Origin of the sequence: Prosthecobacter sp. (assembly GCF_029946185.1) — a bacterium.
GTDB lineage: Bacteria > Verrucomicrobiota > Verrucomicrobiia > Verrucomicrobiales > Verrucomicrobiaceae > Prosthecobacter.
The window spans coordinates 24038-68417 of record NZ_JAQSEA010000052.1; the positions used below are offsets into that span (position 1 = coordinate 24038).

Below are 44380 nucleotides of genomic sequence, written 5' to 3' on the forward strand. Positions count from 1 at the left end.
GCGTGGCGCAAGCACGCTGCGTGGCAAGCAGCGATCGGTTCGCCTCGATCACATCCAGATAGGGGCTCGTGCCCGCTTCGTAGCGTGCATGCGCGATTTCGGCTGCCTTTTGGGCGCTGTCACGTGCGCGATGCTGCGCCTCCGTCTGTGTGGCAAGATTGCGCAGAGCGGCGAGGGCATTTTCGACATCGCTAAAAGCGACAAGCACGGACTGCCGGTAATTGGCGAGCGCCTCATCATGCGCGGCACGGCTGCGTTCGGATGCCGCCCGGGTCTTCCCACCGGCCAGCAATGGCACGCTGATGCTGGGCCCGACGTTCCAGTTGAGGCTGCTGACCTCAAAGAGAGTGGCCGTATCTCCGCTGAGATAGCCGCCGTTCCCGATCAATTTGATGCTGGGAAAGAAATTCCCTTTCACGACACCTATCTGCGCGGTGGCGGAGGCCAGTGTGCGCTCGGCAGCAGCCACATCGGGGCGGCGTTCCAGCAGATCGGTGGGCACTCCGGCGGGAATGCCGGGAGGTGTGGGCAGCAGGCTGGAATTACCCCCTAGCCTGAAGGCGCTGGGATTCGTGCCGGTCAGCAGGGCGATGCCGTTTTCAAGCTGGTCGCGCTGACTCTGCAGCGCGCTCACTTCCGCCTCGGCGGTGGCCACTTCGGTTTCGGCCTGCGCCTGTTCCAATTCGCTGCCTGCGCCGGCCTTGACCCGTGCACGCGCAATGTTCAGCGCCTGCCCACGCAAGCCGACGGCGTCACGCACAGTTTTGAGTTCGCCATCGAGAGCGCGGATGCGGAAGTAATTCGTGGCCACATCGGCATGCATGCCGAGCAGCACATTTTGCATCAGGCTCGCGGAGGCGGAGGCATCCGCACGCGCGCTTTCCACTTGGCGGCGGATCTTGCCCCACAGATCCAGCTCCCAGGTGAAATCAACCGGTACAGAGTAACTCGGCCCCATATAATGCAGGCCGCCCAGAGGAAAGGGGCTCGGCATGTTGGATGAGGTCCGCTGCGAAGTGAAAGCCGAATTGATGTCCGCACTGGGAAAGAAAGCGGCGCGGGCGATGCCTGTGCCGGCACGCGCTTGGTCGAAGCGTGCGACCGCAGCCTTCAGCGTTTGATTGTGCGCCGTGGCGCGCTCCATGAGAACGTTCAGCTTCGCATCACCAAACACGCGCCACCAGTCGCCTTTGGGCAGGGAGTCGAGCGGCCGCGTTTCACGCCACTTGATGGCGGATTTGTAGTTCGGTGGTGCCACCGTGTCAGGACGTTCGTAATTCGGCCCGACCTGAGCAAAAGCACTGGTCGTAAGAAGAAGTGAAAAGAGAAGACGCATAACAGGATCAATGAGGGGCTGGAAGAGCGGCGGCGGGAACGGTGGTCTTTTTCTTGTGGCCGAGCATTGCCAGCACATAGAACACGGGGGTGAAGAACAGACCGAGGAAGGTCACCCCGATCATGCCGGCAAACACGGCGGTGCCCATGGCGCGGCGCATTTCAGCACCCGCACCGGTGGAGACAACGAGCGGATACACACCGGCGATGAAGGCGATGGAAGTCATCAAAATCGGGCGCAGACGCAGGCGGCAGGCTTCGATGGCCGCATCAAAAGCACTCAGCCCGTGGTCGAATCTCTCCTTGGCAAACTCCACGATGAGGATGGCATTTTTACAGGCCAGGCCAATCAGCACGATGAAGCCGATCTGCGTGAAGATGTTGTTGTCACCTCCCGTGATCATCACACCGGCCAGGGCAAACAGCAGGCACAGCGGCACGATCAAAATGATCGCCAGCGGCAGGCGCAAACTTTCGTACTGCGCAGCCAGCACCATGAAGACGAGCAGGATGCAGAGCGGATAGACAAACATCGCTGTGTTGCCCGCAATGATCTTCTGATACACCAGTTCGGTCCATTGGAATTCAAACCCTGGTGGCAACGATTTTGCGAGTTCGGCGATCACCGCCTCTCCCTGCCCCGAGCTGAGCGGCGGTGCGGCGGCACCATTCAAATCTGCCGAGAGGTAGCCGTTGTAATGCGTGACGCGGTCGGGCCCAAAGCTTTCGCTCACCTTGATCAGCGATCCGACGGGCACCATCTCACCGGCCAAATTGCGTGTTTTCAGACGGGTGATGTCTTTGACGTCATCGCGGAATTGCGGCTCCGCCTGCGCCACCACCTGGTAAGTGCGGCCAAAGCGGTTGAAGTCGTTCACGTAAAGACTGCCGAGATTGATCTGCAGCGTCTCGAAGAGATTCGCCAGCGGCACGCCCTGCATCTTGGCTTTTTCACGATCCACGTCAGCTTCCAGCTGTGGCACGTTCACCGTGTAGCCGGAATAAACCTGCATGAGCTTCCCGCTGCCATACGCCGCACCAATGAGCCCCTGCGTGGCCTGATACAAAGCCGCATAACCTTGGTCACTGCGGTCCTGGATCATCATCTTGAACCCACCCGTGGTGCCGATGCCATTGACCGGCGGCGGTGATAGCACCAGCACCATTGCATCCTGAATGGCCATAAACTTGCCATTCAGCGCACCTGCGATGGCATCGCCCGAAAGCTCAGGCGTCGTGCGATCCTCGAAGTCATCAAGACCCACAAACACGATGCCGCTGTTAGGACTGATGCTGAAGCCATGGATCGACAAACCGGGGAAGGCAATCGCGTCCTTCACGCCGGGATGACTCAAAGCAATTTCCGACATTTTGCGCATCACTTCTTCGGTACGATCCAGCGAGGCACCGTCCGGTAACTGCGCAAAGCCGACGAGGTACTGCTTGTCCTGTGCCGGGACGAAACCCGTTGGCACCATCTCGAAGCCTTTCCACGTCGCCCACACGAGTCCGCAGTAGATGACGACCGCGACGAAGCTGAAGCGGATGATGCGCTTAACCATGCCCACATAAGCGTTTGACGACCACTCAAAGAAGCGGTTAAACGGGCGGAAGAACCAACCCAGCATCGCATCAATGATGCGTGACAGAATATCCTTCTTCGCATGATGATCCTTCAGCAGCAGCGCGGAAAGAGCGGGGCTGAGCGTGAGCGAATTGATGGCCGAGATGACCGTCGAGATGGCGATGGTGACGGCGAACTGTTTATAAAACTGACCGCTGAGTCCGCTGATGAACGCAGTCGGAATAAACACCGCGCAAAGCACCAGTGCTGTGGCGACAATCGGACCTGTCACCTCCGTCATCGCCTGCTTGGTGGCTTCAACTGGGTTCAGACCGTTGCGGATGTTACGCTCGACGTTTTCCACCACCACGATGGCGTCATCAACGACGATGCCGATGGCTAGAACAAGACCGAAGAGCGAGAGATTGTTGATCGAGAAGCCCAGCAGATGCATCACGGCAAAGGTGCCGACCAGTGACACCGGCACAGCGGCGAGCGGAATAATCGAAGCACGCCAGGTTTGCAGGAAAATGACCACCACGAGGACGACCAGCAGCAACGCCTCGATGAGCGTGTGAATGACGGCGTCAATGGACTTGTCCACGAACACAGTCGGATCGTAGGCGATAGCGTAGTCCATGCCTTCGGGAAACTTACCCTTCAGTTCCTCCATCTTCGCACGCACGGATTTTGACAGCTCCAGGGCATTGGCACCTGGAAGCTGAAACACTGGAATACCGACGGCGCGTTTGTTGTTTAGCAGGCTGCGTAGCGCATACTCGCTTGACCCCATTTCAAGCCGTGCAACGTCCTTGAGGCGCAGTTTTTCGCCATGCTCGCCGATCTTGACGATGATGTTCTCAAACTCCTGCTCGCTCACCAGACGGCCCTTAGCATTCACGGTCAGCTCAAAGGCGATGTCATTTTTCACCGGCTGCTGGCCGATGGCTCCGGCCGCGACCTGCACATTTTGCTCACGGATGGCATTGACGATATCCGAGGAGGTCAGCCCGCGTGCTGCGGCCTTGTCGGGATCGATCCACACGCGCATCGCATATTCGCCACCGCCAAAGAGCTGCACCTGGCCAACGCCGGGCAGGCGGGCGATTTCGTCCTTCACGTTGAGCGTGGCGTAGTTGCGCAGGTACAACTGATCGTAACGATCATTCGGCGAGAGCAGATGCACCACCATCGTCAGGTTCGGCGAGGACTTCACCGTGGTGACCCCAAAGCGTCGCACTTCCTCCGGCAGCTTCGGCAGCACCTGAGCCACACGGTTCTGCACCTGCACCTGCGCGAGGTCGATGTCCGTGCCCAACTTGAACGTGACGGTGAGCGTCATCACACCATTGGCGGTGCTCTGCGACGACATGTAGAGCATGTTTTCAATGCCGTTGATCGTCTGCTCCAATGGCGACGCCACGGTTTCAGCGATTGTCTTGGGATTCGCACCGGGGTAGGTCGCCGTCACGATGACGGTCGGCGGCGCGACTTCCGGGTATTCGGAGATCGGTAGTTGGAACAGCGAGATCGTACCGAGGATGAAGATCAGCAGCGACAGCACGCCCGCGAAAATGGGGCGCGTGATGAAGAAACGGGAAAAGTTCATGGCAGCGTGTGAGGGGTTGTGCGCGATGCCATTACTTGGCCGCCGTTTCCTTCGCCGGAGCAGCAGGAGCCGAAGGCGCGACCGGCATGCCTGGCTGCGGCAGTCTCGCCATGCCGTTCACGATGATCTTGTCGCCAAACACGAGGCCGCTGCGGATGATGCGCTTGCCGTCGATGGTCGGGCCAATCACCACCGGTTTGTAAACCGAGATCGGGGGTGTCTTCGTTTCATCAATGCCGAGCACATACTTGTTCGCCTGATCGGTAAGGATGCTTTTTTCATCAACCAGCAGCGCCTTGTACTTGCCGGTCATGGGGATGCGGATGCGCGCAAAGAGACCTGGCGTGAGCATGCCGTCGGCGTTCGAAAATTCGGCCCGAAGCACCATGCTGCCTGTGCTGGCATCGAGGCGGTTGTCGAAGGATTCCACATGGCCCTTGTGGGCAAAATCCGTTTCGTTCGAAAGCTGGAGCTCCACGGGCATGCGACCGTCGCCATCCATGAGGATCTTCTTGTCGCGCTGCATTGCCTGGATCTTGAGCAGGCTGTTTTCGTCAATGTCCGAGTACACATACACGGGGTCCACCGTCACGATGGTCGTGAGCAGCGTCGTTCCTGCAGTGACGAAGTTGCCAGTGGTGGTGATCGCACGGCTGATGCGCCCGCTGATAGGTGCCTTGACTGAGCTGTGTTCGAACTCAATCTCAGCACTGTGCTGCGCAGCCCTTGCGGCTTCCAGACCGGCCAGCGCCTGCAGGTTCATCGACTCACGCATTTCCGCCTGCTCCGGGGCGATGGCCTTAGCCGCGAGCAAGGTCTTCACCCGGTCAAACTCGCGCTTCATCGCCTGCGCATTGGCCTCGGCACGCGCCACTTCGGCACCCGTCGCACGCAGTTTAGTCTCAAACGGGCGCTGGTCGATGGTAAAAAGAACATCCCCTTTGTTGACCAAGGCCCCGGACTGGAAATGGACTTCGGTGATGTAGCCGGAAACGCGTGGCTTCAAATCCACCGTCTCCATCGGCTCGACGCGCCCCGTGAACTCCTCCCACTCGACGAGTTCTTTCTGCTCGACCGGTGCGAGTGTCACCGGGGCCGGAGGCATCTGACCGCCGTGGCCGCCCTCAGGCGGTTTGCCACAGGCAGCGAGGAGCAGGACGAAGGGGAGGAGGGTTTTAAGTTTCACGAGGCGCGTTGGTTTTGGGGTATGAAGTTGACCAGTCGGTTAATTTGAAAGCAAAAGAATAAGCAGCATCAGCCCTTGACGCCGAGGATGATCTTGGCTCCGGATTCGAATTCATCCAGGCGACCAAGGTCATTCCACATGCGGGCGTGGAGCAGCAGCCCCTCGCTGTAAGCAAACACGATCCGTGCCAAAGCCATCGCATCATGCGTGACGATGCTGCCCTGCGCCTGCGCATCGCGAATGGCGCTCTCATAGTAGCGGATGAACTGGCTCAGGATTTCCTGCAGCGTGTCGCGCAGGCGCTCGTCCACCGTGCTGACCTCAGCCCCGAGTGAATGGATGGGACAGCCCAGCACCCGCCCGTGCTTTTGAAACAACTCCTCCTGCTCCTGGCGGAAATTGCGGAAGCAGTTCAAGATGCGCTCCACCGGCGGCACCACGGGCGAAAAGATCTGGTCCAACTCCTTGCGGTGCTCAGTCCAGCCGTGCTCGATCGCAGCGACGGCCAGTTCAGTTTTAGACTCAAAGAAGTGGTAGAAACTCCCCTTCTTCACCCCGGCCTTGTCGCAGATATGATCCACCGAGGTGCTTCCGTAGCTGCCCGCCCAGATCAGTTCGATCATGGCGTCAATTAAGCGGTCTTTAGCAGTAGAAGTGCGGCCCATGGGGGTTTCGGTAAAAGTAGCGGAGCCTTAAATTAGACTAGACGGTCAGTCAACAATAATTCCACCTCCTTGATTGCCGCCGTCGCCTTCCCTTCCATAGTGTGACATTCCTTCACACATGACCGACCAAGCCACAGTCCTGATCGTCGATGACGAAAAGCATACCCGCGATGGCCTGCGCCTCTCGCTGGAGGATGACTTCGACTGCTACGTGGCCTCAAACGCCGCCGAAGCGATGGAATATCTCAATCATGACCGCATCGACGTCATGCTCACCGACCTCCGCCTCGGCGAGGACGATGGCATGAAACTGCTTGAAGCTGCCCTGGCGCTGACCAAGCCGCCCGTCTGCATCATGATGACCGCCTATGGCAGCGTCGATACCGCCGTGGAGGCCATGCGCCGAGGTGCCTACCATTTTGTCACCAAGCCGCTGAACCTCGACGAGGTGGAGATCCTCATCAAGCGCGCCCTCCGCAGCCGCTCGCTGGAACACGAAAACGTCGCCCTGAAACAGCAGGTCGAGCGCAAATTCTCCATCGAAGGCATCCTCGGCCAGGCGGAGGTGATGAAGCCCATCATCGACACCATCCAGCAGGTGGCCCCTTCCCGCGCCACCGTGCTCATCGAAGGCGAGAGCGGCACCGGCAAGGAGCTCGTGGCCCGCGCCATTCACAATCTCAGTGGCCGGCCCAAGGCGAATATCGTCTCCGTGCACTGCGCGGCGCTCTCCCCGCAGATCCTCGAAAGCGAGCTCTTCGGCCATGAGAAGGGTGCCTTCACCGGTGCCCAGGAGCGCCGCATCGGCCGCTTTGAGCAGGCCAATGGCGGCACGCTCTTCCTGGATGAAATCGGCGAGATCGACGCCAGCACCCAGGTGAAGCTGCTGCGCGCCCTCGGAGAGCAGACCATTGAACGCGTCGGCAGCAGCAAGCCCATTTCAATCGACGTCCGCGTCATCGCCGCCACGAATCGCGACCTCGCCAAGATGGTCGAGGCAGGCACCTTCCGTGAGGATCTTTACTGGCGCTTGCGCGTCGTCACCATCCAGCTCCCCCCGCTGCGCGCCCGCAAGAGCGACATCTCCGTGCTGGCGGATCACTTCCTCAAGGAACTCGCCAAAGCCAATGGCAAAGCCTACAAGCCGCTCGGCGAAGACGCCCTGCCCGCGATGATGAATTACGACTGGCCCGGCAACATCCGCGAACTGCGCTCCGCCATCGAGCACGGCGTGGTCATGAGCAACAGCAACCGCGTCATGCTCAAGCATCTGCCGTCCTACCTGCTCAATCCCAACGGCCTCGGCATCGGTTTGCGCGCCCCGTCATTGATCGCCGCCAAGGATGCAGCCAATGCACCCGCAGGAGAAAGCACCGATCCTGCGATCAAGCCAAAGAGCGATCTCGACATCACGGAGGCCGAGCATCAGCTAATCCTCACCGCACTGCAACGCAGCGGCAACAACCGCACCGTGGCCGCCGAGATGCTCGGCATGAGCCGCCGCACCCTGCAGCGCAAGCTCAAGGACCTCAACATGGTCCGCACGCACCGTCGCCGCGTCACAACGCCTTAGCTGGTTGAAAACTCATCACGGCACATCCGCCCGAAGGAGCAGCAACGATCTAGTCATTGATCACAGATTCGAAGCTCGACCTTCGGGAACGGCACACATGAAGTGATCGTCAGGCGCGCGGGCCGTCATCGGCCCCACGCCTCTTTTTTTGCCTCCCGCTCAGATTTCGGTATCGTAAACCGTCGGGTCGTGAAGACCGGCGAGCACAAACGCCTCGATGCGTTCGACACAGGTGCCGCACTTTCCGCAGTGGAAGTCTCCGCCCTTGTAGCACGACCACGTCTTGCCGTAATCCACCCCCAGGGTGTCCCCGAGTTTGGCGATGCCCGCTTTGTCGCGATGGATAAAAGGTCGCAGCAGTTCGATGCGTGCATACGTGCCCTCGCGCATCGCCTCTGCCATGCCCTGCATGAAGGGCTCACGGCAGTCAGGATAGATCGTATGATCCCCCGCATGCGCCGCGATGACGAGCGCCTGAGCCTCACGGCTTTCCGCCAGACCGCAGGCGATGGAAAGCATGATGCCATTGCGAAACGGCACGACCGTCTTCTTCATGTTTTCGTCCGCGTAATGTCCCTCGGGGATCGTCCCGCCTGATTTGAGCAGATCGGAGGCGAAGTGCTGGTTCATGAAGCCGAGGTCGATGATGTCATGCGGCAACCCCGCCTGGGCGCAATGCCATGCAGCCAGCGGGATCTCGCGGTGGTTGTGCTTCGCACCGTAGTCAAAACTCACGGCTCCGACGACCTCGCACTCCTTGCGCGCCCAGTAGAGCGCCGTCACCGAGTCCATCCCACCGGAGAGCAGCACGATCGTTTTCATTCGGGCAGGCGCAGGGTTTCTTCGATATCTGGAAAGCGCGCCTCGCAGGTAAGCTGAATGCCACCCCGAGCGCCAAACTTCCCACGCACCACCACCTGCTTCGGCGCACACGCTTTCACGATGTCATCCAGCACGCGGTTCACAATCGCCTCATTGAAGGAGGCGTGATTGCGATACGAGGCCAGATAGAACTTCAGCGACTTCGTTTCCACGCAGGTCTCATCCGGAATGTAGTAAATCTCAAGATGCGCCGAATCCGGCTGCCCGGTCACCGGGCAGATCGAGCTGAATTCCGGCGCGCTGAGATGAATGCGATAGTTCCGCCCTGGCGTACGATTTGGGAACGTCTCCAGCACCGCCACATCCGGCGAGGTGGGGAGACGATTTTCGGAACGTCCTAGCAATGTGAGGTCTTTTTCCTGGCTCATGTCCATGCAGAATGCCCGCCCTAGCTTGGAATGCAACGATCTGCATCAATTCAAACATGCAGATTCTTTTTTCATCTTTTTTAACTTGTTTTATCCTCATATATACTCTTCATTCAATCCCATGAGAATCACAGTCGATATTGAAGATGAAATCATCACCGACGCCATGGAGTTAACCGGGGAGAAAAACAAGAGTCCCGCCATCGCCAAAGCCGTGGAGCAGTATGTGAAGCGGATGCGGGCGAAAGAGTTCGGCAAGCGTCTGCGCGAAGGGTTCTATGACTACCCTTCCACCAATTCTGAAATCGAAGCGCTCGAAATCATTTAACCCATGGTCCTTGTCGATTCCTCCATTTGGATCGAGGCCTCCAGGCGCACGGGCAGTCTGGAGGTCAAGGTCGGCATCGAAGGCCTGCTCGATGCCTATGAGGCCACATTGTGTTCACCCGTGATACTTGAAGTCCTAGGCGGCGCACGCAAAGAGGAACGCAAACAACTCAACGCCGATTTCTCCTGCCTTCCCTACATCCGCGTCACGGAAGCAGACTACATAGAGGCAGTGCGCCAGAACTGGAAACTGCATGACGCTGGCATCACCGCACCGGCCAATGACGTCCTCATCGCCACCATCGCGGTGAGGCTCATCTGCCGCGTGTATGCGCAGGACAAGCACTTTGAGGCCATGGCTCCTGTGCTCGGCTTCGCACTGTATGAGCCGGGATACGGCGGCTCATTTCGGCCGGATGGTGGCTGAGTGATAGTTTTCCACCTGCGGGAGCGTTTCTAAATGCAGAATGCTCAAAGAAGCCGCCATCCCACTCACTGACGACTCGCTCGCGCCTGGCACGGAACGCACGCTCGCCATCCTCGAACTTCTCGGCCGCCACCGCGCCGGACTCAGCCTCACCGAGATCGCCCGCGAGCTCGATCTACCGGTCAATTCCGTCTTCCGCATCACCGGCACGCTGCACAGCCGGGGCTACCTCCAGCGCCGCGAGGACGACAAGCGCTTCGTGCTCACCAACAAGCTCTTCGACCTTTCACGCCCACAGGTGCGCGAGAAAAGCCTCGTCGTCTGCGCCTTGGAGTCCATCAAATGGCTGCGCGATGAAACCGGCGAGACCACGCAGGTACTCGCCAGCGTGAATCACAAGATGACCGTGCTGGAGCAGTGCATCTCCTCGCAGCCGATCAAGGTCAGCAGCACCGTCGGGCTGCAGGTGCCCATGTATTCCTGTGCCCCTGGCAAGGCCGTGCTGGCGCATCTTCCACCAGCGGAGTTAGAAAAATTCTTCGCCGCCGTGCAGCTCAAACAGTACACGCCAAACACGCTTGCCACGCCCGAGTCGCTCGAAACCGATCTCTTCAAAACTCGCAAGCGAGGCTTTGCCACGGACATCGCTGAAGGGCTCGAAGGCATCCATTGCGTCGCCGCAGCCATCCTCGACGAATACCATTACCCGGTGGCGGCTATCACCGTCATGTCCCCTTCTTATCGCCTGAAACGTGACCAGTTCGAAAAGGCCGGTAAGCTCTGCCTCGAAGCCGCTGCAGCCATCACCCGGAGGCTCCTGGCATGAACAAGTTCTCCTTAATCGCTTCTTCATTGTTTCTCAGCGGCAAGCTTCTCGCTGCTCCCACACCCACTCAAATCGAATTCTTCGAAGCCAAGATCCGCCCCATTCTCGCGCAGGAGTGCTATGAGTGCCACAGCACCGGTACCAAGAAAAAAGGCGATCTCGTTCTCGACTCCCGCCCCGGCTGGCAGGCCGGTGGCGAATCCGGCGATGTCATCAAGCCCGGCGATCCGGGCGCGTCGCTCCTCGTTCAGTCCATCAAGCACGAGCACGAGGACCTCAAGATGCCCAAAGCCGGAGCCAAGCTCGACGACAAAGTCATCGCCGACTTTGAGCAATGGATTCGCGAGGGTGCCGCCGATCCCCGCGACACGCCGCCCTCCAAAGCGGAGATCGCCAAAGAGACCGAATGGAAGAGCGTTCTCGAACGCCGCAAGCAGTGGTGGGCCTTTCAACCCGTCTCAAAGCAACCCGCGAACAAAACCATCGATGACTACATCGACGCGGAACTCGACAAGCAAGGCATCCCCGCCGCTCCTCCCGCTGATGCGCAGACGCTGCGCCGCCGCATGAGCTACATCCTGACCGGACTTCCACCTTCAGGCAATCAGAGCATCGATGACCTGCTCGCCTCCCCACACTTCGGCGAGAAATGGGCGCGCCATTTCATGGACTGGGTGCGCTACGCCGAGACCTACGGCTCCGAAGGCGATCCCGCCATTCCCTACGCCTACCAGTACCGCGACTACCTCATCCGCGCCTTTAATGATGACGTGCCGTATCCGCAACTCGTGAAGGAAGCCATCGCCGGAGACCTGCTGCCCAAGCCACGCATCAAGAACGGCATCAATGAAAGCGCCATCGGCATCGCGCAGTTGCGCATGGTGCTGCACGGCTTCTCTCCTGTCGATTCCCTCGATGAAATGGTCACCTTCACAGACAACCAGATCGACACGATCACCAAGGCCTTCCAGTCCCTCACCGTGAGTTGCGCCCGCTGCCACAACCACAAATTCGACGCTATCTCCCAGGCCGACTTCTACGCCCTCTACGGCATCTTCACCAGCACCCACCCTGCCGTCATTGATGTGAACGCACCCGGCACTGGCAAAGCGGAACGTGAAGAACTCGCCAAGCTCAAGGAGCAGATCAAAGACGAAGTGGCTGCGCACTGGCTGAAGGTGGCACCGAAGACGGTGTCCTACGACAACTCCGGCACCGCGCATCCAGGCCTCGACAAGTATCAGTGGTTCACCCATGGCGTCAGCCTCACCCAAGCAGGCGAATTCTCCCTCGCTCTTGAAGGCGATGGCATTGTCTCGCAAATCTATCCCGGAGGTTATTTTAGCAATCTGCTCACCACCAAGGAACGCGCCGTCGTGTTCTCCAAACGCTTCAAATGCGAAGGCGGCACCCTCTGGTTTCGCGTCGCTGGCAATGGCGGAGTGAAGGCCAAGTACGTGGTGGAAAACTATCCCCGCACAGGCACGATCCATAAAGCGGTCCTGCTGAGTGAGTCCAAGGACGAGAAGCTTGGCTGGCGCTCGCTCGACCTCGATTTTTGGAAGGGCGACGAGATCTTCCTTCAGATCACCACTTCCGCCGACATGCCGGCCGAGTACAGCAAGGATGCACGCTCTTGGTTTGGCCTCACGGATGTCTTCATCACGAAGGATAAAACACCGCCCTCGGCCGAAGTGCGCACGCAGTTCTCCGCCAGTGAAGTCATCCAGGCATGGCAGCAGGGCACACTGAGCAACAGCCAGGCCGAAGCGCTCAACCGCCTCTTGCATTCGGGCCTGCTGCCGAACCACCTGAAAGACATTCCAGAAGCGGCCACGCTGGTGACGCGCTACCGCGAAGTCGAAGCCCGTCTGCCCATGCCCACCCGCGTGCCCGGCGTCATCGAAGCCGATGCCAAAGATGCTCCGCTGTTTGTCCGGGGCGACCACAAACAACCTACAGAGATCGTCCCGCGCCGCTTCCTTGATGCGCTCGATCCCACACCCTTCAATACCAAAGGCAGCGGTCGTTTGCAGCTAGCCGAGCACATGGCGGACATGAAGAACAACCCGCTCACCGCACGCGTCATTGTCAATCGCCTCTGGCATCATGTCTTTGGTCGTGGTATCGTCGCCAGCGTCGATAATTTTGGCAAGCTCGGCGAACTGCCCACGCATCCCGAGTTGCTCGACTTCCTCGCCCAGCGCTTCATCGACAGCGGCGGCTCCATCAAAACCATGCTGAAGCTCATCGTGAGTTCCAAGGCCTTCCAACGCAGCGCCCATGCCGCCGAGATTGCCTTGCAGAATGACCCCGAAAACAAGCTGCTGAGTCATTGGAGTCTTCATCGCCTCGAAGCCGAATCCATTCGCGATTCCATCCTCACCCTGACCGGCAGGCTCGAACCCGTACTCTACGGTGATTCAGTTGGCAGCGGCATACCTCGCCGCAGCATCTACGTCAAAGTCATCCGCAACGCGCTTGATCCTTTCCTCACCACCTTCGACATGCCCGTGCCATTCATCACCCGTGGCAAGCGCGACACCACCAACGTCCCCGCGCAATCCCTCACCCTGCTCAATGACAACAACGTCATACGCTGGTCTCGCGAATGGGCGCTGCGCTCCACCAAGGTCGCAGACGAACAGCGCGTGAAAGAGATGTTCCAGGAAGCCTTCGCCCGTGAAGCCACGCCGGATGAAGTGCAGCAAAGCCTCGCCTACCTCGCGTCCTCGCAGCAGGAAAACAACGAGCGTGCCAAAGAACTCGCCTTTCAAGAGCAGCAAGTAGCGGATCTGAACCGCCAGATCACCGCCATCCTCGATCCCTCACGCCTCAAGCTGCAGTCCGAGCTCAAACTTCCCGCCATACCTTTGAACACTCCGGAACCGCTGGCCGAGTGGACCTTTGACAAGGATGCCAAAGACACCAAAGGCCGCATGAATCTCGAACTCGTCGGCAATGCCCGCATTGAAAAAGGCGCGCTCATTCTCGATGGCAAGTCGATGGCGAAATCCGGCTCGCTGCCGAAGAAAGTTAAAACCAAAACCCTCGAAGCTTGGGTCATGCTGGATAACCTCGCCCAGCGCGGCGGCGGCGTGCTCACCGTTCAGGGCAAGGACGGCGTGCTGTTTGACTCCATCGTTTTTGCGGAGAAAACGCCGCAGCACTGGGTGGCTGGCAGCAACTTCTTTGACCGCAGCGAACTCTTCGAAGGCAGCGCCGAAACCGAAGCCACCACGCGCCCCGTGCACATCGCCGTCGTGTATCAGCCCGATGGCACCATCAGCGGTTACCGCGATGGCAAGCCCTACGGCCGCACCTACCGCAAAGCACCCGCTGCGATCTTTGAAGCCGACACCTCCGAAGTTCTCCTCGGCTGCCGCCACGGCTCCCCCGCAGGCAACAAAGGTCTGACCGGCCGCATCTTCCGCGCCCGCATTTATGATCGCGCACTGACGCCGGAAGAGATCTCCCAAACCGCCCGCATCGAATCCAGCTCCATCACCGAGGCCGACATCGTTGCCACTCTCACAGCGGAGCAGCGCAATCAACTCGTCAAACTCAACACCCGGCGCAAGCAGCAGTCCGCCCAGCTCGAATCTTTGCGCACCACCGCCAGCGACGATCCCGCCCTCCAAGCCTGGACCAGCCTCGCGCAGTCGCTCATCAACCTGAAGGAGTTCATTTACCTGCAATGAATACGATCAATCGTCGCCAGTTCCTCTCTCGCTCTTCCACCGGCTTTGGCATGGTCGCGCTTGCAGGCCTCATGCAAGAGCAGGCGCTTGCGGATACACCGCTCATTCATCGTGCTCAGAAATTCGCACCGAAGGCACGTAGTGTGATCTTTCTCTACATGAGCGGCGGTGTGTCGCATGTCGATTCGTTCGATCACAAGCCAATGCTGGCGAAATTTGCAGGCAAGCCGATGCCCGGCGAGGTGAAGAAAACGCAGTTCAACAACAACGGCACGGTGCAGCCCTCGGCTTGGGACTTTAAACGTTACGGGCGCTCCGGGCTCGAAGTGAGCGATCTGTTTCCGCAGGTCGGAGGTGTGGCGGATGAGCTGTGCATGATCCGTGGCATGACCTCCAAATTCAGTGAGCACGCGCAGGGTAATTTCTTCATGCACACCGGCTTTCCATTCCTCGGCTATCCCAGCGCCGGTGCGTGGACGAGCTACGGCCTCGGCACCGAATCACGCGATCTGCCGGGCTACATCGTGCTGCAAAGCGGTGGTGCCTCCACTCCGCATGGCGGCGTGGGATTGTTCAGCAACGGCTTCCTGCCCGCGCAGCATCAGGCAAGCATCGTGAAGGCGGATGAAACCGAAGCCGTGGCCAACATCCGCCCACGCCAGCCCCAGGACATGCAGCGTAAACAGCTCGATTTCATTGGCGCGATGGACCGCCGCTTCATCAGCACCACGCAGCATGACATGCACGTCGAGGCCGCCATTTCAAACTACGAGATGGCCTGGCGCATGCAGTCCGCCGTGCCGGATCTCTGCGACATCTCCGGTGAGACCGAAGCGACCAAGAAACTCTACGGCCTCGACGATCCCGAGCCGAAAAAAGCCGCCTATGCCCGTCAGTGTTTGCTCGCGCGGCGTCTCGTCGAACGCGGGGTGAGCTTCATCGAGCTCAGCACGCTCGCTTACAACATCGGTGGCGGCAACGGCTCCAATCCATGGGACCACCACAGCGCACTTCAAGAAGGCCACGGCAAGATGGCGAATCAAATCGACCAGCCTATTGCTGCGCTCATCAAGGATCTCAAATCACGCGGCCTGCTCGATAGCACCCTCGTCGTCTGGGCTGGCGAATTCGGCCGCACACCCTTTGCTCAGGGCTCAAACGGGCGAGACCACAACCCCTACGGCTTCACCGTTTGGATGGCCGGCGGCGGCGTCAAAGGCGGTCACGTCCATGGTGCCACCGACGACTTCGGCTACAACGCCGTCGAGAACATCTCCAGCGTCTATGACATGTGGGCGACCGTACTTCATCTGATGGGCATCGACCACGAACAGCTCACCTATCGCTTCAGCGGGCGAGACCTTCGCCTGACTGACGTACATGGAAACGTACTCAAAGACATCATCGCTTGATGAATACTCACCTTTCACGCCGCCAGCTTCTCGCCAATGCCTCCAGCGGCTTTGGCATGGCTGCATTGGCCGGCCTGATGCAGGCGGAGTCGCCGGTGAATCGTGCGAAGCGTTTTGCGCCCAAAGCACGCAGCGTGATCTTCTGTTACATGAGCGGCGGGGTCTCGCACCTGGATTCGTTTGATCCGAAGCCGCTGCTGGAAAAGTACGCGGGCCAGCCCATGCCGGTCGAGGTGCAGAAAACGCAGTTCAACAACAACGGCACCGTGCAGCCCGCCCACTGGGAGTTCCGCCAGCGTGGGCAGAGTGGCACGCCGGTGAGCGAGCTCTTTCCGCACATGGCCACGGTCGCAGATGAGCTCTGCGTCATCCGCAGCATGACGGCGAAGTTCAGCGAGCATGCGCAGGGAAATTTCTTCATGCACAGCGGCTTCCCCTTCCTCGGTTATCCGAGCGCAGGCGCATGGGCCAGCTACGGTCTCGGCACGGAATCGCGTGATCTTCCCGGCTACATCGTCCTGCAAAGCGGTGGCGCCACTGTGCCGCATGGCGGCGTGGGTGTGTTCAGCAATGGCTTCCTGCCCGCGCAGCATCAGGCCAGCATCGTACAGGCAGACGTGGACGAAGCAGTGCGAAACATCCGCGCCCACCAACCGCGCGACATACAACGCAAGCAACTCGACTTCATCGGCGCGATGGATCGCCGCTTTGTCAGCACCACGCAGCATGACATGCACGTGGAGGCCGCCATTTCAAACTACGAGATGGCCTGGCGCATGCAGTCCGCCGTGCCGGAACTGTGCGACATCTCCGGCGAGACCGCAGCAACGAAGCAACTCTACGGCATGGATGGGCCCGACTCCCCACGCACCGCCTATGCGCATCAGTGCCTGCTGGCACGGCGTCTGGTGGAGCGCGGCGTACGCTTTGTGGAGCTGAGCTGCCTTCCGCAAACACTCGGTGGTGGTCAGGCGGCGAATCCATGGGATCAGCATGGCGAGATCAAAAAGGGCCACGGCAACATGGCGCATCAGGTGGACCAGCCCATTGCCGCGCTCGTCAAGGACCTCAAATCACGCGGCTTGCTCGACAGCACCCTCGTCATCTGGGCCGGAGAATTTGGCCGCACGCCCTTCGCGCAAGGCACCGATGGCCGCGATCACAATCCCTATGGCTTCACCATCTGGATGGCCGGGGGCGGCGTCAAGCCCGGCCACATCTACGGCGGCACAGACGACCTCGGCTACCACGCCATAGAAAATCCCTGCTCCGTCCATGACATGTGGGCCACCGTGCTTCACCTCATGGGCATTGATCACGAGCAGCTCACCTACCGCTTCAGTGGTCGCGATTTGCGGCTCACGGATGTACATGGGAACGTGCTGCGCGATGTGATCGCGTAGCTGGAGTAAGATGGGTGTGGCGAAAGCCCGCCCGTCTGCGAGCATGTGGCAAACACACCGGCATAAGAGCGTCCTCGAAGTCGGGCGGTTTGGCGAAGTGAACTGAGGTCGATAATTACCGCAGCGCGCCAAACACACCCAACCTACAAAAAGACTCGGCTACACCTCCAGCTTCCACGGCCCACGATACTCGCGCGTGAGCAGCTTGGAAGCATCCGCATCGCCGATGATCTCTTCCTTCACGGGATCCCATTTGATGGCACGGTTGGTGAGGAATGAAATCAGCGCGAGGTGGCCCGGCGTGGCGCTGCGGTGCGCTGTTTCCACCGGGGTGACGGTGGGCTGGCGGCTCTTCACGCAGTCGAGGAAGTTGCGATGGTGCCCCTTCGTTTCGTAGAGTCGTGTCTTGATGATGTCGTCTCCCAGCTTCGGCGCTTTGGCGACTTCGATGATCTCGCTCTTCGGATCCTTCTCGTCCTTCCGCTTTTTGACCAGCTGTTTGAAGGCTGGATTCGAGCAGTCGAAAGCGCCGCTACGATTCACATAGACCCAGCCGTCGGTGCCGATCCACTTGGTGCCCATCTTAATGTCGTCGTGGCCGCCTGCGATGGTCATGGTGATGTCTCCCGCATACTTCGCTTCGGCACGATACTTCGTGGCGGTGTTCCAGATGTCAGTGCGCGGTGGCATGTCCACCTGGATGGGGCTGACCTCAATCGGACCGCTGCTGTCCATGTCCATGCCCCAGTGGGCGATGTCGCAATGGTGGCCGACCCAGTCGAGCAACTGGCCGCCGCCGATGTTGTAATCCCAGCGCCAGTTCTTGTGCACGCGGCACTCGATGTAGTCCTGCATCGTCGCCGGGCCGATCCACATTTCGTAATCAAGTTCAGCAGGCGGTGGTGTAACGCTACGCTTGTCGCCGGTTTTGGCGAAATCGTTGTGTCCGCTTGGCAGGCCCACATGCACTTCCTTCAACTTTCCAATCAGACCGTTACGCACGATTTCAGCACCGATGCGAAAATTGTCCTCGCTGCGCTGCCAAGAGCCGGTCTGCCAGACACGCCCGTGCTTCTGCACCGCTTTCACAATGGCCTGCTGCTCCGCGATGGTGCGCGCCAGCGGCTTCTCGCCATAGATGTCCTTGCCGTTCTTCGCGGCTTCAATGGCGGTAAGCGCATGCCAGTTGTCCGGCAGCGCCAGCATGACGGTATCGATGTCCTTGCGCGCCATGACTTCGCGGTAGTCGTGGTAAGGTTTGCAATCCTGGTTCTTGTAAGCGCCATTGATCGTATCCAACGCCTTCCGCAGGTTGCCTTTGTCGATGTCACAAGCGGCGACAATCTGGCAGTCCTGCTCCTGCAGGAATTTGCCGGTATTGCTCGGCCCCATCATACCCCAGCCGAAGACGGCCATGGTGATCTTGCTGGAGGGTGCATTCTGCCCAATCACGCTGGCCGGAATGATGGTAGGAAAGCCGATGGCGACGGCAGACTTCGTGAGGAACTGACGGCGGGAGGAAACAGGAATGCGTTTCATGGGAATTATTTGGCTGACACCGCAGTTGTAATCGCGACCCCAATGGCAAGTCCAGCCGCAAATGAGCTGCTTTTACACCTGCTTCGCTCCACCGTTCTAGACAGAGGAAGGGATGAGATAGGGTTCCCAATCCGGAATCCTGTGAATCCTGTGAATCCTGTGAATCCTGTGAATCCTGTCCCAATCGGCTTCCTGCTGCCCAGCGCCCCCCTTGGCCTGAAAGCCTTGGAGGAACTGCGAGCTCAAATTCAACACGGCGTTACCAAGACAGGATTAACAAGATGACAAGATTATGCAGGATTTCCGAATCTGGAATCCTGTGAATCCTGTCCCAATCGGCTGTATGCGGCCCCGCGGAAATCTTAGAGGAGCATGCGAACTGTTACCTTAGCAACTCGTGGGCACGCGCTGGGCAAGCTTCACAGTGTGCGGAATGGCACCCAGCACAAAACCAAGGCACTCGACGGCACCCTGCGGTTTTCCGGGCAGGGCGATGACGAGGCTGCGGCCAACCACCGCCGCCAAACTGCGGGAGAGAATAGCGTTTGGAGTCACTTCGAGCGACTTCATGCGCATCAGTTCGCCAAAGCCGGGAATCTCCACGCGCATGATGCCGCGAATGGCCTCGGGAGTGACATCACGCTCGGCGATGCCCGTTCCGCCCGTGGTGAGGATGAGAGCACAGCCTTGAGCCGAGAAGGAACGGATCGCCTCCTGAATGAGCGGAAGGTCATCTGGGATGATCGCCTCAGCAGCGACCCCCCAGCCGTAACCTTCCGCCGCCTGTTTCAACGCCGGGCCGCCAAGATCCTCATAGACGCCCTGGCTGGCACGGTCAGAAACAGTGATGATGCCGACCTGCATTCGCTGTGTGCTGGCAGTTGGATGTGCGGGAAGGCCAGATGACTGGAGGGTCATTACTGTGCCTGTTGCTTGGCACCGACCGGCGTTTTATCCTCGGTTTTGGCCGCAGTGGTGGGCTTATGATCAAGCTCAAGAAGATCACGGAGGACATGGATGGTCTCAAGTTTCACGGGCTCGATGCCGTAGGAAAACTTGGAACCGTCATTGCCGCTGTCGTCTTCATTGGTGGCGGTGCGCATGCCGGAATTCATTTCCTTGCTGAAAGCAGACTCGGGCACCAGGTCAGGCTTGTCCACATTGTCGAGCGTGAGGTGGTAGGATTTGAATCCGTTGTCTTTGATGCGCTCAGCGACTTCCTTGGCGCGCTTGGCACGCTCCTCGATCTGCTTGTCGCGGCGAGCTTCGGTGTCGAGGCGTTCCTTCTCACGATCCTGCAGATTCAAAGAGATGGTGTTGCGGTCGATTTTTTCCTTCAGGCGATTGGACTCCTCAACCACGTTTTGGAACTCCGGATTGGCGGCGACGCGGCTCTTCACACGGGCGTTGATCTCGTCAATTGGAAACGGGTCTTTGCGGAAGAGGGGGTACTTCCTCGGCGGGATGGTGTCGTAGGGCAGTGGGTTTTCAGCGGAGGATTCGCCGATGTCGAGTACATCACGGATCGAAGGCAGCGGGATGTCGGATTCGACACCTTTGAGCTGGGTGGAACCACCGGCGATGCGGTAGAACTTCTGGATCGTCACCTTGAGGTCGCCAGCGCCTTTTTTGTCGCTGAAGAAGGGCATGTAACGTTCGACCGGGAGGATGGTCTGCACAGTGCCTTTGCCGAATGAGGACTTGTCACCCACGATGAGCGCGCGGCGGTAGTCCTGCAGTGCTGCCGCCAAAATCTCGGAGGCGGAGGCACTGGCCTTGTTGATGAGAACGATCATGGGGCCGTCATACACGGGCTTCTCGTTTTCGCAGTCGCGCCAGGTGATGCTGCCGCGCCAGTCCTTGGCCTGAACCACGGGGCCGGCAGGAATGAAGAGGCCGGTGAGCTTGATGGCTTCATCCAAGGAGCCACCACCATTGTCGCGCAGGTCAAGCACGAGGCCGTCGATCTTTTCCTTCATCAGGCGGCGCAGCAGGCGCTCCACGTCCACACTCGTGCTGACCGTGCCGTTTTCCATGTCGGCGTAGAAATTGGAGAGGTTGATCCAGCCGACCTTGAGCGCCTTGCCGAGATCCGGAGGAGTGACGAGGAGTTCGGCGTTGGCGAGCTTCTCCTTGAGCGGAACTTTGTCACGCACGATGGCGATGATGCGATTGCCGGAAGGATCGTCAGCGGGGACGATCTTGATGCGGACGGTGGTGTTCAGCTCACCACGGATCATATCGACGATCTTCTGCAGCTTGAGATACTTCACATCCACAAATTCTTCATCGCCCTGGGCGACGGCGATGATGCGGTCATTGAGCTTGAGCTCACCCTGCTTGTCCGCTGGACCACCGACGACGATGCCCTGGATTTCAGCGCCGTCATCCTTCTGGCCGAGGAGTGCACCAATGCCGACGAGCTGGTGCTGCATGTGGATTTTGAAGTTGTCGCTCTCATCCGTGCTCATGTACTCGGTGTGCGGGTCATAGGCGGTGGCGAGGCTGGAGAGGAAGAAATTCACCACATCCTTGGTGTCGTTCTCGTCGATGCTCTCAAGCAGGCGCTGGTAGTCTTTGAGAATGCGCTCTTTCGGACTCAGGTCCTTGTCTTTGTCTTTTTCCTTCTTGGTTTCAATTTTGGGTTCAATTTTGGCGGCGATTTTAGGAGCGTCGGGGTCGGGGGGCTCCACCTTTTGGGTGTCCGGCGTTATCGCCGCCTTGACCTCTGCGGCGTTGGTTTTCTTGGCGGCAGCCTTTTCCGCCTTCTTCTTTTCATCACGCTCACGCGTTTCATCTGCGATGCGTTCAGCGAGCAGATTGTCTTCGATGATTTCGATCCAGAGCTTGTCTTGGGCGGCTTTGTCCTTCGGCCATGGCGCTTTGTCGCGCTTGATCTCAATCGTGTCCTTCGAATCAAAGGAGAATTGGTTGGAGTCCAGCGCCTTCTTGAGGAAGTCCACGCGCTCTTTCACGCGCGCCTTGTAGATGTCATAGATCTCGATGGCGGGGCTGATGTTCCGCATCAGCACATGGTCGTCGAGCGTGGTCTCATACTTATCCTTGAAACCCGCGACATCCTGCTCGGTGAAGAAGATGTGCTTGAAGTCGAGCATGTTCAGGTAGTTGTGCAGCATCTCGCCGGACACCTTGTCGTCAAAGTCCTGCTTCGAGTAGTGGTGGTTTTGCAGCATGTAGGCCACATGCATGGCCACCTGGCCAAAATTGGTCTCCGCTTGCGCCGAGGGAATGAGGAGCGCGAGGGCAGTAGCCGCAGCCGCGACAGGGGTGAGTAGATAGCGAGTCATTGTGGGGGTCGTCCAAATCTATAACGAACCTCGCGGCGCGTTTTGCTTGTAGATTTTGCCTTTTCTGGGTTGAAATGTCCACCTCTTTCCCGTCTTTCGCCATCTCCATGTCTGAAATCTCCACCTACACCGGCGGTATCGCCGCCACGAACGGTTACCTGCTCACTCTGCCTGGCGGCACCCTCTTGGTGGATGCGCCGGATGGCATCGCCGCCTGGCTCAAACAGCAAAACGTGAAGGTGGACGTCCTCTTCCTCACCCACCAGCACTTCGACCACGTCCTGGATGCCGCTGCTGTCAAAGCCGAGCATGGCTGCCGCGTTTACTCCTTTGCTCCCTACTCCAAGGAGCTGACGCTGGAGATCCTCTACGGTGCCGTGACGGGCAGCCCCTTCTCCGTACCGCCCTTCGTAGCTGATGAAATCCTCGAAGGACAAACCCAGATCGAAGCCCTCGGCGAGACGTGGCGGCTCTACCATGTGCCCGGCCATTCGCCAGACAGCCTCTGCTTCCACCTCCCCAGCCAAAATCTGCTTTTCGGCGGCGACGTGCTGTTCTTAGACAGCGTTGGCCGCACCGATTTCCCAGACGGCTCCCCCGAGCTCCTGCTCAAGGGCATTATCAAAAAGCTCTTCGTTCTGCCTGATGCCACCCAAGTCTTCCCCGGCCACGGCGACGACACCACGATTGGCCGCGAGAAGCGCGAGAACCCCTACCTCACCTGATGCCAAGATCATTTCATGACCTGACCTTTGATCAGATGCGCGAGGTCATCGTGGCAGCAGGTCTGCGCCCCGCGCATGCGGGCACGCTCTGGAACACCCTGCACTTCAAGGCGATGGCCGATCCCCTCGCCCGCGAGGACCTCGTGCCACCTCTGCGCAAATGGCTCACGCAGGTGCTTAGCGACGGCTCATGGATGCTCGACGTGCCACCCGTCTCTCTGGACACCGCGAGCAGTGATGGCCTGACGCACAAGTTCCTCCTTCGCATGGCCGATGCGCAGGAGATTGAGACCGTCGTCATGGGCTACCCCGGCCGCCACACCGCCTGCGTCAGCACGCAGGCAGGCTGCGCCATGGGCTGCGTCTTCTGCGCCACCGGGCAGATGGGTTTTGTACGGCACCTGCGCCCCGGCGAAATCGTGGCCCAGGTGCTGCACGGGCAGCGCAGCGTGCGCGCCAAAGGCGAGAAAAAAGGCCTGCGCAATCTCGTCTTCATGGGCATGGGCGAGCCCCTGCACAACTACGACGCCGTGATGACAGCCCTCGACATCATCTGCGACACGCGCGGCCTGAACATCGGCCCCAGCAAGATCAGCGTCTCCACCGTTGGCGTCGTGCCCGGCATCCTGCGCATGGCAGCGGAAAAGCGCCCCTACAATCTGGCCGTCAGCCTGCACGCCGCCACGGAGGAGGAGCGGGCGAAATTGATCCCCGCCAACCAGCGCTGGCCACTGGCAGATCTCATCGCCGCCTGCCGCAGCTACAATGCACAGACCGGCCGCCGCATCTTCTTCGCCTGGACCTTGATCGAAGGCGTCAATGACACCCCTGGGCACGCACGGCTCATCGCCGAATTGCTCCACGGACTGGATGCCCACATCAATCTCATCCCGCTCAACCACACCGACGGCTACGCCGGAGAAGAAAGCAGCGACTCTGCCGCCGACGCCTTCCACCGCATCCTCCAGGACGCAGGCTTTCCCTGCACCATCCGCCAGCGGCGTGGCATCGATGTGGCTGCTGGGTGCGGACAGCTCAAAGCCGCAAAGAACAGGCGCAAGGTGGTGGCGTGATCACGGGGCCAAGGAGCGGCACTTGCCAAGTGCCGGTTTCGGAAGACGGCACTTGGCAAGCGCCGCTCCATGATGCCCCTTTTTGAACTCCCGGTGAACGCCGCGTGAATTCATCTTCATAAATCGACGACCGCTTGCTGTGCCTGCGGAAGGAGGCGTAACATGGCCTCCGTCATGTCCAAGCGCACACTTCTCCTTAATCTCCTTGCCTGCCTCTGGTGCTGCATCGTGCTCAATTGGCGCTTTCAGCTCGCGGGAAATCAATACTACGCCTTCATGCTGTGGAATCTCTTCCTGGCCGGCATCCCGCTCGGCCTCAGCCTGGGCCTGCGCTGGATTGAGCGCCCCATCCTCGCGCTGCCAGTGCTGGCCGTCTGGCTGCTGTTCTTTCCCAATGCACCCTATGTGCTGACCGATCTGATGCACCTCAACGAGCACAATCGCAATGTCCCCAAGTGGGTGGATCTCCTCATGCTGCTCTCCTTTGCCTTCGTCTCGCTCTGGCTTGGCTTTCAATCCCTCCACATCGTGCAGCATTGGTTTGCCCGGAAGTTTTCCCACGCCACGGCATGGTGTGTCACACTTGGCTCGCTCGGCCTGAGCGGCTTCGGTATTTATCTCGGCCGCTTTGACCGCTGGAACAGCTGGGACCTCCTGCACCGGCCCGTCTCTCTGCTCAGCCGCATCGCCTCCTACGTTCTCCATCCCATGGCCTACACCCACATCTGGGGGTTCACCCTGGGCTTTGGCACCCTGCTCATCTTTGCCTACCTCTTTTGGTTTTCGTCCGTGCCAACAACAGCGGACACTCGTAAGCTTGACTAGCCGTGCCCCACTACGATCCCATCTGCAACCACCTCCTGCTCTTTGATGGCGTCTGCCATCTCTGCAATGGCAGCGTGCAGTTCATCTTAAAGCGCGATCCCCAGGGAAAAATCAAGTTTGCCCCCATCCAAAGCCCTCTCGGCAGCCAACTCTACACGCAGCACGGCCTCGATCCCGCAGCACCGAATGCGATGCTCTTCCTCACCCCGCGCGGCGCATTCCAGGCCAGCGATGCCGCTCTCGAAATCGCCCGCACCCTCGGCGGCGTATGGAAGCTCGCCCTCATTTTCAAACCTCTGCCGCGTGTACTGCGCGATGCCGCTTATTACTTCATCGCCCGCAACCGCTACCGCTGGTTCGGCAAAGACGAGTCCTGCATGATGCCCACGCCTGAGTTGAAGGCACGCATGCTGGAGTAGTACGATGGGCACTCTTGCCCGTCGATCAGCGCTCCCGCAAATTCCCACCAGTCTCCGTGAGCCGCCGAGTGATGACGGCTCATATCCCGCCCATGGGACGTTCTCCAGTCAGGTGTGCTCATCGTACTTCCTCCTCGCACACCCCATATCCTGCGTGCTAGGATTGCCCATGCCGCAAGCATCCCCTACCCCGACCGCCACCCGTGAACGACTTGGTTTTGTGCGTGTCGCTGCCGTGTCCCCGGAACTGGTGCTTGGTGACGTGGCGAAGAATGTCGCCATCATCGCCCGTGAGGCGCGCACGCTGGCGCAGCGCGGCTGTCGGCTCGCGGTGTTTCCAGAGCTGAGCCTCACCGGCTACTCCTGCGCGGATCTGTTTCATACCACGCCACTGCTGGAGGCGGCAGTGAAAGGTTTGGCTGACGTGGTTGTCGCCACGCAGGACCTGCCCTGCGTGCTGGTCGTGGGACTGCCACTGCGGGTGCAGGACCGGCTCTACAACATGGCCGCCATCATGGCCAAGGGCCGCCTGCTCGGACTCGTGCCGAAGACCTTCCTGCCAAACTCCTCGGAGTTCTACGAGCGCCGCTGGTTCTCGCCCGCGCACACGCTGAATCTCTCAACCCTGCGCCTGAACGATCAGGAGGTCGCCATTGGGACGAAGCTCGTGTTTGAAGCATTGGACGTACCGGGCTTTGTGCTCGGCGTCGAGATCTGCGAGGACTTGTGGTCAGTCGTTCCGCCCTCGTGCCATCTCGCTCTCGCAGGGGCGGTGCTGCTGGCCAATCCATCCGCCAGCACGGAAGTTCTCGGCAAGGCCCCCTACCGCCGCCACCTCGTGGCGCAGCAGGCGGCACGCTGCCTGTCCGCGTATGTGTATGCCGGGGCTGGAGCCGGTGAATCGACCACGGACGTGGTCTATTCGGGCCACGGCCTCGTGGCGGAAAACGGCGTGCTCCTCGGTGAAACCGAACGCTTCTCGTTCGAGACACGCGCCATCATGACGGATGTGGATGTGCAGTCTCTGGCGCATGATCGGCTGAAGAGTTCCGCCTTTCGCGATGAAGCAGGCGGCATCGGCTTCCGCCGCGTCACATTCAGCCTCGGTGCTGCCCTCGGCGGTGCTGACACCCTGCTGCGATCCATCTCCGCTCACCCCTTCGTGCCTTCGGCCAAGGTGGATCGTGCAGCGGTGTGCGAGGAAATTTTCGCCATTCAGGCCACCGGCCTCGCCCGCCGGTTGAAGCAAGCACGCGCGAAAACGGCGGTGCTCGGTCTCTCCGGCGGCCTCGATTCAACCCTCGCGCTGCTGGTGCTGCTGGAAGCATTGAAGCGCGCGGGCATGCCGATGACCGCCGCACTGACGGTCACGATGCCCGGCTTCGGCACCACCACACGCACCAAGGGCAATGCCGAAAAACTTGCCGAGGCGCTCAACATCGAACTGCGCACCATTTCCATCAATGACGCCGTGCATCAGCACTTTGCCGACATTGGCCATTCAGAAACTCAGCACGATGCGACCTACGAAAACTCGCAGGCACGCGAGCGCACGCAGATCCTCATGGATCTCGCCAACAAGACCGGCGGCCTTGTCGTTGGCACGGGCGATCTCTCCGAAGCCGCGCTGGGCTGGTGCACGTTCAATGGCGACCACATGTCCATGTATCACGTGAACTCCGGCGTGCCGAAGACGTTGGTGCGCTACCTCATCGAGTGGTGCGCCGCCGCCGGTCCCTTTGCTGAGAAAGCGGGTGCCACCCTGCTGGACATCGCGGACACGCCGATCTCCCCCGAACTCCTGCCGCTCGCGGCGGATGAATCGCTGCAGCAGAAGACCGAGGACACCGTGGGCCCGTACGAACTGCACGACTTCTTCCTGTTTCACTTCGTGCGGCATGGCAGTAAGGCCGAGAAAATCCGCTGGCTGGCCGCGCAGGCTTTCGCGGGCAAGTACGATGACGAAACCATCGCCCGGTGGCTCGCCCTCTTCTTCAAACGCTTTGCCCAAAACCAGTTCAAGCGCTCCAGCGTACCCGATGGCCCCAAGGTCGGCTCCGTAGCCCTTTCTCCGCGTGGCGACTGGCGCATGCCGAGTGACTATGCCGGTGAATTAAACTCCTGATACAATCCCATGCTCCGCTCATTCGCCCTCACCCTGCTTCTCACGCTCTGCGCCTGCACACGCAGCAACAAGCTCATCATCGGCACCGATGCAACGTACCCACCCTTTGAGTTTGTCGATGCAAAAGGTCAGATCAGCGGCGTGGACATCGAGGTGGGACGCGAGATCGGCAAGGCGCTGGGACGCGAGGTGGAGTTCCGCAACATCAACTTCGACGGTCTGGTCACCGCTCTGCGCACCGGCTCCGTTGACCTCGTCATTTCGTCCATGACCGCCACGCCTGAGCGGCGCCAGTCCATCGATTTCTCCGAGCCGTATGTGAAGACAGGCCTCGCGGTTCTGGTCGCAAATAATTCCACCGTTCAAAGCGCCGCCGATTTAAAAGCACCGGGCCGCAAGGTCGTCGTCCGCCTCGGCACCACCGGCGAAAGCTGGGCTCGTGAGAATCTCAAGGACGCCAAAATCATCGCCCTAGATGCGGATGTGTCCTGCGTCATGGAAGTGGTGAACGCGAGCGTCGATGCCTGGATCTACGATCAGCTCTCAATCATGAACTATCAGTCCAAGTACGCCGGCAAGACGCGCGCTCTGCTCGCTCCGCTGCGTGAGGAAGTCTGGGCCATCGGCCTGAAGCAGGGCAATGATGAGCTGAAAACCAAGGTCAACGAAGTCCTCACCCGCATGCACAGCGACGGCAGTTTCACCCGACTCGCCGAACGCTTCATGGCCAAGGAAAAAGCCATGATGACCGCGCAGGGCCTGCCGTTTGTGTTTGAGCTGAAGTAGTCAGGAGCTTCAGCTCGTTCTGGAAATTTTGTGAGGTTCCCAGAGCGAGCTAAAGCTCTCAATCACCTGCGCCGCAAGCGCTCTGCATAGACAGCCGATTTGGACAGGATTCACAGGATCACAAATTCACAGAATTTCCGGATCTGAAATCCTGCATAATCTTGCCCTCTTGTTAATCCTGTCTTCTCAACGCCGCGCTGAATTTGAGCCCGCAGTTCCTCCAAGGCTTTCGGTCCAATGGACTCTCTGGGCGGCAGACAGCCGATTTGGACAGGATTAACAGGATCACAAAATTCACAGAATTTCCGGATCTGGAATCCTGCATAATCTTGCCTTCCTGTTAATCCTGTCTTCTCAACGCCGCGCTGAGCTGAAGTGATTGCGCGGAATTAGCGATCTTCGGCTTTCATGGGATGGCTACTTAGCCAGCTCAAAACTCTCCGGCTTCACGCCCACCTTGTTGCCTTTGAAGCCGTACATCGTCGGCTTATATTCACCCACGATGTTCACATCCGCCTTCTTCGGCACTTCGAGGCCGAGGCCCCAGAAGACACCGTTCACGACCATGCGGCGCAGGCCTTCGTTGGTGAGGTCGGTGGCGGCTCCCATGGTGGTGGCGAGGATCTTGTTTTCGGTGCCTGCATCGTTCTTCACCGTGCGCAGCCAAGCGATGGGCATCATCGGCGTATTCACCTCCTGCTCCACTTTGGCGGCGGTGGCTTTCTTGTAGCTGGCGGGTGCAGAGTCGGCAGTCATGCCTTGCAAAATCTGACCACGCACCAGAATGACGGCATCGGCAGACGGAGCGGCTTCATAGACGTCGGTGGTGCCAAAGAGATCGCTCACGCCACGCAGCACCGGGTTGCTGGCATTCGCAGCTTCGATAATGCCCTTGGTGGCCTCATGCTTGTGACTGCCCCAGTGGCTGACCCAGGTCTCACCGAGAAATTTGCGACCCCAGCCGCCGTTTGGGTTATTCCAGTTCCACGCGGCAAAGGGGCTGTCCTTGGCGTAGCCGTTGAACGCATGCGTGCTGGTGCGCAGCGCAATGATCGGCACGCCGCGATTCACGGCAGCTTCGAATTTCTTGGTGGTGGCGTCATCCCAATGGCGGAAGCGCAGCAGCATGACGATGGCATCGGCGGAGTCCAGCGCCTCAGGATGGCTCAGGCTGGTGGCCGCCGTGGGCTCGATGGTGCCATCCGCACCGAGGCTGAAGAGCACCGTGCATTTGAAGCCGTGGCGCTGGCTGAGGATCTTGCCGAGCATGGGCATGGATTCCTCGCTGCGATATTCCTCGTCGCCGGAAAGGAGCACGATGTGCTTCCCTTTCGCCGCACCGGCGGGTTCATAGACGACGTGGTCGGCGGCCAGCAGGCTGGACGCAGCAAACAAAGAAAGGATAAACTGTTTCATGTGGGTTGGGTGGAATGGGCCGAGGATGAGACATACGCAAAATAACGCCAGCCATTTCCTTTGCCGTGTAAGAGACGTAGAATGACGCACATCCCGCCCTCATGATTCCCAAATTCCCTCTTTTCCTCACCCTGCTGGTTGGCGGAGTGTTCGCCTGGCTTTGGTCCACCGACCACACGTTTCGCGCCGCCAGCGTGATGCTGCTCATCCCGCTGTGGCTGCTCCTCCTCGGTCTCTGGTGGGCGCTGCACCTTCGCGGCGTGCGGCTGAAGCGCCTGGGATTGTTCATCGTGGGCGTCATCGCCGTGGTGGCCGCCTTTCGCTTTTTCGTGCGCTATGAAGGCTCCGCTGACGGCTCCGCCATGCCGAGTCTGGCCTTGCGCTGGCAGACGCAGGAGTCACGGCCCGCTCCCTTCATCCCTTCCGGTGCCGCTGCCGCCACCCCTTCCCCGACTCCACCGGGTGTAGCAAACATGCCGCGCTTTCTCGGCGCTAAAGGCGATGGCGTCTTGCCGGAACCTGACTGGCAGACTGACTGGAAAGCCCATCCACCCCGTGAAGTCTGGCGCATCCAGGTAGGAGACGGCTGGTCAGGCTTTGCCGTGGCGGGCGGGCGGGCCATCACGCAAGAGCAGCGGGATGCCCAAGAATTCGTGAGCTGCTATGATCTCGCCACGGGCAAACTGCTGTGGGCGCATGCCGACACGGCGCGCTTTGATGAAGCGATGGGCGGCATCGGCCCGCGCGCCACCCCGACGGTGGATCTGGCGCAGAACGTGGTTTTCACGCTGGGTGCCAAAGGCTTGCTCAACTGCCTGGACCTGACCTCGGGGAAAGTCCGCTGGAGCAAGGAAGTGCTCAAAGACAGTGGCACGACCAAGTCCCCACAATGGGGCAAGAGCTCGGCCCCTTTGATCGTGGCAGACAACGTCGTGTGCAGCGGTGGTGATGACGGAGCCTCCCTCATCGCCTACCGGAGCAGTGACGGGCAGATCGCTTGGAAGGCGGGAGAGGACGGGGGCAGCTACAGCTCTCCCGTGCTCATGACGCTGGCCGGACGCGAGCAGATCGTGACCCTGAACACCAACTCCGTGACCGGGCATGATCCCGCCAGCGGTGCGGTGCTGTGGCGGTTTGACTGGCAGGGTGCGTTTCCCAAAGTGGGGCAACCGGTGCAGGTGACGCCAGAGCGTATCTTCATCACCAGCAGTTACGGTTTGAAGAGCCACCTGCTGGAGATCAAGGCGGACGCAGGCGGCAAGATGACCGTTGCCTCCATCGTGAGCGGCAGTGCTCCGCGCACGAAGTTCAGCAGCGCGAGTGTCTTTGGCACCCACGCCTACGCCGTGGATGAGGGCACCTTTTGCTGCGTGGATCTGACAACCGGTGAGCGCGTCTGGCGCGAAGGGCGGTACGGCTTCGGCCAGCAAATCCGCGTGGGAGACCAGTGGATGATCGTGCAGGCGGAGAAGGGCTTCGTCGCCCTGGTTAAAGCCAATCCTGAACGGCTGGAGGAAGTATCGCGGCTTGAGGCATTGAACACCAAGACGTGGAATCCACCCACACTCGCCGGGCGCTGGCTCCTGCTGCGCAATGACCGTGAAGCGGTCTGTTTTGAACTGCCGGCAAAGTAGCGCGCGAAGCCGGTGGCGACGCGCCTGAATCTAGGATGGGCGTGGCGACAGCCCGCCCGTCTGTGACCGTGTGATGACACCGTATTACTCGGTGCCTTCCCCAAAGGTCGGGCGGTTTGGCGAACCTGTGTGCGGGAAGCTGGCCAAGTCATGGATGCCAAACACACCCAATCTACGCCTCCCCCCAATCCGCCATCAAACTTCGGATACGGCATGCAACGGTTAACGCAAGAGCGTCCGCCCGCTTGCCTCTACCAAATGTGATGGAAGAACCGGCCCACCATGCCGCGCGCCGCATCTGGTTTGATGTAGCGCCGGCCTTCGCCTGCAGAGATAGCAGGCAGTTGCATAGGCCCCTTCTGAGTGATGACTTTGACGGACTTGATCTCGATCCGGGCCACAGGACAGTCGTTGGCATCCACCGGCATGAGGGAGATGCGCTTGAAAGTTTCTAGGCCGGACACCACCTGACCAAAGGCAGTGTACTTTCCTTCCAGCGCGCCGTAATTGCCCAGCGTTACGAAAAACTGCGAGCCGTTCGAGCGGCGTTCAGGATTGACCTTGTCTGATCGGCGGGCCATGGCCACGGTTCCGACACGGAGCGGCAGTTTGATCTCAGCAGGGATCGTTTTGTCCTCGCCACCCGTGCCCCATTTGAGACGTGCAGACTCATCCGAAGTCAGCGGATCACCCGTCTGCACCAGAAAGCCCTCAATGGCACGGTGGAAGGCCAGACCGTTGTAAAAGCCGCTGTCACAGAGGTCCATAAAATTATTCACCGTCTGCGGTGCCGAGTTCGGAAACAACTCGATCATGACCGTCTCACGTGCGCCACCGAAAGCGACCTCCATCACCGCAAGTTTGTGCACTGAATCTTTCGCCCATAGACCGGGATCTTCAGCCCGCTGCACCGGCATGCGCATCGGAGTGGAAGAGGCGTAGGGGGCATAGGTGCGGTTCGTTGCGCCGCTAGTCGTCGTGGCAGCACCGCCACCCGACTTATCCACGGACTGGAACAGCGCTTTCTGCGCTTCCTCAGCCAGTTTGTCCACCGCCTCGGTGGATTGAGTCTGGGCTGGTGCTGGCAGCACCGGGGTGGTGCTAGGCCTGAGGGATTCAGGGGCCTTTAACTGCTGGGCGGTCAATGCAGCTTGGCAGCCAAAGGCCAGCAGGCAGGTCAGAAGCGGGGTCTTCACGTGTCGTACGGTATTAAAAACGGGGAAAGCAGAATCCATGCCGCACTAGCGCAGATTGGATGGGATCGTAGGGCTGCTCGGGGCCGCACTGCTTGGCGCAGGTGCGGGTGCCAGAGACGGGACGGCAGGTGCTGCCGGTTCGAGGCTCATGGGCGCTGCGGCCTGCTCTGCCCTGGAATTGTACTGATAGCGCATCTTCGGGTTACCACGTGCTTTGCGTGGCGGCAGCCCCCAGCTCACATCGGCAGCATCCTGCTGGGCCACTGTGGGTTGGCGGGAATCCACATGCTCAAAGGACCCGCAGGAGATGAGCAGGGTCGAGGCAAGCAGAGCGGCAAAGATGAAGCGCAGAGATGTCATTGTTTGGCAGAATTGAATTCTTAAAGGGCCACGATACTAGGCGGGCTGGCTCTAGCTGGCAAGATCGAAGTCTTGGACGCTGCGACCAGCCTTTTCGTTCACTCTCCACGCCCCAGAGGCAGCGCCGCAGTTTCGGCACCGGGCAGAATGTGTCGGCGCAGGCCTAAGCCAGCCCGAATGCCTTCAAATTAAACGCATAGACCCTGCTGCGGTCAGCCCAGCGCGCCGGCATCATGGACTCGGGGCCTGCTCAGTTCTGGAATTGTATTGATAGCGCATCTTCGGGTTCCCACGCGCTTTGCGGGGAGCAAGGCCCCAGCTTACATCATTGGCATCCTGCTGGGATACCGTGGGTTGGCGGGAATCCACATGCTCAAAGGAACCGCAAGAGAGGAGCAGGGTCGAAGCAAGCAGAGCGACAACAAGAAAGCGCAGAGTGGTCATGGTAAGGCAAGATTCAATTCTTAGCAGGTCACGATAGATCGAGATTCTTCGACCCTGCTCCAGCCATTCCGTTCACTCTCCCCGCACCAATCGGACAGCCACATGATCGGTGTCCGGCAGGATGCGCTTACGCAATTCAAGGATCACACCAATGGCTTGAAATTCCTCCAGCACGCACGCCGCCATCTCGGCCGCGAGGGTTTCGATCAACCGGCGCGGCCGCTCTGCCGCGATCTGCTGCAGCCGGGCCGCGACAGCGGCGTAGTCGATCGTGGCCGCAATGTCATCGTTCATCGCCTCAAACCGCCTGCGGATGCGCAGGGTCACGTCAGCCTCCAGCACCTGGCTCCCGGCACGTTCCTCTTCAGGCACGCCGATGTGGGTGGTCAGGCGCAGTGCCGAGATGCGAATTTCGTCAGGGGGAAGCATGAGGACGGGAGCTTTTAGCCGGAGTTTGGGATCTGACAATGCCGAAGTCGCAGCAAGCTTTTGCGGCATGGGAACTTCATTCGTCACTCCGCCCAGCAGCCCCCGCCGCACGCATTCGTCCAGCAGGATTCGGGTGGGAATGTTCAGGTCCATGCGCAGGGCCTCGGCCAGCGGCAGCCATTGAAACTCCTGCGCCTCCTCATTCAGCACCACCTGCGGATCCGCGTCCGCACAGCGCGCGATGTAGTTCAGCAGCAGAAAGTGCGCGGAACGCAGGAACTCGGGCGGCTCCACGCAGTCCTGCACCATGACGAATTCGATACCTTGTAAGGTTAGCGCCGTTTCTTCGATGATCTCGCGAATGAGCGCCGCCTCGCAGTTCTCCCCGCGTTTGATCTTACCGCCGGGGATGCCCCAGCGGTGGCTCCACTTGTGCGTGCGGATGAGGAGCATCTCGCCTTTCGCATTCAAAATGAGCGCGCCCACGGTGGACACCGGGTATGCCCCGTCTCCCCCGGTCAGCGGTCCCAGTAAGACGGGCAGACGCGAGAGATCCGGCACCAGCATGTCCGGCGCGGCGGTCATGAGCATCTCGGCGCTCTCGTAACCCGTGCAGGTGGCGATGGTCACCACTCCGGCAGCATGGCCCGCGTCAATGTCATGCCGCATGTCGCCGATGAAAGCGGTTTCTGCGGCAGCCATGTCCAGCTCCGCCAGCAGCCCATGAATTTCCGTGCGTTTGTCCACGACCCCGCAGCGCATGATTTCAAATGCATCCCGCACCCCCAGCGCCTCCGCCTGGGCCATCACATGCGGCAGCGGCGCACTGCTCAGCACCACCAGCCGGCGGCCCGTGGCAGCGGCGAATTGAATCAACTCCCGCGCGTGCGGCAGCAGCGCGATGTCTGCGTGATCATGGGTAAAATGCTCCAGGTAGAGCTCCTGCAGGCGCTCCACCGGCAGGCCGGGCAACACCTCCGCGAAAAACTCCGTGTACGGCAGGCGAAAGCGCGCCTTAAACTCTTCCCGCGTCATTTCTGCGGCACCTGCGCTGCGCAGCATGCCATTCACGGCACACAGCACCCCCGGCAGGTCATCTACCAACGTGCCGGACCAGTCGAACAGGAGATTCCGAATCATGTGCGGCCCGCCTTAGCCCCACCCCCAGCTCTTTGCAAACCCTCTCCCAGCGTCCCTCACTTCTTCATGCTTCCCCGCCCCCACCCAGCGCCTCGGACAGGAGTGGGACCATCCTGGTCCCACCACGCTCCGCATTCACCCAGCGCTCTTCCCAAACAGGGACCATCCTGGTCCCTCTCCTTCCAAACGACCCTGCGACTCCCACAGGAGTGGAACCATCCTGGTCCCACAACGCTCCGCGTTCACCCATCACTCTTCCCAAACAGGGACCATCCTGGTCCCGCCACGCCCCGCGCCCCCCCCTTCCCCAAAGGGACCAGGATGGTCCCTCTCCTTCCGAACCGCCCAGCACCTCACCGCCTCCGCCGCAGCCACCACAGCCCAGCCACTCCCAGCAGCAGCAGGCTGCCGGGCTCAGGCACCGGCGTGAGTGACGTCACAAAATCGATGCTGTAATTAATCTGATCCCCCCCCTCCTGAATCCAGAAAGTGTAGTTCCCCTCAGGCAGCGGACCATCAAAACCGGTGCCGCCAAAGAAGGGTCCGTCAATCATCAGCGCCAGCAGGTCGGTGTGGGTATTGCCAAAGCCATCCACCTGATTGCTAAAAAGATTGTTGCTCAGGTGCAGGGAGGCATCGCCCATGTTGATGCTGCCCCCATCGTCGATGGCCATGAAGGAATTGCTGTTGTTGCCACTGGCGGAGGAGAAACTCGTCAGATTGATGCCCGTCAGGTAGTAGCCGGCGGCGATGGTAAAATTCCAGACGTCGGCGTCCACCGGCCCCACGCCCCCCACAGCCCCCATCGTGCCCGAAATCAAATTGCTCCCCAAAGACAAGTCACCGAGCAGCGTCGGCACCCCGCCATCGCCAGACAGGTCGCCATTAGCCGTCTCAACCCAGGTCAGCGCCTGCGCCGTGCCAAAAGGCAGGGCGAGAGCGGCGCACAAAAGGAGAAGTCGATAAACTGGCATGTTATTGTAATTATATTCAATATATATATTATTGTCAATAAAGGTAATTGGTTTCACAAACCGAAATGACCGTCCTGCCTTTTTCAGGCTCGCATCTCACCTCCCAGCCCTGCATTTTGCCCCTCATGCGTCCCCTGCTCTCCTTGCTAGCCCTCGTCTGGCTGCCCTCCTGCGTTCATGTCTTCACCACGCATTACGACTACCAAGCCACCGCACCAGCCCCCACGGCGGCAGGCAGCGCCTTCAGGGTGGAGTTCATCCCCAAGGCCACGGAATCCGGTATCGCCGTCAGCGCCATGGTCGTCGGCGGAGCCATGGTCTCCGAAGTCGGCCCCTACCAGATGCGCCTGCACGCCTTTGGCCAGCCGGGCGACCAGCAGTGGTTTGAAATCAAGAGCCTGCGCCTCAGCGGTGCCGACCATTTCGAGGCCCCCATGCAAGCCCGTGGCTTTCAGGGCCGCGCCGAATTCACCCCCACTCAAACTCCCGGCACCACCCGCGCCAGCCTGCTCCTAGGGCCCTACATCAGCCTCGATGCCAAAAAGCAGCACGACATCGTCCTAGACGCCGAGGTCGTGGTGAAGCGCCGCAGCGGCCCCACCCGCAGCACCCTCCACATCCCGCTGGCTTTGACCAAAACCAAACGCCGCGAAAGCACCAACGTCATTGCCGAGATCGCCCACGACATCCGCGACCGCGACAAGCCCATGATCCCTGACGCCCTGCCACCCCCGCCCGAGAAGCCATAGCCCGCATCAGCAGCCCGTGCCATGCTGTTCCTAAGCAAGCGGTCGGATCGACAAAGGAATGGAGGGCAAAAGAATGACTGATTTTTTCAATCAGCATTCAAAAGTCTTGGGTTCAGAAGATCGGCATTCCTTTGCCAACTCATTCCTTTGTCTAATGGAAGCCTGCCGATGTTCTGGCAACCACCGCCGCACTTTGGCGCTGGACAGCCCGCACACGTTCGTCTCCAATGCCGCTCCACCGGCCACACAGGCCGCCGTGATTTCCGTCAACGCAAACCCACCACCACACTCACACCATGGGCAAAATCCAATTCGGTTCTCAAGTCTATACCTGGTTCATGCAGGGCACCGGCAAAGGCTACGACAACAAGCTCGACCACATGATCAAGGTCGCCTCAGAAGCAGGCTTCACCGGCATCGAACCCATGGTGCTGGAAATCTCCGAGAGCGCCCTCGGATGCGGCAAGTACTGGCTCGGCGACTTCTGCGATCCCCTTAAGCTCAAGGACGTCCTGCAGCAGCACAACATGCAGCTCGCCGGACTCGCCCTCGTCTGCGCCTGGGATGGCGAAACCGAAGCGCCCAATGAAAAGGCAGCCGCTGATTTCACCCTCGATTTCCTCAAGCACTTCCCCGGCTCCATGCTCGGCACGGTGACCCTGCCAAGCGGTCGCAAAGACAACCTGCAGAGCCGCCGACTCAACATCGCCAAGAATGTCAACGCCGTCTCCAAGCGCGCCGCCGATCTCGGCCTCAAGTGCTCCTACCATCCGAACTCCCCGCCCGCATCCCTCGTCCGCACGCAGGAAGATTACGACGTCGTCCTCAGCAGCCTCGACCCCAAAGTCACCGGCTGGACCCCAGACGTAGGCCACATCATTCGCGGCGGCATGGACGTCATCGCCACCCTCAACAAGTGGCAGCACCTGGTGAACCACATCCATTACAAGGACTTCTCCGGCAACGGCGCTGAGCCATGGGCCCAAATGGGCACAGGCAAGCTCGACTTCCACAAGATCACCGAATGGCTCGTCGCCCGCGACTACTCCGGCTGGATCATCTGCGAAGACGAAGCCCACTGCGCCGTCGAAGACCCCGATGGCGTCACCATGCAGAACGGCGAATGGTGCAAGACCAACTTGCATCCGATCGTGGCGTAAGGGCTGCGGAAAGCTGATTTAGAAGACGCCATCTTCCGTGAGGGAGGTGGCGTTTTTGTTTCTCGCCGCATGCCCATGGATGATGGATAAATGCGCTCGGCTGGACAGCGTTGAACGCTGTTGAGTTACTGTTTTCCGACCAAGTCCATGGCGTGAAATAGCTCATAACTGGCAAGCAAGCGTGATGAAAACCCGTGTTGAAGCCTTCAGCAATATGCCGGAAGCTTTTGGCACCAAAGCAAATTCGATATGGTAATGCCAGCGGACGAATCCTATCAAAAAACGAAGCGCCTGAAGCAGGAAGGCACGCCATTGCTGCGGCCATTCCATGAAATGGCCGAGTGGATCACCGAAGAGCACAAGGTACCCGTGTTGAATGTCATTTATAAATTTGATGCTCTGATTCGTCGTCCACGAATTGAGGTTATCGTGGAGACTGAAGCTCAATTGAGCAAGCTGCGCACCGGCAGATTCAGTTTTTCCACCTCGATCAACGAACGCCGTGCGAGTGAGCAGTTCACTCTTCTTCTGACGGAATGCGGCCTGCCAAATTTCCGCACAAAGGATCTGTTTGTGATCTTTTCTGCATTCGAACCTATTGCGCGGATAGATGTGTTGTACCAACTTTCAGAGGAAATGCTCGATCAGTTCAGGCAACAGCTTAAGCACGAAGCGCTCTGGAAGATCGTTGTCGGGATTGGCCAGGTGATATTCTTTTTCTACACGGCAAAGCAGATGTCTGAGTGGGAACATTCGTGCCTGCGCGATGAGTGGACCAGGCAGATAAACTCACTCATTCAACCATTCGATGAGTTTGGCTACTTCGGACTGCGTCCGCTCAACTTGATTCTCGATTCCAAGGAGAACCTCGACCAAACCTACGGCGGGAGTTTGTTTTACTACTTCAGGTGAGCTCGAATGATGTAAAAGATGCCGGGCATGAATGGCACTCGGTTAAGGGCATCCATCGTGGATCTTGGAAGTCTGCGGACGCTGGGTGGCGGAGGAGGAGGAGCGTCGAGGGCGCTGCTGGCGGACGCGGTTTGTGTAGAAGGCGCTGGGTTTGCTGCCCGGAGGGCTGTGCGGTAACCCAGGGCTTGCTCGTTCCTCGCCGCGCCCTGGGCTGAGTCCGCCGCACCTTTGGTGCTGAGAGCCTGGCGGCAATGCGGACGAAACATGCCCTTAACCGAGTGCCATTCATGCCGGGCATTTTGCCAGGATTGGCACCTGGCGCAATTACCTATCGACGCCCGTTGAGGAGTCACACATGGATCCCCTTGTAGCGCTCAATGAAGGCTGACGGCGTGATCGGCTGCGGTTTGTATCCGGCGTTGGCCAGCGGGGTGAAATGATGGTCCTCGGTAATCACGTAATCGGCCTGGGCAGCGATGGCGCAGTCGGTGAAGGCGTTGTCATCGGGATCGCTGCCGATCACGTGAAACTGAAAGTGGGGGTTCACCCGGATCAGGTTGCCCGTGGTCACGTCGATCAACTCCATCAGCAACTCCAGCTTTGTCCAGGCTCCGGCCCCTGCGGATGCCGTGACGATCTCCTTGTACTCCGCAAGGATGCGGTTCGAGATGGCCCATTGCAACCTGCCAGCCACCACGGCGTCCAAGATCGGAAAATAGCGATGCCTTGGCACGCGGCCTTGAATCAGCGTGTTGGTGTCGATGCAGATGATCATACCGCTGCGTGGCGGGCACGATACCTGCGCACCAGATCAGGCACCTGATCGAGCTTGCCCGCTTCCTGTTCCACTGTCGCATCCTGTTGAATCTCCTGCCACAGCCGATCCTTGGCCGCCGAGAGCCAGATTTCGTGCAACAACAGCACGTCCGTCTCAGGCGCGGACTGGATGCGCTGAATCATCTGCTGCCGAAGGTCTTTCGGAACGGGCTGAGTGATCGTGTTGCTCATGGCATTGAATTTATCACTTGGATCATCTACGACAAGGGTGATCACGTGGATTTTGTGGAGCTAGACGCAGTCCGCAGGGCACAAGTCGGATCTTTGAGCAGCCGACCGCCTTTTGAACAGGATTCACAAGATGACAGAATTAACAGGTTTTCCGGATCTGAAAATCCTGCATCATCTTGTTAATCCTGTCTTCCCCACCCCGCGTCAGATGCAATTCGCATCCCCGCCCGGCTTCATCATACCATCAAATGACATTGACTTTCGCCGCATCAGTTCCACCTATGCAGCCATCCTTGGGTGGTTCGTCGTGAAGAACGCGTCAGCCTGAGGGGGACAGCGGAGCAGGCAGTGAAGAACTCTGACCTTCGCAACCAGCAGGACACCCCGGCAGCACGCCCGGTGGTCTGGCAACCAATCGCCACCACCGTCGCGCCCCCCCTGACGGCCGGTTCCTGCGCCCGCATCCGGCACGCCGCCGCGCCTTTCTGCGCCCCTGCGCAAACGCCTGCGATCAATCCTAACTTGAATACCACAACTTAATATATCTTAACATGAATTCCAACGACACGAACCACAGCGGCGGCGACTTCTTCCATACGAACGATCTCCGCGCCCCAGGAGACCACCCATTCGGCGGCCCGCCGGCACAGCCCTCCTGCGCGGTGAGTGCAGCAAACCTCACAAATTCAACGCCTGGGTATTCGCAGGCGACGAGCCACGACGATGAAAACTCCACAAACTCAACGCCTGGGCATTCGCGTGAGCATCCCATCCCAGAGGATTCCATCCCAGAGGATTCCATCCTGGCGGACTATCGAAACTTTGTGCGTGGGGTTTCGGAGCTGCCGGATGCTCTCATCATCGCCCCCATCCTGGCCCTGTGTGGCAAGCTCCTCACCCCGCATGTGACACTGGACTTTGGCAGCCAGAAGCCGCTGACGATGTACAACTTCATCGCCACGCCCGCCGGGCTGCGCAAGAGCACCACCTTTGCCCCGGCGGATAAGATCGCCAGGAAGATCCTCATGAGTGACGATCTCATCGCGGGGAACGCGAGCGACTCCGCGCTGTTTGACACCTTTGAAAATCAGCCGCACCGGCTGCAGTTTGAGGATGAAGGGAACACCATCCTGCGGAGCTGGGAAACCAGCGCCTACGGGCGCGAGGTCTCCGCACGCTACCTGCGGCTCTACGATGGTTCACCCTGGAACCAGAACTTCAGGCGTGAATGCAAAAGCAGCGAGGATGGCAAGGCGGAGCGCTCCATCCCGCAGGCCACGCTGAGCCTCTGCATCGGCTCCACCTTTGGGGTGGCCAGGCTTTCACAACTGGAGGCCGGCAGCGGGCTGCGCCGCCGGTTTGGCTTTTACGTGGCCACCAAGCAGGCGCGGGACATCTGGTGGCCAGAGTCTTTGGAGAATGCCGAACTCGACCGCCTGGCCGACCTCTTTCAAAACCTGACGCACCTGAAGGGCAGTGTGGGAAAAGCCAGCCTCACCCGCGATGCCATGCAGTACTGGATCATGCTGCAAACGCGCAACCGCCAACGCTGCATGAGCATACCAGGATACACCAATGGAGATGAAAGCCTGCTTTCCAGCCTCAATGAATCCCCCATGCGCTGCCTGAAGCTGGCTGTCATCTTCCAGGCCTGCCGCTGGGCCAAGGACGACAGTCTCAAACCCTTCATCATCTCCGATGACATGCTGGCCATGGCAGAGGCCCACCAGGATTCCTGCCTGGATGCCATGATGTACGTGGAAGGAGTAGGCAGACGTTGTCTGGTGAGCGACACCGCCGAATGGCTGATGGTGCAGATCTCCGGGGATCACCCCACCAACCCCGGCCAGAGCCGCGCCTCCTACACCAAGACGGAGCTCAGCCGCCGCTTTGCCGCCAATCCTGGCCGACCCGGAGCACTCACCATCTCCCGCCTTTATGGCGAGATCATCCCCCACCTCATTGAGCAAGGCCGCTGCAAGCTGCTTTCCAAAAAGGGCAAGCTCGTGACTTACGAGTTCACGTGGGAATGAGCCTGCGCGAATACCCAGGCGTTGAATTTGTGAGGTTTGCTGCACTGTCTCACACGCCTGGGTAAAAGCATCATGCGGGGGCGCGGGCCGGGGCTTCGATTCCCTGCCCCGCCTCCGCCTTTCGGTTTGCTCCGCTGCCACCGCGCAGCCTGTGCACGCGTATACCCAGGCGTTGCGTTTGTGAGGTTTGTTGCATTGCCTCCACAGCGTTTCGGTGAAACAGGGGGAAACTCATATCCCACCGGCAGATCACGCCCCCAGTCGTTAGGATTCTCGACCACTCTCATGAACGAATTTCTTCAGCCTACAGCCACCATCGACAGCACCCATGCCTGCATCGTGGCCGCAGCGCCGGAGATTGTCGGCGAGAGCACGCACGATGAGGTGTTAGGGCGTGCTTGCAGAAGTACGATGGGCACTCCTGCCCGTCGGCCAGCGGCACCGTGAGAGCCTGATGACTCACGAGCAAGCTTGCGCCGCCACAGCGGCAGCACCGAGAGAGCCCTGTGCCTCACGAACAAGCCTGCGCCGCCACCGCAGCCACCTCGGCACCGGCTCGTGCAGCAAGCTTGAGGATCAATCGTGGGCACCGGGAGCCAGCGGTAGCGCTGGCCGACGGGCAGGAGTGCCCATCGTACGGCAGGCACCGACACCTCACACCACCGGACCCGCCACGTCCTTCCACTTCGCGTGCCATTCATTGAAGACGATCGGTGAGATTTCGCTGGGCTTGATCTCGCTGCGTCCGCCCCAGAAGACGTTCGTGTATTCCAGCGGGATGCCGACATCTGCCAGATGCTTGTCGATGGCGGCTTTGTGAATGAGCACCATGTCTTTGTCCGTGCCGTGGATGACGCCCATGATGTTCACATTGGCAAAGCGGTCGCCGCCTTCGCGCCAGTAGGCGTGGGTCATGATGGTGTGGCGGCCCACTTCCCCACCGGCGCGTTCTTCCATGCCCTTCGGCACCTTCCAGTGGAAGAGGGCATTGAAGCGCGTCACGCGCACGCCCGTGGCGCTGGGTTTGACGTGCTCCAGGAAGGTCGAAAAGCGGCCGATGACGCCTTTTTGATCGAGACGCCTGGCGACTTCGCAGAATTTTTCCAGCGAGACCCCAGCGGCCTCGGCGCGGCCTTCCCAGGGGTTTGCGCCGATCTCCTCGATGCTCAAATCCCCCTTTAAATGCAGCAGCACGTTCCATTCTTCGGCATCGAGTTCAGCGATGTTGGTGGTCATCATCGCGGCGGGCACATCGGCCTTTTCGCCGGGCTCCATCGTCTTGCGGCGCACATGGCCCACGCCGAGGGCGAAGATGCCGTGTGCCTGCATGGTGTAGTAGCTTTCGGCACCAATGAGACGCGCCAGCACATCGCAATGCTGGTTGATGTCGTAGCCCTGCGGGACTTTTAGGGTGGTCCACAGGCGGTAGTCGCTGCCGCTGACTTCGCGGTCCGTGGAGCGCAGCACCACGTGGCCGCTGAAGGGGTCCTGCTTGAAAAGGAACTCAAAGGCGGCCTCCAGCTTTTCCGTCGGCACTTTCCAGGCCACCAGAGCGCCTTCAGCGAGCTTGTTCGCCAGCAGCGTCTGGCGTACGCGGCGGATCACCCCGGCCTTCAGCATCGCTTGAATGCGCTCCACCACGGTCTCCAGCGGCAGGCCGCTCAGGGTCGCGATGTCCTGAAAAGGAGTGGGGGTGAAGCCTTTGATGCGGTCCTCGCTCACGGCGAGGATTTGCGAATTGATCGGGTCGGTGTGTTCGGTGGGGAGGGCGTCGGACATGATTGGAAATTGGGAGGGAGGCATTTTTACCAACGGCCCGGAGAAATGCGAGATTTCAAATTTGTGATTTAGCACCCGCCAATTGCCGTCTAGCATGCGCCCATGAACAATCGCAAGCCCACCTACGCCATGCGCAGGCGTCACAGCCTCATCGCCGCGTGGCGTGGCGTGGAGGACGGGCCGCTGATGGACCTGCCCACGCTCAGGGTGGGCGACCTCGCCACGCAGATCATGGCCAAGGCCGGCATGGGCAATCGCGTCAAATTGGAAGACATCCTCGCCGCCTGGCAGGAGATCGTCGGGGCGTTCCTCTTCAAGCTCACCCGCCCGGACACCTTCGAGCGCGGCATCCTCACCGTCCGACTCATGCAGCCCACCGCCCATCACGCGCTGATGCAGGAGAAAGTGAAAATTCTCAAGCGCCTGCAAGAGACGCTGCCCGATGCCAAGATCAAAGATGTGCGCTTTCGGCATGGGTGAGTGGAAAAGACGACGAAATGTTTCCAACCCTTGATTCCCTGACGTAATCACCGGTCATTCGTCATTCCAGCTTCCCTCTCGCCCGTGAACTCCCACAAAAACGCCGCCCTCATCATCATCGGTCACGGTTCCACCACGAACCCGGACTCCAGCGCGCCAACGCACCTGCACGCCGACTCCATCCGCCGCCGTGGCCTGTTCCGCGAGGTCGTCTGCTGCTTCTGGAAAGAAGAGCCCAACATGCGCGAGGTGTACGAGATGGTGGACAGCGAGGTCATCTACATCGTCCCAAATTTCATCAGCGAAGGCTACTTCTGCCAGCAGGTGCTGCCGCGTGAGCTGCAGCTCAGCGGACCCACCACGCAGCGCGATGGCAAAACCATCCACTACTGCGATCCCGTGGGCATCCACCCCAACATGACGCGGCTCTTGATTCAGCGTGCCAATGAAGTCGCGCAGCAAGTGCCACGGGAGCAGACCAGCCTCGTCATCGTCGGCCATGGCACCAGCCTGAACGAAAACTCCACCAAGGCCATTCAGGACCAGGTCGCACTCATTCGCAGCGGCCCCTACGGCTTCGCGGAAGTC

At 59.8% G+C, this 44380-nt stretch carries 38 protein-coding genes; 21 read left to right on the forward strand and 17 right to left on the reverse strand.

What is annotated here, in order from left to right; translation table 11 throughout:
- From PSV43_RS03455 to PSV43_RS03470, 4 genes are all read right to left on the reverse strand, one after another.
- Window positions 1-1336 (reverse strand): efflux transporter outer membrane subunit (locus tag PSV43_RS03455; RefSeq protein ID WP_300193809.1); only part of this gene is annotated, 1336 nt, incomplete at its 3' end.
- A gap of 7 nt (window positions 1337-1343) precedes the next feature.
- A complete protein-coding gene (locus PSV43_RS03460) occupies window positions 1344-4508 on the reverse strand; it encodes an efflux RND transporter permease subunit (protein ID WP_300193811.1) in 3165 nt (1054 codons plus the stop codon).
- Between the two features lie 31 nt (window positions 4509-4539).
- Complete coding sequence (locus PSV43_RS03465) at window positions 4540-5694, reverse strand: efflux RND transporter periplasmic adaptor subunit (protein ID WP_300193813.1); 1155 nt, start codon at window positions 5692-5694, stop codon at window positions 4540-4542.
- Between the two features lie 68 nt (window positions 5695-5762).
- Window positions 5763-6317 (reverse strand): TetR/AcrR family transcriptional regulator, encoded by a 555-nt coding sequence (locus tag PSV43_RS03470; RefSeq protein WP_300193815.1) that lies wholly within the window; start codon window positions 6315-6317, stop codon window positions 5763-5765.
- A 160-nt stretch (window positions 6318-6477) separates the two neighbouring features.
- Here PSV43_RS03470 and PSV43_RS03475 point away from each other — a divergent pair, with 160 nt between their 5' ends.
- Window positions 6478-7932, forward strand: a complete 1455-nt coding sequence (locus PSV43_RS03475) for a sigma-54 dependent transcriptional regulator (RefSeq protein ID WP_300193817.1) — start codon at window positions 6478-6480, stop codon at window positions 7930-7932.
- 159 nt (window positions 7933-8091) lie between these two features.
- Here the strand turns inward: PSV43_RS03475 and queC are convergent, their stop codons facing one another.
- Both queC and queF read right to left on the reverse strand, forming a co-directional pair.
- Window positions 8092-8754 carry a 7-cyano-7-deazaguanine synthase QueC gene (queC, locus tag PSV43_RS03480; RefSeq protein WP_300193819.1) on the reverse strand — a complete coding sequence of 221 codons (663 nt, stop codon included), beginning with the start codon at window positions 8752-8754 and terminating at the stop codon, window positions 8092-8094.
- Window positions 8751-9182 carry a preQ(1) synthase gene (gene queF, locus PSV43_RS03485; protein ID WP_300193821.1) on the reverse strand — a complete coding sequence of 144 codons (432 nt, stop codon included), beginning with the start codon at window positions 9180-9182 and terminating at the stop codon, window positions 8751-8753. Before queF ends, queC begins: the two co-directional genes overlap by 4 nt.
- A 121-nt stretch (window positions 9183-9303) precedes the next feature.
- Between queF and PSV43_RS03490 the strand changes: the two genes are divergently transcribed.
- Genes PSV43_RS03490 through PSV43_RS03515 form a run of 6 tightly spaced genes read left to right on the forward strand, consistent with a single transcriptional unit; the run spans window position 9304 to window position 17278 of the window.
- Window positions 9304-9510 carry a type II toxin-antitoxin system VapB family antitoxin gene (locus PSV43_RS03490; RefSeq protein ID WP_300193823.1) on the forward strand — a complete coding sequence of 69 codons (207 nt, stop codon included), beginning with the start codon at window positions 9304-9306 and terminating at the stop codon, window positions 9508-9510.
- Between the two features lie 3 nt (window positions 9511-9513).
- On the forward strand, window positions 9514-9936 hold the full coding sequence (locus PSV43_RS03495) for a PIN domain-containing protein (RefSeq protein WP_300193825.1): 423 nt from the start codon (window positions 9514-9516) through the stop codon (window positions 9934-9936).
- 40 nt (window positions 9937-9976) lie between these two features.
- The gene (locus PSV43_RS03500; RefSeq protein WP_300193827.1) at window positions 9977-10762 is read left to right on the forward strand and encodes an IclR family transcriptional regulator; all 786 of its coding nucleotides are present in this window, start codon (window positions 9977-9979) and stop codon (window positions 10760-10762) included.
- Window positions 10759-14463, forward strand: coding sequence for a DUF1553 domain-containing protein (locus PSV43_RS03505; RefSeq protein ID WP_300193829.1), 3705 nt, complete (start codon window positions 10759-10761; stop codon window positions 14461-14463). Before PSV43_RS03500 ends, PSV43_RS03505 begins: the two co-directional genes overlap by 4 nt.
- Window positions 14460-15875, forward strand: coding sequence for a DUF1501 domain-containing protein (locus tag PSV43_RS03510; protein WP_300193831.1), 1416 nt, complete (start codon window positions 14460-14462; stop codon window positions 15873-15875). The genes PSV43_RS03505 and PSV43_RS03510 overlap by 4 nt, the downstream gene beginning before the upstream one ends.
- Window positions 15875-17278 (forward strand): DUF1501 domain-containing protein, encoded by a 1404-nt coding sequence (locus PSV43_RS03515; protein WP_300193833.1) that lies wholly within the window; start codon window positions 15875-15877, stop codon window positions 17276-17278. The genes PSV43_RS03510 and PSV43_RS03515 overlap by 1 nt, the downstream gene beginning before the upstream one ends.
- 159 nt (window positions 17279-17437) lie before the next feature.
- Here PSV43_RS03515 and PSV43_RS03520 read toward each other — a convergent pair whose 3' ends face one another.
- The 3 genes from PSV43_RS03520 to PSV43_RS03530 form a co-directional block, all read right to left on the reverse strand.
- On the reverse strand, window positions 17438-18817 hold the full coding sequence (locus PSV43_RS03520) for a Gfo/Idh/MocA family oxidoreductase (protein ID WP_300193835.1): 1380 nt from the start codon (window positions 18815-18817) through the stop codon (window positions 17438-17440).
- A gap of 387 nt (window positions 18818-19204) precedes the next feature.
- The gene (locus PSV43_RS03525) at window positions 19205-19681 is read right to left on the reverse strand and encodes a MogA/MoaB family molybdenum cofactor biosynthesis protein (protein ID WP_300193838.1); all 477 of its coding nucleotides are present in this window, start codon (window positions 19679-19681) and stop codon (window positions 19205-19207) included.
- Between the two features lie 53 nt (window positions 19682-19734).
- Complete coding sequence (locus tag PSV43_RS03530; protein ID WP_300193839.1) at window positions 19735-22125, reverse strand: carboxy terminal-processing peptidase; 2391 nt, start codon at window positions 22123-22125, stop codon at window positions 19735-19737.
- Window positions 22126-22232: 107 nt separating this feature from the next.
- On the opposite strand from PSV43_RS03530, the gene PSV43_RS03535 reads away from it, so the two are divergent.
- The 6 genes from PSV43_RS03535 (at window position 22233) to PSV43_RS03560 (ending at window position 28078) form a co-directional block, all read left to right on the forward strand.
- A complete protein-coding gene (locus PSV43_RS03535) occupies window positions 22233-22850 on the forward strand; it encodes an MBL fold metallo-hydrolase (RefSeq protein WP_300193841.1) in 618 nt (205 codons plus the stop codon).
- Complete coding sequence (gene rlmN, locus PSV43_RS03540) at window positions 22850-23923, forward strand: 23S rRNA (adenine(2503)-C(2))-methyltransferase RlmN (RefSeq protein ID WP_300193843.1); 1074 nt, start codon at window positions 22850-22852, stop codon at window positions 23921-23923. Before PSV43_RS03535 ends, rlmN begins: the two co-directional genes overlap by 1 nt.
- 174 nt (window positions 23924-24097) lie before the next feature.
- Window positions 24098-24748, forward strand: a complete 651-nt coding sequence (locus PSV43_RS03545; protein ID WP_300193845.1) for a DUF1361 domain-containing protein — start codon at window positions 24098-24100, stop codon at window positions 24746-24748.
- A gap of 2 nt (window positions 24749-24750) precedes the next feature.
- The gene (locus PSV43_RS03550) at window positions 24751-25167 is read left to right on the forward strand and encodes a thiol-disulfide oxidoreductase DCC family protein (protein WP_300193847.1); all 417 of its coding nucleotides are present in this window, start codon (window positions 24751-24753) and stop codon (window positions 25165-25167) included.
- A 169-nt stretch (window positions 25168-25336) separates the two neighbouring features.
- Window positions 25337-27292, forward strand: a complete 1956-nt coding sequence (locus PSV43_RS03555) for an NAD(+) synthase (RefSeq protein ID WP_300193848.1) — start codon at window positions 25337-25339, stop codon at window positions 27290-27292.
- 9 nt (window positions 27293-27301) lie between these two features.
- Window positions 27302-28078, forward strand: a complete 777-nt coding sequence (locus PSV43_RS03560) for a transporter substrate-binding domain-containing protein (RefSeq protein ID WP_300193850.1) — start codon at window positions 27302-27304, stop codon at window positions 28076-28078.
- Between the two features lie 417 nt (window positions 28079-28495).
- Here the strand turns inward: PSV43_RS03560 and PSV43_RS03565 are convergent, their stop codons facing one another.
- On the reverse strand, window positions 28496-29494 hold the full coding sequence (locus PSV43_RS03565) for a ThuA domain-containing protein (protein ID WP_300193852.1): 999 nt from the start codon (window positions 29492-29494) through the stop codon (window positions 28496-28498).
- Between the two features lie 101 nt (window positions 29495-29595).
- Here PSV43_RS03565 and PSV43_RS03570 point away from each other — a divergent pair, with 101 nt between their 5' ends.
- Window positions 29596-31128, forward strand: coding sequence for a PQQ-binding-like beta-propeller repeat protein (locus PSV43_RS03570; RefSeq protein WP_300193854.1), 1533 nt, complete (start codon window positions 29596-29598; stop codon window positions 31126-31128).
- 251 nt (window positions 31129-31379) lie between these two features.
- Here the strand turns inward: PSV43_RS03570 and PSV43_RS03575 are convergent, their stop codons facing one another.
- The 4 genes from PSV43_RS03575 to PSV43_RS03590 form a co-directional block, all read right to left on the reverse strand.
- On the reverse strand, window positions 31380-32324 hold the full coding sequence (locus tag PSV43_RS03575; RefSeq protein WP_300193856.1) for a peptidylprolyl isomerase: 945 nt from the start codon (window positions 32322-32324) through the stop codon (window positions 31380-31382).
- Between the two features lie 45 nt (window positions 32325-32369).
- A complete protein-coding gene (locus PSV43_RS03580) occupies window positions 32370-32684 on the reverse strand; it encodes a hypothetical protein (RefSeq protein WP_300193859.1) in 315 nt (104 codons plus the stop codon).
- A 516-nt stretch (window positions 32685-33200) separates the two neighbouring features.
- Entirely contained in the window at window positions 33201-34697 is a 1497-nt protein-coding gene (locus PSV43_RS03585) for an NUDIX domain-containing protein (protein WP_300193862.1), read from the reverse strand.
- Window positions 34698-35050: 353 nt separating this feature from the next.
- Window positions 35051-35671 carry a PEP-CTERM sorting domain-containing protein gene (locus PSV43_RS03590; RefSeq protein WP_300193864.1) on the reverse strand — a complete coding sequence of 207 codons (621 nt, stop codon included), beginning with the start codon at window positions 35669-35671 and terminating at the stop codon, window positions 35051-35053.
- A 125-nt stretch (window positions 35672-35796) separates the two neighbouring features.
- Between PSV43_RS03590 and PSV43_RS03595 the strand changes: the two genes are divergently transcribed.
- From PSV43_RS03595 to PSV43_RS03605, 3 genes are all read left to right on the forward strand, one after another.
- On the forward strand, window positions 35797-36420 hold the full coding sequence (locus PSV43_RS03595) for a hypothetical protein (RefSeq protein WP_300193866.1): 624 nt from the start codon (window positions 35797-35799) through the stop codon (window positions 36418-36420).
- A gap of 296 nt (window positions 36421-36716) precedes the next feature.
- Window positions 36717-37580: a sugar phosphate isomerase/epimerase gene (locus tag PSV43_RS03600; RefSeq protein WP_300193868.1), complete on the forward strand. Its 864-nt coding sequence runs from the start codon at window positions 36717-36719 to the stop codon at window positions 37578-37580.
- Window positions 37581-37835: 255 nt separating this feature from the next.
- Entirely contained in the window at window positions 37836-38492 is a 657-nt protein-coding gene (locus tag PSV43_RS03605; RefSeq protein WP_300193870.1) for a hypothetical protein, read from the forward strand.
- Between the two features lie 349 nt (window positions 38493-38841).
- Here PSV43_RS03605 and PSV43_RS03610 read toward each other — a convergent pair whose 3' ends face one another.
- Complete coding sequence (locus PSV43_RS03610; protein WP_300193872.1) at window positions 38842-39267, reverse strand: putative toxin-antitoxin system toxin component, PIN family; 426 nt, start codon at window positions 39265-39267, stop codon at window positions 38842-38844.
- The gene (locus tag PSV43_RS03615; RefSeq protein ID WP_300193874.1) at window positions 39264-39500 is read right to left on the reverse strand and encodes a hypothetical protein; all 237 of its coding nucleotides are present in this window, start codon (window positions 39498-39500) and stop codon (window positions 39264-39266) included. Before PSV43_RS03615 ends, PSV43_RS03610 begins: the two co-directional genes overlap by 4 nt.
- A gap of 551 nt (window positions 39501-40051) precedes the next feature.
- On the opposite strand from PSV43_RS03615, the gene PSV43_RS03620 reads away from it, so the two are divergent.
- Window positions 40052-41533, forward strand: coding sequence for a DUF3987 domain-containing protein (locus PSV43_RS03620; RefSeq protein ID WP_300193876.1), 1482 nt, complete (start codon window positions 40052-40054; stop codon window positions 41531-41533).
- Window positions 41534-41818: 285 nt separating this feature from the next.
- On the forward strand, window positions 41819-41980 hold the full coding sequence (locus PSV43_RS03625) for a hypothetical protein (protein WP_300193878.1): 162 nt from the start codon (window positions 41819-41821) through the stop codon (window positions 41978-41980).
- A gap of 207 nt (window positions 41981-42187) precedes the next feature.
- Here PSV43_RS03625 and PSV43_RS03630 read toward each other — a convergent pair whose 3' ends face one another.
- A complete protein-coding gene (locus PSV43_RS03630; protein WP_300193880.1) occupies window positions 42188-43312 on the reverse strand; it encodes an Lrp/AsnC family transcriptional regulator in 1125 nt (374 codons plus the stop codon).
- Window positions 43313-43414: 102 nt separating this feature from the next.
- Between PSV43_RS03630 and PSV43_RS03635 the strand changes: the two genes are divergently transcribed.
- Window positions 43415-43792 carry a DUF721 domain-containing protein gene (locus PSV43_RS03635; RefSeq protein ID WP_300193882.1) on the forward strand — a complete coding sequence of 126 codons (378 nt, stop codon included), beginning with the start codon at window positions 43415-43417 and terminating at the stop codon, window positions 43790-43792.
- 84 nt (window positions 43793-43876) lie between these two features.
- A partial coding sequence (locus PSV43_RS03640; protein WP_300193884.1) for a CbiX/SirB N-terminal domain-containing protein occupies window positions 43877-44380 on the forward strand: 504 nt, incomplete at its 3' end.

Excerpts from the sequence above, each read along its gene's own strand:
- PSV43_RS03600 (WP_300193868.1), top strand. The coding sequence starts at position 36,717 with ATGGGCAAAATCCAATTCGGTTCTCAAGTCTATACCTGGTTCATGCAG.
- PSV43_RS03505 (WP_300193829.1), top strand. The coding sequence starts at position 10,759 with ATGAACAAGTTCTCCTTAATCGCTTCTTCATTGTTTCTCAGCGGCAAG.
- PSV43_RS03620 (WP_300193876.1), top strand. The coding sequence starts at position 40,052 with ATGAATTCCAACGACACGAACCACAGCGGCGGCGACTTCTTCCATACG.
- rlmN (WP_300193843.1), top strand. The coding sequence starts at position 22,850 with ATGCCAAGATCATTTCATGACCTGACCTTTGATCAGATGCGCGAGGTC.
- PSV43_RS03625 (WP_300193878.1), top strand. The coding sequence starts at position 41,819 with ATGAACGAATTTCTTCAGCCTACAGCCACCATCGACAGCACCCATGCC.
- PSV43_RS03630 (WP_300193880.1), bottom strand. The coding sequence starts at position 43,312 with ATGTCCGACGCCCTCCCCACCGAACACACCGACCCGATCAATTCGCAA.
- PSV43_RS03560 (WP_300193850.1), top strand. The coding sequence starts at position 27,302 with ATGCTCCGCTCATTCGCCCTCACCCTGCTTCTCACGCTCTGCGCCTGC.
- PSV43_RS03495 (WP_300193825.1), top strand. The coding sequence starts at position 9,514 with ATGGTCCTTGTCGATTCCTCCATTTGGATCGAGGCCTCCAGGCGCACG.
- PSV43_RS03580 (WP_300193859.1), bottom strand. The coding sequence starts at position 32,684 with ATGACATCTCTGCGCTTCATCTTTGCCGCTCTGCTTGCCTCGACCCTG.
- PSV43_RS03525 (WP_300193838.1), bottom strand. The coding sequence starts at position 19,681 with ATGCAGGTCGGCATCATCACTGTTTCTGACCGTGCCAGCCAGGGCGTC.
- PSV43_RS03590 (WP_300193864.1), bottom strand. The coding sequence starts at position 35,671 with ATGCCAGTTTATCGACTTCTCCTTTTGTGCGCCGCTCTCGCCCTGCCT.
- PSV43_RS03520 (WP_300193835.1), bottom strand. The coding sequence starts at position 18,817 with ATGAAACGCATTCCTGTTTCCTCCCGCCGTCAGTTCCTCACGAAGTCT.
- queF (WP_300193821.1), bottom strand. The coding sequence starts at position 9,182 with ATGAGCCAGGAAAAAGACCTCACATTGCTAGGACGTTCCGAAAATCGT.
- PSV43_RS03555 (WP_300193848.1), top strand. The coding sequence starts at position 25,337 with ATGCCGCAAGCATCCCCTACCCCGACCGCCACCCGTGAACGACTTGGT.
- PSV43_RS03545 (WP_300193845.1), top strand. The coding sequence starts at position 24,098 with ATGTCCAAGCGCACACTTCTCCTTAATCTCCTTGCCTGCCTCTGGTGC.
- PSV43_RS03475 (WP_300193817.1), top strand. The coding sequence starts at position 6,478 with ATGACCGACCAAGCCACAGTCCTGATCGTCGATGACGAAAAGCATACC.
- PSV43_RS03470 (WP_300193815.1), bottom strand. The coding sequence starts at position 6,317 with ATGATCGAACTGATCTGGGCGGGCAGCTACGGAAGCACCTCGGTGGAT.
- PSV43_RS03605 (WP_300193870.1), top strand. The coding sequence starts at position 37,836 with ATGCCAGCGGACGAATCCTATCAAAAAACGAAGCGCCTGAAGCAGGAA.
- PSV43_RS03515 (WP_300193833.1), top strand. The coding sequence starts at position 15,875 with ATGAATACTCACCTTTCACGCCGCCAGCTTCTCGCCAATGCCTCCAGC.
- PSV43_RS03585 (WP_300193862.1), bottom strand. The coding sequence starts at position 34,697 with ATGATTCGGAATCTCCTGTTCGACTGGTCCGGCACGTTGGTAGATGAC.
- PSV43_RS03565 (WP_300193852.1), bottom strand. The coding sequence starts at position 29,494 with ATGAAACAGTTTATCCTTTCTTTGTTTGCTGCGTCCAGCCTGCTGGCC.
- queC (WP_300193819.1), bottom strand. The coding sequence starts at position 8,754 with ATGAAAACGATCGTGCTGCTCTCCGGTGGGATGGACTCGGTGACGGCG.
- PSV43_RS03635 (WP_300193882.1), top strand. The coding sequence starts at position 43,415 with ATGAACAATCGCAAGCCCACCTACGCCATGCGCAGGCGTCACAGCCTC.
- PSV43_RS03595 (WP_300193866.1), top strand. The coding sequence starts at position 35,797 with ATGCGTCCCCTGCTCTCCTTGCTAGCCCTCGTCTGGCTGCCCTCCTGC.
- PSV43_RS03535 (WP_300193841.1), top strand. The coding sequence starts at position 22,233 with ATGTCTGAAATCTCCACCTACACCGGCGGTATCGCCGCCACGAACGGT.
- PSV43_RS03610 (WP_300193872.1), bottom strand. The coding sequence starts at position 39,267 with ATGATCATCTGCATCGACACCAACACGCTGATTCAAGGCCGCGTGCCA.
- PSV43_RS03500 (WP_300193827.1), top strand. The coding sequence starts at position 9,977 with ATGCTCAAAGAAGCCGCCATCCCACTCACTGACGACTCGCTCGCGCCT.
- PSV43_RS03615 (WP_300193874.1), bottom strand. The coding sequence starts at position 39,500 with ATGAGCAACACGATCACTCAGCCCGTTCCGAAAGACCTTCGGCAGCAG.
- PSV43_RS03490 (WP_300193823.1), top strand. The coding sequence starts at position 9,304 with ATGAGAATCACAGTCGATATTGAAGATGAAATCATCACCGACGCCATG.
- PSV43_RS03570 (WP_300193854.1), top strand. The coding sequence starts at position 29,596 with ATGATTCCCAAATTCCCTCTTTTCCTCACCCTGCTGGTTGGCGGAGTG.
- PSV43_RS03530 (WP_300193839.1), bottom strand. The coding sequence starts at position 22,125 with ATGACTCGCTATCTACTCACCCCTGTCGCGGCTGCGGCTACTGCCCTC.
- PSV43_RS03510 (WP_300193831.1), top strand. The coding sequence starts at position 14,460 with ATGAATACGATCAATCGTCGCCAGTTCCTCTCTCGCTCTTCCACCGGC.
- PSV43_RS03460 (WP_300193811.1), bottom strand. The coding sequence starts at position 4,508 with ATGAACTTTTCCCGTTTCTTCATCACGCGCCCCATTTTCGCGGGCGTG.